At 65.1% G+C, this 56,953-nt stretch carries 53 protein-coding genes (1 of these 53 only partly in view); 32 read left to right on the forward strand and 21 right to left on the reverse strand.

The window, feature by feature from the left end; translation table 11 throughout:
- Positions 1-51: 51 nt before the first annotated feature.
- The 8 genes from J2S32_RS14495 to J2S32_RS14530 all read right to left on the reverse strand — a co-directional run bounded on the left by J2S32_RS14495 (position 52) and on the right by J2S32_RS14530 (position 6,169).
- Positions 52-777: a sigma-70 family RNA polymerase sigma factor gene (locus J2S32_RS14495; RefSeq protein WP_253522539.1), complete on the reverse strand. Its 726-nt coding sequence runs from the start codon at positions 775-777 to the stop codon at positions 52-54.
- A complete protein-coding gene (locus tag J2S32_RS14500) occupies positions 774-2,876 on the reverse strand; it encodes a flagellar biosynthesis protein FlhA (protein WP_253522542.1) in 2,103 nt (700 codons plus the stop codon). The genes J2S32_RS14495 and J2S32_RS14500 overlap by 4 nt, the downstream gene beginning before the upstream one ends.
- A complete protein-coding gene (locus tag J2S32_RS14505; RefSeq protein ID WP_253522544.1) occupies positions 2,873-3,727 on the reverse strand; it encodes a transglycosylase SLT domain-containing protein in 855 nt (284 codons plus the stop codon). Before J2S32_RS14505 ends, J2S32_RS14500 begins: the two co-directional genes overlap by 4 nt.
- A 76-nt stretch (positions 3,728-3,803) precedes the next feature.
- A complete protein-coding gene (locus tag J2S32_RS14510) occupies positions 3,804-4,139 on the reverse strand; it encodes a hypothetical protein (protein ID WP_253522547.1) in 336 nt (111 codons plus the stop codon).
- A complete protein-coding gene (locus tag J2S32_RS14515) occupies positions 4,136-4,423 on the reverse strand; it encodes a flagellar biosynthesis anti-sigma factor FlgM (RefSeq protein WP_253522550.1) in 288 nt (95 codons plus the stop codon). Before J2S32_RS14515 ends, J2S32_RS14510 begins: the two co-directional genes overlap by 4 nt.
- Positions 4,424-4,502: 79 nt before the next feature.
- Positions 4,503-5,018 (reverse strand): flagella basal body P-ring formation protein FlgA, encoded by a 516-nt coding sequence (locus tag J2S32_RS14520; protein WP_253522553.1) that lies wholly within the window; start codon positions 5,016-5,018, stop codon positions 4,503-4,505.
- Between the two features lie 54 nt (positions 5,019-5,072).
- Positions 5,073-5,516 carry a hypothetical protein gene (locus tag J2S32_RS14525; RefSeq protein ID WP_253522556.1) on the reverse strand — a complete coding sequence of 148 codons (444 nt, stop codon included), beginning with the start codon at positions 5,514-5,516 and terminating at the stop codon, positions 5,073-5,075.
- A complete protein-coding gene (locus tag J2S32_RS14530) occupies positions 5,513-6,169 on the reverse strand; it encodes a MotA/TolQ/ExbB proton channel family protein (RefSeq protein ID WP_253522559.1) in 657 nt (218 codons plus the stop codon). Before J2S32_RS14530 ends, J2S32_RS14525 begins: the two co-directional genes overlap by 4 nt.
- Before the next feature lie 184 nt (positions 6,170-6,353).
- On the opposite strand from J2S32_RS14530, the gene flgB reads away from it, so the two are divergent.
- From flgB to J2S32_RS14595, 13 genes are read left to right on the forward strand one after another with little or no spacing between them, the layout of a single operon-like run.
- Entirely contained in the window at positions 6,354-6,701 is a 348-nt protein-coding gene (gene flgB / locus J2S32_RS14535; protein WP_253522563.1) for a flagellar basal body rod protein FlgB, read from the forward strand.
- Between the two features lie 2 nt (positions 6,702-6,703).
- Complete coding sequence (flgC, locus tag J2S32_RS14540; protein WP_320181853.1) at positions 6,704-7,108, forward strand: flagellar basal body rod protein FlgC; 405 nt, start codon at positions 6,704-6,706, stop codon at positions 7,106-7,108.
- Positions 7,105-7,386 carry a flagellar hook assembly protein FlgD gene (locus tag J2S32_RS14545; protein WP_253522568.1) on the forward strand — a complete coding sequence of 94 codons (282 nt, stop codon included), beginning with the start codon at positions 7,105-7,107 and terminating at the stop codon, positions 7,384-7,386. Before flgC ends, J2S32_RS14545 begins: the two co-directional genes overlap by 4 nt.
- A 15-nt stretch (positions 7,387-7,401) precedes the next feature.
- Positions 7,402-8,214, forward strand: coding sequence for a flagellar hook-basal body protein (locus J2S32_RS14550; RefSeq protein ID WP_253522571.1), 813 nt, complete (start codon positions 7,402-7,404; stop codon positions 8,212-8,214).
- 5 nt (positions 8,215-8,219) lie between these two features.
- Positions 8,220-8,960 (forward strand): flagellar basal body rod protein FlgF, encoded by a 741-nt coding sequence (locus J2S32_RS14555; protein WP_253522574.1) that lies wholly within the window; start codon positions 8,220-8,222, stop codon positions 8,958-8,960.
- An 18-nt stretch (positions 8,961-8,978) separates the two neighbouring features.
- Complete coding sequence (gene flgG, locus J2S32_RS14560) at positions 8,979-9,767, forward strand: flagellar basal-body rod protein FlgG (protein WP_253522577.1); 789 nt, start codon at positions 8,979-8,981, stop codon at positions 9,765-9,767.
- Positions 9,768-9,778: 11 nt separating this feature from the next.
- Entirely contained in the window at positions 9,779-10,432 is a 654-nt protein-coding gene (locus J2S32_RS14565; RefSeq protein ID WP_253522580.1) for a flagellar basal body L-ring protein FlgH, read from the forward strand.
- An 11-nt stretch (positions 10,433-10,443) separates the two neighbouring features.
- Positions 10,444-11,541: a flagellar basal body P-ring protein FlgI gene (locus J2S32_RS14570; RefSeq protein ID WP_253522583.1), complete on the forward strand. Its 1,098-nt coding sequence runs from the start codon at positions 10,444-10,446 to the stop codon at positions 11,539-11,541.
- A complete protein-coding gene (locus tag J2S32_RS14575; protein WP_253522586.1) occupies positions 11,538-11,843 on the forward strand; it encodes a rod-binding protein in 306 nt (101 codons plus the stop codon). The genes J2S32_RS14570 and J2S32_RS14575 overlap by 4 nt, the downstream gene beginning before the upstream one ends.
- Positions 11,843-13,183: a flagellar hook-associated protein FlgK gene (gene flgK / locus J2S32_RS14580; RefSeq protein ID WP_253522588.1), complete on the forward strand. Its 1,341-nt coding sequence runs from the start codon at positions 11,843-11,845 to the stop codon at positions 13,181-13,183. The genes J2S32_RS14575 and flgK overlap by 1 nt, the downstream gene beginning before the upstream one ends.
- Entirely contained in the window at positions 13,180-14,097 is a 918-nt protein-coding gene (gene flgL, locus J2S32_RS14585; RefSeq protein ID WP_253522591.1) for a flagellar hook-associated protein FlgL, read from the forward strand. The genes flgK and flgL overlap by 4 nt, the downstream gene beginning before the upstream one ends.
- Positions 14,098-14,123: 26 nt before the next feature.
- A complete protein-coding gene (gene motA / locus J2S32_RS14590) occupies positions 14,124-14,987 on the forward strand; it encodes a flagellar motor stator protein MotA (RefSeq protein ID WP_253522594.1) in 864 nt (287 codons plus the stop codon).
- 1 nt (position 14,988) lies between these two features.
- Positions 14,989-15,816: a flagellar motor protein MotB gene (locus J2S32_RS14595; RefSeq protein WP_253522598.1), complete on the forward strand. Its 828-nt coding sequence runs from the start codon at positions 14,989-14,991 to the stop codon at positions 15,814-15,816.
- Here J2S32_RS14595 and J2S32_RS14600 read toward each other — a convergent pair.
- Positions 15,813-16,466: a TetR/AcrR family transcriptional regulator gene (locus J2S32_RS14600; protein WP_253522601.1), complete on the reverse strand. Its 654-nt coding sequence runs from the start codon at positions 16,464-16,466 to the stop codon at positions 15,813-15,815. The genes J2S32_RS14595 and J2S32_RS14600 overlap by 4 nt on opposite strands.
- A 71-nt stretch (positions 16,467-16,537) precedes the next feature.
- On the opposite strand from J2S32_RS14600, the gene J2S32_RS14605 reads away from it, so the two are divergent.
- The 4 genes from J2S32_RS14605 to J2S32_RS14620 are packed head-to-tail and all read left to right on the forward strand — an operon-like array spanning position 16,538 to position 20,805.
- The gene (locus J2S32_RS14605) at positions 16,538-17,671 is read left to right on the forward strand and encodes an ABC transporter permease (RefSeq protein WP_253522604.1); all 1,134 of its coding nucleotides are present in this window, start codon (positions 16,538-16,540) and stop codon (positions 17,669-17,671) included.
- Positions 17,671-18,414 carry an ABC transporter ATP-binding protein gene (locus J2S32_RS14610; RefSeq protein ID WP_253522606.1) on the forward strand — a complete coding sequence of 248 codons (744 nt, stop codon included), beginning with the start codon at positions 17,671-17,673 and terminating at the stop codon, positions 18,412-18,414. Before J2S32_RS14605 ends, J2S32_RS14610 begins: the two co-directional genes overlap by 1 nt.
- 1 nt (position 18,415) lies before the next feature.
- Entirely contained in the window at positions 18,416-19,399 is a 984-nt protein-coding gene (locus J2S32_RS14615) for an efflux RND transporter periplasmic adaptor subunit (RefSeq protein ID WP_253522609.1), read from the forward strand.
- Positions 19,396-20,805, forward strand: a complete 1,410-nt coding sequence (locus J2S32_RS14620; protein ID WP_253522611.1) for an efflux transporter outer membrane subunit — start codon at positions 19,396-19,398, stop codon at positions 20,803-20,805. Before J2S32_RS14615 ends, J2S32_RS14620 begins: the two co-directional genes overlap by 4 nt.
- A 10-nt stretch (positions 20,806-20,815) precedes the next feature.
- Here the strand turns inward: J2S32_RS14620 and J2S32_RS14625 are convergent, their stop codons facing one another.
- The 5 genes from J2S32_RS14625 to J2S32_RS14645 all read right to left on the reverse strand — a co-directional run bounded on the left by J2S32_RS14625 (position 20,816) and on the right by J2S32_RS14645 (position 31,094).
- Entirely contained in the window at positions 20,816-21,580 is a 765-nt protein-coding gene (locus tag J2S32_RS14625) for an SDR family NAD(P)-dependent oxidoreductase (RefSeq protein WP_253522613.1), read from the reverse strand.
- 79 nt (positions 21,581-21,659) lie between these two features.
- Entirely contained in the window at positions 21,660-24,632 is a 2,973-nt protein-coding gene (locus J2S32_RS14630; protein WP_253522615.1) for a TonB-dependent receptor domain-containing protein, read from the reverse strand.
- A gap of 276 nt (positions 24,633-24,908) precedes the next feature.
- Complete coding sequence (locus tag J2S32_RS14635; RefSeq protein WP_253522617.1) at positions 24,909-27,650, reverse strand: TonB-dependent receptor; 2,742 nt, start codon at positions 27,648-27,650, stop codon at positions 24,909-24,911.
- A gap of 161 nt (positions 27,651-27,811) precedes the next feature.
- Complete coding sequence (locus J2S32_RS14640) at positions 27,812-29,848, reverse strand: 3-hydroxyacyl-CoA dehydrogenase NAD-binding domain-containing protein (RefSeq protein ID WP_253522619.1); 2,037 nt, start codon at positions 29,846-29,848, stop codon at positions 27,812-27,814.
- 10 nt (positions 29,849-29,858) lie between these two features.
- A complete protein-coding gene (locus J2S32_RS14645; RefSeq protein WP_253522621.1) occupies positions 29,859-31,094 on the reverse strand; it encodes a serine hydrolase domain-containing protein in 1,236 nt (411 codons plus the stop codon).
- 179 nt (positions 31,095-31,273) lie between these two features.
- Here J2S32_RS14645 and J2S32_RS14650 point away from each other — a divergent pair, with 179 nt between their 5' ends.
- Together J2S32_RS14650 and J2S32_RS14655 are read left to right on the forward strand one after the other, a co-directional pair.
- Positions 31,274-33,010 carry a class I adenylate-forming enzyme family protein gene (locus tag J2S32_RS14650; RefSeq protein ID WP_253522624.1) on the forward strand — a complete coding sequence of 579 codons (1,737 nt, stop codon included), beginning with the start codon at positions 31,274-31,276 and terminating at the stop codon, positions 33,008-33,010.
- Complete coding sequence (locus J2S32_RS14655) at positions 33,007-34,233, forward strand: TetR/AcrR family transcriptional regulator (protein ID WP_253522627.1); 1,227 nt, start codon at positions 33,007-33,009, stop codon at positions 34,231-34,233. The genes J2S32_RS14650 and J2S32_RS14655 overlap by 4 nt, the downstream gene beginning before the upstream one ends.
- Here the strand turns inward: J2S32_RS14655 and J2S32_RS14660 are convergent.
- From J2S32_RS14660 to J2S32_RS14675, 4 genes are all read right to left on the reverse strand, one after another.
- Positions 34,225-35,445: an MFS transporter gene (locus J2S32_RS14660; RefSeq protein WP_253522630.1), complete on the reverse strand. Its 1,221-nt coding sequence runs from the start codon at positions 35,443-35,445 to the stop codon at positions 34,225-34,227. The genes J2S32_RS14655 and J2S32_RS14660 overlap by 9 nt on opposite strands.
- Positions 35,446-35,522: 77 nt before the next feature.
- A complete protein-coding gene (locus tag J2S32_RS14665; RefSeq protein ID WP_253522633.1) occupies positions 35,523-36,593 on the reverse strand; it encodes an acyl-CoA dehydrogenase family protein in 1,071 nt (356 codons plus the stop codon).
- 18 nt (positions 36,594-36,611) lie between these two features.
- The gene (locus tag J2S32_RS14670) at positions 36,612-37,823 is read right to left on the reverse strand and encodes an acyl-CoA dehydrogenase family protein (RefSeq protein WP_253522636.1); all 1,212 of its coding nucleotides are present in this window, start codon (positions 37,821-37,823) and stop codon (positions 36,612-36,614) included.
- A 25-nt stretch (positions 37,824-37,848) separates the two neighbouring features.
- Positions 37,849-39,348: an MFS transporter gene (locus J2S32_RS14675; protein WP_253522639.1), complete on the reverse strand. Its 1,500-nt coding sequence runs from the start codon at positions 39,346-39,348 to the stop codon at positions 37,849-37,851.
- A 255-nt stretch (positions 39,349-39,603) separates the two neighbouring features.
- Here J2S32_RS14675 and J2S32_RS14680 point away from each other — a divergent pair, with 255 nt between their 5' ends.
- The gene (locus J2S32_RS14680; RefSeq protein WP_253522642.1) at positions 39,604-40,497 is read left to right on the forward strand and encodes an HpcH/HpaI aldolase/citrate lyase family protein; all 894 of its coding nucleotides are present in this window, start codon (positions 39,604-39,606) and stop codon (positions 40,495-40,497) included.
- A gap of 23 nt (positions 40,498-40,520) precedes the next feature.
- Here the strand turns inward: J2S32_RS14680 and J2S32_RS14685 are convergent, their stop codons facing one another.
- The gene (locus J2S32_RS14685) at positions 40,521-41,252 is read right to left on the reverse strand and encodes a 3'(2'),5'-bisphosphate nucleotidase CysQ (RefSeq protein ID WP_253522645.1); all 732 of its coding nucleotides are present in this window, start codon (positions 41,250-41,252) and stop codon (positions 40,521-40,523) included.
- Between the two features lie 198 nt (positions 41,253-41,450).
- Between J2S32_RS14685 and J2S32_RS14690 the strand changes: the two genes are divergently transcribed.
- The 7 genes from J2S32_RS14690 to J2S32_RS14720 all read left to right on the forward strand — a co-directional run bounded on the left by J2S32_RS14690 (position 41,451) and on the right by J2S32_RS14720 (position 48,121).
- Entirely contained in the window at positions 41,451-42,041 is a 591-nt protein-coding gene (locus J2S32_RS14690) for a flavin reductase family protein (RefSeq protein WP_253522648.1), read from the forward strand.
- A 60-nt stretch (positions 42,042-42,101) separates the two neighbouring features.
- A complete protein-coding gene (locus tag J2S32_RS14695) occupies positions 42,102-43,079 on the forward strand; it encodes an NAD(P)H-dependent flavin oxidoreductase (protein ID WP_253522651.1) in 978 nt (325 codons plus the stop codon).
- Between the two features lie 14 nt (positions 43,080-43,093).
- Complete coding sequence (locus J2S32_RS14700) at positions 43,094-44,236, forward strand: acyl-CoA dehydrogenase family protein (protein ID WP_253522654.1); 1,143 nt, start codon at positions 43,094-43,096, stop codon at positions 44,234-44,236.
- Between the two features lie 13 nt (positions 44,237-44,249).
- The gene (locus J2S32_RS14705; protein ID WP_253522657.1) at positions 44,250-44,987 is read left to right on the forward strand and encodes an SDR family NAD(P)-dependent oxidoreductase; all 738 of its coding nucleotides are present in this window, start codon (positions 44,250-44,252) and stop codon (positions 44,985-44,987) included.
- A gap of 31 nt (positions 44,988-45,018) precedes the next feature.
- Positions 45,019-46,041: an aldo/keto reductase gene (locus tag J2S32_RS14710; protein WP_253522660.1), complete on the forward strand. Its 1,023-nt coding sequence runs from the start codon at positions 45,019-45,021 to the stop codon at positions 46,039-46,041.
- A 104-nt stretch (positions 46,042-46,145) separates the two neighbouring features.
- Positions 46,146-46,823: a response regulator transcription factor gene (locus J2S32_RS14715; protein WP_253522663.1), complete on the forward strand. Its 678-nt coding sequence runs from the start codon at positions 46,146-46,148 to the stop codon at positions 46,821-46,823.
- 113 nt (positions 46,824-46,936) lie between these two features.
- On the forward strand, positions 46,937-48,121 hold the full coding sequence (locus tag J2S32_RS14720; protein WP_253522666.1) for a GAF domain-containing sensor histidine kinase: 1,185 nt from the start codon (positions 46,937-46,939) through the stop codon (positions 48,119-48,121).
- Positions 48,122-48,239: 118 nt separating this feature from the next.
- Here the strand turns inward: J2S32_RS14720 and J2S32_RS14725 are convergent, their stop codons facing one another.
- Positions 48,240-50,990: a TonB-dependent receptor domain-containing protein gene (locus tag J2S32_RS14725; protein ID WP_253522670.1), complete on the reverse strand. Its 2,751-nt coding sequence runs from the start codon at positions 50,988-50,990 to the stop codon at positions 48,240-48,242.
- A gap of 126 nt (positions 50,991-51,116) precedes the next feature.
- A complete protein-coding gene (locus J2S32_RS14730) occupies positions 51,117-52,685 on the reverse strand; it encodes a hypothetical protein (protein ID WP_253522674.1) in 1,569 nt (522 codons plus the stop codon).
- Between the two features lie 267 nt (positions 52,686-52,952).
- On the opposite strand from J2S32_RS14730, the gene J2S32_RS14735 reads away from it, so the two are divergent.
- The 5 genes from J2S32_RS14735 to J2S32_RS14755 all read left to right on the forward strand — a co-directional run.
- The gene (locus tag J2S32_RS14735; protein WP_253522677.1) at positions 52,953-53,336 is read left to right on the forward strand and encodes a hypothetical protein; all 384 of its coding nucleotides are present in this window, start codon (positions 52,953-52,955) and stop codon (positions 53,334-53,336) included.
- Positions 53,337-53,485: 149 nt separating this feature from the next.
- Positions 53,486-54,115 (forward strand): lytic transglycosylase domain-containing protein, encoded by a 630-nt coding sequence (locus J2S32_RS14740; RefSeq protein ID WP_253522680.1) that lies wholly within the window; start codon positions 53,486-53,488, stop codon positions 54,113-54,115.
- Positions 54,116-54,119: 4 nt separating this feature from the next.
- Entirely contained in the window at positions 54,120-54,419 is a 300-nt protein-coding gene (locus tag J2S32_RS14745; protein ID WP_437181927.1) for a TrbC/VirB2 family protein, read from the forward strand.
- A 265-nt stretch (positions 54,420-54,684) separates the two neighbouring features.
- Entirely contained in the window at positions 54,685-54,969 is a 285-nt protein-coding gene (locus tag J2S32_RS14750; protein WP_253522687.1) for a type IV secretion system protein VirB3, read from the forward strand.
- A gap of 15 nt (positions 54,970-54,984) precedes the next feature.
- A protein-coding gene (locus tag J2S32_RS14755) for a VirB4 family type IV secretion/conjugal transfer ATPase (protein ID WP_253522690.1) crosses the window boundary here: on the forward strand, positions 54,985-56,953 show its 5' portion. It continues 464 nt past the right edge of the window; only the first 1,969 of its 2,433 coding nucleotides appear in the window; the start codon lies at positions 54,985-54,987; its stop codon lies off the right edge, out of view.

Here is a 56,953-nt window from a genome sequence, read left to right on the forward strand (position 1 = left end):
CCAAATTCCGCACCGATTTCGCGGCGGTAGCCATACACCGTTGAGCAATTGTTAATCGCTGGAGCGTTCGACAATGGCGAGTTGGAGCTTCGCCAGCGCGGATGATTTGAGCTGGTGGACACGCGGAACGCTGACATCGAGCACCGCGGCAATCTCGGTCAGGTTCAGCTCCTCGATGAAATGGAGCTTCACGATCAGCTGCAACCTCTCGGGAAGCTGCGCGATGGCTTCGGCGAGCGCCGTCCGGTCATCGGCTTCGAGCAGCCGTGCCTCGGCATCGGGCTCGGTCGAACCGAAGGCCGGATTGGAGTCCGAATAACAGTCCTCCAGATCCACGACCCGCGTCGCCAATTGTGTTCGCATATCGTGATATTCCCCCACTGAAACATGCAGTTCCTGCGCCATCTCCTCGGCCGAGGGATCGCGCCCCAAGGCGCTGCGCAGGCGGTCCATGGTCGCATCGATCCGCCGGCGCTGCGCTGCGGCACCGCGCGCATGCGGCGATTGCCCGCGTAACAGGTCGATCATCGCCCCGCGCACGCGCATCTTGGCATAGGCGGCAAAGCCGTCCTCGCCCGGCCGGTCGTGGCGCTGCGCGCATTCGGTCAGCGCAATCATTCCCGCCTGGAGCAAATCGTCGACATCGACCGATGCGCCGCAACTGCCTTCGTAATACCAGGCCAGCTTGCGGACCATCGGCAGGAAGTTTCCGATCCGCTCGTTGATCTCGCTCGCATAGGCGCGCTGCGCTTTGAAATGGGAGTGGTCGTACTTCATGCCGCGAGGGCCTCCGTTTCATGGCCGAGTTGGGCAGGTTGGGCGGGCGCTTCGTCGCCGACCACCGCGATCACTTCGATCGGCTGGGCAGCGGGGAGTTCGTTGATCGACAGCACCAGGCAGTGCGGTGCGCGCAGCCGCAGCAGCGCGGTCAGCGCGCGGCGGGCGCGCGGCTGGACGATCAGCGCGGGCCGGGTTGCGGCGGGGTCGCGCTGTGCCACGATGGTGGCGATACGCTCGCCGATCGAGCGGGCGAGGTCGGGCTCGATCACGATCTCGCCCGAAGCCGGGTCCTGCAGCCCGCCGACGACCATGTCCTCGAGCTGGGCGGCCAGCGTGATGACCGGCAATTTGGCATCGGGCGGGCAGGCCTCGGCGACGATCATCGCACCCAGGTCGGCGCGGACGATGTCGATCAGGCGGTCGTGCTCGGTAGTCTGCTGCGCCGCGAGCGAAAGGCTCGAGAAGACGCGCAGCGAATGGCGCAGCGAAATTCCGTCGGCGAGCAGCGCCTTGAGCAGCCGGGTCACCGCCGCGAGCGACAGCGGCTGCGGGGTGATCGTTTCGATCAGCTGGCCATGGCGGCCACGCAAATGGTCGATCAGGTCGCGGACCTGGTCGGGGCCGAGCAAATCCTGCGCCCTGACGGCGAGCAATTGGTGGATCTGCGTGGCGATGACGCTTTCGGGATCGACCGCGAGATAGCCCTCGGCCACCGCAAGGTCGCGCGAACCCGCGTCGATCCACAGCGCTGGGCAGCCGAAGCTGGGGTCGATCGTCGCTTCGCCGGGGACCGCCTGCGAGTGCATGACATCGCCCGTATCGATGGCGAGCAGATGGTGCGGCTTGATCTTGCCGCCGCCGATCGCCGCGCCGCCAAGCGTGATCCGGTAGCTGTCGGGATCGACTTCGAAACTGTCCTCGATCCGGAACTGCGGCACGATGAAGCCGAAGGTCTGGCACATCTGCTTGCGCAGCCCGGTCAGCCGCGCGATCAGCGTGGCGCCGTGTTTCTCGTCGGTCAGGTGGATAAGGCCATAGCCGAGCTGGATGGTAACCAGCGTCTGGTCGGTGACCTCGTCGATCGCGATATGCGCCGGATCGGGGATGACCACCGCCTCGGGAACGTTGAATTCCGCCTCTTCCCGCTTGCGCAGACTGTTCCACAGCCAGAACGCCCCCGCCGCCAGCGGCAGGATGATCGATTGCGGCATCGCGGGAATGCAGCCGATGATGAACAGGATGCAGGCGACCGGCAGCCAGATCTTCGGATCGGACAATTGCCCGCTGATCTGATCGGTCAGATTGCGCGCATCGGAAACCCGGGTGACGATAACCGCAGCCGCGATCGACAGCAGCAGTGCCGGCACCGACGCGACCAGCGCATCGCCCACCGCCAGCGTGATGTAGAAGCTGGCCGCGTCGCCCGCCGAGAGATCGTGGGTGGACATGCCCAGCACCAGGCCTGCGATCACATTGATCAGCAGGATCAGCAGCGCGGCGACGGCATCGCCCTTCACGAATTTGCTGGCACCATCCATCGAACCGTAGAAATCGGCCTCGGTGGCGATTTCGCGGCGGCGGGCCTTGGCTTCGTCGGCGGTGAGCAGCCCGGCGGCGAGATCGGCGTCGATCGCCATCTGCTTGCCGGGCAATGCGTCCAGCGTGAAGCGGGCGGAGACTTCGGAGACGCGCCCCGCGCCCTTGGTGACGACCATCAGATTGATGATCATCAGGATCAGGAAGACGAAGATACCGACCGCGAAATTGCCGCCGATGAGGAAGGCGCCGAAGGCCTCGATGACCTTGCCCGCCGCAGCGCCGCCTTCATGCCCGTTGAGCAGGACGATCCGCGTCGATGCCACGTTGAGCGCGAGCCGCAGCAGCGTGGCGAACAGGAGGACCGAGGGGAAAGAGGAGAAATCGAGCGGTTTCTGCGCGTTCATGGCGGCCATCAGGACCGACACAGACAAGGCGATGTTGAGCACAAAGAAGACGTCGAGCAGCATTGCCGGGATCGGCACGACCATCAGCAGGATGATCGTCAGGATCCCGATCGGCAGCGCGAGGCCGGGGTTGATGAAGCGGAGCGGGTTCACAGGCCGAACGCCCTGAACTTGCCATAGGCGGCGGCGATATGCTCATTCGCGCGGCCTGTACCGGCGCCGCCTTCGCCAAAGGTGTTGCGCAGCGTGTCGGCCATTGACGGACGCGGACCCCCGGACCCGGGGAGGGCGGGCAGCGCAAGGCTGCCGCGGCTGGGCCGGCTGGTGCTGGCGGGCGCATGGGCGGCAAAGCGCGCCGGGTCGAATTCCACACGATTGCCGCCGGTGGGCATCGGCATGTCGCCATAAGCTGCCGTTACCTTGTCGCGCATCAGCGTCATGACTTCGCCGACCGAGCGCGGCGATCCGCCGCTGTAGAAGATCGAGCGGTTGGCACGCGCGGCCTGCGGCATCAGTGCCGCGGCCGACTGGTCGGGATTGCTGTCCAGCGCGCCAAGGAATTTCTGCGCGCCGCCAAGCCCGAGGAAATGCGCGAGATAGAGTTCTGCCGGTTCGGCGTCGCGCCCCAGGCTGGAGCGCAGGCCCGCGGCGTTCTCGCGCGTCAGCTCCGCCGCCATCAGCGACGAGGCATCGGCATCGTAGCGCAGCGAGAGGAGTTGCTGGCGCGTGGCGGTATCGGCCACGCGGCCATTGGGCGCGATCGCCGCATCGGCCCAGTCCATGCCATGTTTGGCGCCATGCCGGTCGAGCGTGCGCAGCCAGGTGGAATCGATGAACTGATAGAGACCCGACGCGCTCGAGGTCTGGGCCTTGGCGCTGGGGTCGAGCCCGGATTCGAGCCGGGCCTGTGCCAGCAGGTAATCGAAATCGACACCCGTCCGCGTCGCGGCGCGGGCGATTGCACCCTGCACATCGGCATTCTGGACTGGACTGACTGTAGGCACGAAACCTCCGGGAATTGCGTTCCCGGTTGTTCAGCAAGGTCCGTGCCAAATTTCTGGCTAGGAATTGGTGCCGCTATCAGGCGAGCGCGACGCTGATGCCTTGGCGGGGCAGCGCGGCGTAGGGTTCGCTACTGCCGGCCAGTGCGCCGAGACGGTTCTGGACATTGCTGGCGATCAGGTTGCGCAGGCGGCGGTTGATCTCGTTGAGGCGGCGCACCGCGTCGAGCACACCGAGGCATTCTTCATCGAGGCTGTCCTGTTCGACCACGTCCAGTTTGGCGCACAGGTCGAGCTTGCCATTGGTGCAGGCAACGATGCGATCGAGGTCGAGTGCGGCAAGCGCCTGCCGCTCACCCTGCAAAAGTGCGAGCATCTGTTGCAGGGTAGCCAGTGTCTGCTGTTTGCGGGTCATTTCCCGACCTTTCCATACATGCCCGCAGCGATGATCGCATCGGCGATCTCGGTCGGGATCAGCGGGTAGGAATTGGTTTCCAGCGCCTTGCGGATATCGGCCACGCGGTCGTGGTCGACAGGGCCCTCGGGGCCGGCGGAAACGCGCGATGTCGCTATGGGAGCTTCGGCCTGGCGCGCTTCGGCGGCAACCTTCTGCGCGGGAGAAATCTTCCCTGCAGGGGTAATTGCTGCGCCTGGACGCACCACTGCTCCCGAGAATTCCGGCAATCCGACAATACGCATCGTTTCGCTCCATAAGCTGGTTGACCAACAGAACGGCGATCGATGCGCGGGTTTAACTCCCCGGCAATAATTTTGCCGCTTACGGCAAATCGATGCCGACCTGGCCCGGGCGGATCACCATGGCGCGCAGCGTTTCGGTGCGTTGGCCGGTGGCGCGGACCTTGATCCATTCGCCCCGCGCGCCATCCTCGACGGCAGACCCCTGCCGGGTGAGGGTGAACCCCTTGCCGCGCACGAGGATGCTGACGTTCTCGCCGCGCGCGACGATCGTTTCGCCATATTCGGCGGCGGCGGCATAGCGGCTGCTGCCCGAACCGCCATCGACCGCGACATAGATGCGCCAGCCGGCAGTCGGACAGGCGATCTGGACCGAGCGCTGGTCACGGCCGAACCATTGCAGGTCGAGCGGCGCCTGGCAGGCGGTCAGCCGCAGGCGGCGATCGACGGGCAGCTTGGCGCCCCCCGGCTGGCCGATATCGGCGCCGGTGAAATCGGTGACCGCGCGGTCGATGATCGACAGGTCCATCGGCGCTGCGGCGGCGGCGGCGCTCGCAAAAAGCGCGGCGGCGAGTGTTAGGGGCAATGTGTGACGCATGGTCGATCCTGACTCCGGTTCGCGAAACCACCCCCGGCATGGGGGTCTTCGCGGTTATGGAGCAAGGTTCGTGCCATCCGGCGCCGGGCGGAGGTAATCGACCGACAGGAGGATGTCGTCGGAGCTGTTCGGCATGGCAATCAGCCGGGCGGCGACGCCCGCGGCCTCGGCTTCACCCAGCAGACGCTCGCCTTCGGCAAGGGCCTCTTCACGTTGCCCGGGTGCATAGCCGATCGAAATCGTTGCCACCTGCCGCTCGTCGGTGACCGTGGCGCGCAGCCATTCCTGCACGCTTTCGCCCGGGGCGGGCTTGTGCAGCGCGAGCGCGGAGGACGTCACCGGCGCAGGTTCCGCGGCTTCGGTCTCAGCCTCGACCCCGGTCTCCACCTGTGACGGCGGAGCGGGAGGCTCGCGCACCGCCTGTGCCGTGATCAGGAACAGGATCAGCGCGAGATCCGCGGTTACCGTCTGCCAGCCCGAAGCCGCGCGCAGGATCATGCCGCTTCGCGTTCGCTGTGCGGAGTGCCGCCGGCCACGCCGGTCTGGCGGATCCCGCGGGCGAGCCATTCGAGAACCGCATCGCGGTCGCGCTCTTCCTGCCGCGACTTGCGCGCAACTGCGGCGCCCAGCGGGGCGAAAAGGAAGTTCGCGGCGAGGAGGCCGTAGAGCGTGGTGACGACCGCCATGGCGATGGCGCCGACCAGGCCGGCATCCTGCGCTGCCGCGCCTTGCGCCTGGCCCAGCGCGATCAGCGTGCCCGCCAGACCCAGTACCGGCGCCAGTTCCGCCGCACAGTCGAACACACGCACCGCGGTCTGCGCATTGGCCAGCCGCGCTTCCTTGAATTTCTGGTGTTCGCCGTGAAGCGACTGGATCGAGCGCTGGCTGATGATCAGATCGGACAGGCTGTCGAATTCGCTATCGCCGAAATGATGCGGCTCGGCGCGGATAAAGCCGTCATCGGCAATCTCGCGGATCTGCAGGGCCAGTTCGCTCTTGGCGCGCGCCACGTCGAACGCCCGTTCGAACAATCCGCGCAGCGCGCCGAGGGCAATCCGGCTGTCCGCCACACCGCAACGCAGCAGCGTGGCGATGAGCGTGCCGACGAGGACGATGGCGATCGCTGCGGGATCGAACCAGGTTTCCAACATGGGGTAGCTACTCCTTGCCGACCCAGAACGGCGCAAGCCGGGCAGGATTTATCCGGCAGCCGAACTTTGCCGCTTTCCGGCAAGACCTTGCCACATCCTGCCGGTTTCGCCTGCCGGGCCCCGGCAATCGGGTTTTGGCACGCCCCTTGCTGAACATCTCCCGTATATTTTTGCGGAGGCTCATATGAGCGAAGGTTTGTTCGGCATTCACGGGGCGGCACTGGAGATCCGGTCGCAGCGCATGGGTGTGCTCGGTTCGAATATCGCCAATGCGGCGACGCCCGGATACAAGGCCCGCGACGTGGACTTTGCTGCCGCGCTGCAGGCACGCCTTGGCGGTGCGCAGGCTGACCGCGCGACCGACGGCGCGATCCAGTACCGTATCCCGACCATGGCCAGCCTCGACGGCAACACGGTCGAGATGTCGACCGAACAGGCGGCCTTTGCCGAAAACGCGGTGGCCTACACCGCTACGCTCAACTTCCTGCGCGGACGGGTCGAAACCGTCACCCGCGCGATCCGGGGCGAATGACGATGGCGGGCCCCACATCCTTCTTCGAGGTCGGCCACCGCGCCATGTCCGCGCAGCTCGTGCGGATGAACACTGCGGCGTCGAACCTGGCCAATGCCGGTTCGGTCTCGGGCAGCGAGGAAGAAGCCTATCGCCCGATGCGCACGGTGTTCGAGCAAGAACTCGACCGTGCTTCGGGGCTTTCGTCGGTCCGCGTCGGCGGGGTGGTGCGCGAAGATGTCGCGCCGATCCGCCGCCACGATCCGGGCCACCCGCTCGCCGACGAGAACGGCGATGTCTGGGAAGCCCCCGTCGATGAGAACGCCGAGATGGTCGAGATGCTCGAAGCCTCGCGCCAGTACCGCAACATGGTCGAGGCCATGTCGACCGCCAAGCAGCTCATGCTCGAAACGATGAGAATGAAATGACCACCATAACCACCCAGACGACCTCGCCGGTCGCTTCCACCACTTCCACATCCGGCCGCGGCATGGACGCACTAGGGCAGGGCGATTTCCTGCGCCTGCTGACCGTCCAGATGCAGCAGCAGGATCCGTTCGATCCGGTCGATAACAAGGAAATGCTCGCCCAGATGGCGCAGTTCTCCTCGCTCGCCGGCGTGTCGGAAACCAATGCCATGCTCGAGCAGATCGCGGACAAGCTCGACCAGCTGATCGTCACCACCCAGACCGCCACCGAAATCTGATCAGGGAGACATTCGATGTCCTTCTATACCTCGCTCAACGGCATGAAGAATGCGCAGACCTCGCTTGGCGTGATCGCGCATAATATTTCCAACTCGGAGACTTACGGCTTCAAACGCAGCCGCACCGAATTCTCCGAAATCGTCGCCGGTTCGGCGCTGACCAACCCGCGCATGATCCAGGGGATCGGCGCATCGGTGGAATCGATCACACAGAACTTCTCGCTCGGCCCGGTCGAACAGACCGGTTCGGCGCTCGATCTCGCGCTGACCGGCGACGGCTTCTTCACCATGCGCTCGCCCGCCGACGGCTCGACGCTCTATACCCGCGCAGGCTCGTTCACGATGACCGAGACCGGGCATATCGCCGACAGTGCAGGCAACCGGCTGCAGCTGTTCGCGGTCGATGCCAATGGCGCAGTGACGGGCAACGCGATCAGCGATGCCGCAGTCCCGCAGACCAATGCCGCGGGCGCCGAATTCGCCGGGGTTACCATCTCCAGCACGGGCGTGGTCCAGGCCTCCTATACCGACGGTTCGGTCGAGCCGGTCGGCGGGGTCGCGCTGGCCAACTTCATTTCGCCTACCGGCCTCAAGAAGGTCGGCTCGGCCAACTGGGAAGGCACCGGCCTGTCGGGTCCGGCAAGCTACGGCTCGCCCGGCTCGGGCGCCAATGGCTCGCTGCTCTCGGGCGCGCTCGAGCGTTCGAACGTCGACATCGCCGAGGAACTCGTTGGGCTGATTACCGCCCAGCGTAACTTCCAGGCGAATGCCAAGGCGATCGACACCGCGACCCAGATCTCGCAGACCGTCATCAACCTGCGGACCTGATCGCGATGGACCGCCTCATCCATACCGCGCTTTCGGGCATGCGGGCGTCGATGGACAGCCAGCGCGTCATCGCGAGCAATATGGCGAATGCCAACACGCTCGGGTTCCGTGCCGAAATGCTCGACCAGCGCGCCGTCACCATCGAGGGCCAGCCCAACGAGGCGCGCGCGATGCAGACCGCCCGCGTGCGCGGCGCGAATATGGCCGCAGGCGAAATCGTCCAGACCGGGCGCGATCTCGATATCGCGATGGCGACCGATGCGCTGATGGCGGTGCAGGCCACCGACGGGACCGAGGCCTATACAAGGCGCGGTGACCTGTCGGTTTCGGCCACCGGCCTGCTCGTCAATGGCGAGGGGCTGCCGGTGCTGGGCGATACCGGCCCGATCACTATTCCGCCGACCGGCTTTCCCGCGATCGCGCCCGACGGCACGATCACGCTGGCCGATCCCGCCACGCCCGACCAGCCACCCGCCGAAATCGGCCGGATCAAGCTGGCGGCGTGGCAGGGTTCGCCGATCAGCAAGGGGCTCGACGGCCTCTTTCGGGTCGAAGGCGGCGGCATCCTGCCGACCGACGAAGCGGCCACCGTCACAGTCGGCGCGGTCGAAGGCTCCAATGTGAAAACCACCGAAGTGCTGGTCGAGATGATCGATGCCCAGCGCCTCTTCGCCATGCGTAGCAAGGTCATCGCGACCGCACGCGAAATCGACGAAAGCGGCGCGCAGCTCATGCGCCTCGGCTAATCAGGGAAAGGATAGACCATGCCCACTTCAGCCCTTCAGGTCGCCCGCACCGGGCTCGAGGCCCAGGATTCGCGCATGCGCGTCATCGCCAACAACCTCGCCAATGTCGGCACCACCGGCTTCAAGCGCGACCGCGCCAATTTCGCCACGCTCGCCTATCAGGATGCGCGGGTCGCGGGCCAGCGCTCGTCGGGCGAAACCGCCTATGCCACCGGGCTCAACCTCGGCACCGGGGTGGCGGTCCAGTCGACCAGCCAGATCATGACGCAGGGCGCGCTCAGCACGACCGGCAACGCCTATGACCTCGCGCTCGACGGCGATGGCTATTTCCAGGTCGAACTGCCCGGTGGCCGGATCGGCTATACCCGCGCAGGCAATTTCACCCAGTCCGCCGAAGGACAGCTGGTCACCCAGCAGGGCTATGCCGTGCAGCCGGCGATCACCATTCCCGAAGGCGCGACCGCGGTGGCGGTATCGCCCGACGGTACCGTATCTGCAGCGATCCCCGGCGAGGCCGAACCTGCCGAGCTCGGCCAGATCCAGGTGGCCCGCTTTACCAATCCCGCAGGCCTGCAGGCGATCGGCGACAACTTCCTCGTCGAAACCGCTGCCAGCGGCGCAGCCGAACTGGCGCCGGGCGGCGAGAACGGTCGCGGCAATTTACGCCAGGGCATGCTCGAAGCCTCGAACGTCAATATCGTCGAGGAGCTGGTCGAGATGATCGAATGCCAGCGCGCCTATGAAATCAGCTCGAAGATGGTTTCCGCCGTCGACGAAATGCTGCGCAACGCCAACCAGACGCTGTGAGGACGTTCGCCATGAAATCCGCTTTCTGTCTTGCCCCGCTGACACTCGCCCTGGCCGCCTGCGGCGGCGGCGCCTCGCGCCCCGAAGGGTTCGCTGCGGTCCTTCCGCCCGCACCGCAGGCCGCGCCGGCGCGCCATCACGACGGGGCCATCTACCAAGCCAGCCACGGCTATGCGCCGCTCTATTACGGCAACCGCGCAGCGCGGGTTGGCGACATCGTCACCATCGTGTTGGTCGAGCGGACGCAGACGTCCAAATCGACCAGCGGTTCGACCAAGCGCGATGGCAGTATCGGCCTGTCGCTGCCCGAATTCGTCGGCATCGACGACAGCGACCTTAATGCCTCGGGCCGCGCGTCGTTCAAGGGATCGGGCGATGCCTCTCAGGCCAGTTCGATCCGGGCCGATCTGACCGTCACCATTGCCGAGGTCCGTCCCAACGGAACGGCATTGGTGCGCGGAGAAAAGGTCATGCAGCTGAGCCAGGGCGAGGAATGGGTGCAGCTTTCGGGCATCATCCGCCTCTCCGATATCGATCAGGACAACCGGATCCCGTCGATCCGCGTGGCCGATGCGCGGATTTCCTATTCGGGCGCCGGTTCGGTCCAGCGCGCCAGCCGCGAAGGCTGGCTGTCGCGCTTCTTCGGCGCGATTTCGCCCTTCTGAGGATAGTCACCATGATCCGCCGTTTCGCTCTCTTCTTCGTCGCCCTGCTCGCGCTGCTGCCAGTTCCGGCAGCTGCCGAGCGCGTGCGCGACCTCGGCCAGTTCCAGTCGGTCCGTTCGAACCAGCTCACCGGCTATGGCATCGTCGTCGGGCTCGACGGGTCGGGCGATGACAATTTCGCCTATGCGACCCAGGCCATGCGCGGCGTGTCGGGCCGTCTCGGCCTTCAGCTTCCGCCGGGGGTCAATCCGGCGCTCAAGAATGCGGCGGCGGTGATCATCACTGCCGAATTGCCTGCCTTTGCCAAGCCCGGCCAGCGGATCGATGTGACCGTTTCGACCATGGGCAAGGCCAAGTCGCTGCGCGGCGGCGCGCTGGTGATGACCCCGCTCTATGGGGCCGACGGACAGATCTACGCGATGGCGCAGGGCAACCTCGCGGTCGGCGGTCTGGGTGTATCGGGGCAGGACGGATCGAAGCTGACGGTCAATGTCCCGACCGTGGGCCGCATTGCCGATGGCGCCAGCGTCGAACAGGCGGTGGCGAGCAATTTCGATTTCACCGAAGTGCTGCGCTGGAACCTCTACCAAGCCGATTTCCTCACCATCTCGCGTGTGCGTGATGCGATCAACGCCGTCTATCCCGGCATGGCGCTGGTCGAGGACGGCGTCACGCTGGCGCTGATGCTGCCCCCGGGCGCCAACACGCGCGCGCAAATCATGGCCGATATCGAAATGCTCGACATCAACCCGGCCGAACGCGCGGCCAAGGTGGTGATCAACAGCCGGACCGGCACCATCGTCATCTCCAGCGCGGTACGGCTGGCGCCGGCTGCGATCAGCCATGGCAGCCTGGTGGTGCGGATCGACGAGAACCCGCTCGTGGTCCAGCCCGAACCCTTCACCCGCGGCCAGACCGCGCTCGAACCCGACAGCACGATCACCGCGCGCCAGGAGGGCAGCGTCGTGTCGCGCGTCGGCCCCGGTGCCTCGCTCGCCGAAGTGGTCGATGCGCTCAACGCGCTGGGGGCCAGCCCGGCCGATCTGGTCGCCATTCTCGAAGGCCTCAAGCAGGCCGGGTCGCTGACCGCGGAGCTCGTGATCATATGACGACTTATCCCATCAATCTGGCCGGTGCGAAACCGCTGCCCGAGCGCGAAGCCTCGCCGATCCGCGAGGAATTGCGGCAGGCCGCGCAGCAGTTCGAAGCGATCCTGCTGCGGCAGATGCTGTCGAGCGCGCGCAGCACCGATTTCGGCGGCAACGACCTGTTCGGCGGCGAGGGCGAGGAAACCTTCCGCGAGATGCGCGATGCGCGCTTCGCCGAAGTCACGGCCGAATCCGGCCAGCTTGGCTTCGCCCATGCGATCGAACAGCAATTGGCGCACTTCCTCCCGCAGGGTGAGCGCTGATGGCCTCCGATCTCCTCTCGATCGCCGCCAGCGGCGCACGCGCGGCGCGCGGCGCGCTCGACGTTACCGCGCAGAACATCGCCAATGCGTCGAGCGACGGCTATGTCCGGCGCAGCCTGCGGATCGAGGAAGTCTCGGCCTCGGGCGGGGCGGGGCGGATTGGCGATATCTCGCTGTCGGGTGCGCGTGTCGCGGAAATCCGCCGCAATGCCGATGCCTTCCTCCAGGGCGAAGTGCGCCGCACCTCGGGCGATCTCGCGCGCGCCAATGTCGAACTGACGGGCCTGAGCAATATGGAAAGCGCGCTCGAACAATCGGGCGTGTTCACCTCGATCGTCGAATTCGAGGCCGCGCTCCAGCAGCTTGCCGGCGATCCGGTCGATCCTTCGCGGCGTGCCGCAGTGGTCGCCGAAGCCTCGACGCTGGCGAACAAGTTCAACATCACCGCCTCGGGCTTCGATGCGGTGGGCGATGGCCTGCGCTTCGATGCCGAAGCGCAGATATCCGATGCCAACATCATCGGCGGCGAACTGGCACGGGTGAACCTGCGGCTGACGCGCGCGGGCAGCGGCAGCAGCGACCGCGCGGCACTGCTCGACCAGCGCGACCAGTTGCTCGAACGCCTGTCGGGCTTCACCGCGCTCACGACGAGTTTCGCCGCAGACGGAACCGTCGCGGTTTCGCTGGGCACCAATCCTCCGCGCAGTTTCGTCCAGGGCGGCAACGCGGGGACCTTGACCTCGGACACCGCTGCCGACGGAACGCTCAGCTTCGCAGTCGACGGCCAGGCGGTGAGCCCGGGTTCGGGCAGCCTCGCGGGCGCATCGCTCGCGCTGACCGAACTGGCGGCGGTCCGCACCCGTCTCGATACGGTCGCGGCGACCATCGCCGATGCAGTGAACAATGCACAGGCCGCGGGCGTCGCGCTCGACGGCACGCAGGGGCAACCGATCTTCTCCGGCAATACCGCCGGGACGCTGCGCGTCGTCATGAGCGAGGGCCGCGGTCTGGCGACGGCGCCCGCAGGGGCGGGGGCCTCCAGCCGCGATGATGCCAATCTCAACGCGCTGCGCCAGTCGCTGGCTGCGCTCGATCCGGCGCAGGAACTCAGCGGGATCCTGTTCGACGTGTCGAGCAAGGTCGCGGGGCGCAATGTCACGCAGAGCGCGCTCGAAACGATCGCGTCCTCCGCGCGCATCTCGCTCGAACAGCAATCGGGCGTCGATCTCGACTCCGAAGCCGCCAATCTGATCCGCTTCCAGCAGGCCTTCCAGGCCTCGGGGCGGGCGATGCAGGCGGCCAGCGATATCTTCGACACTCTCCTGGGGATCGGGCGATGATCAATCTCAGCACCGGGGCGTTCTACGAACGCAGCACCCGCCAGATCGGCAGCCTGCGCGCGCAGGCCGAAACGCTGCAGCAGCAGATCGGGACGGGCGAACGGCTCGAACGCTCGTCGGACGATCCGGTGGCCGCTGCGCGGTTGCGGATGCTCGCACGCACCGAACGCATTACCAGCGTCGACACGCGCAATTCGGAGCTCGCCGAGGCCGATCTCGCGCTTACCGACCAGACGCTCAGCTCGATTGCCGATATCGTCATGCGGGTGCGCGAACTGGCCGTGCAGGCGACAGTGAGCACGCTTAACGATGACCAGCGCGCCGCCATCGGCGTGGAAGTGGCGAGCCTGCGCGAAAACCTGGTGCTGCTCGGCAATAGCCGCAACATCACCGGGCACGCGCTCTTCGGGGGGCAGGCCGCGGGCCAGGCCTATGTCGACAATGGCAGCGGCAACGGCGTGCAATTCGTCGGCACCGCCGCCGTCACGCCGCTCGAAATAGGCGAAGGGCAATCGGTGGTCCCCGGATTGACCGGGCCGGAAATCTTTCAGTTCGACGCCGCCTCCGGGCCGACCGATCTGTTCGCGGTGCTCGATGGCCTCGCGATTGCGCTGGCAGGCGGCGGCCAGGCGGCAGCCGATGCCAGTTCGGCGGCGCTCGCCGATCTCGACCGGGGGCTTGAAAAGGTAACCACGGCGCAGACCGTCGTCGGCTCGCGGCTCAACTGGATCGACCTCATGACCGAGCGCCGCGAAATCAACACCGAACGCATTGCCGACGAACGCACGAGCGTCGGCGGCGCGGATATCGCGGTCACGATGAGCCGACTTCAGGAAACGCTGACGGTTCTCGAGGCGACCCAGGCCAGCTTCGTGCGCCTCGCCAATCTCTCGCTGTTCTCAATGCTGCGCTGATCGCGCCTTCAGAAGGAATTTTTCAAATGTACGCGATTATCGGCATCGTTGTTCTGCTCGTCATGGTGTTTGGCGGCTTCATGCTCAGCGGCGGCGCGCTCGGCCCGGTGATGGCCGCCATGCCCTATGAAATGCTGATCATCGGCGGCGCCGCGATCGGCGCGATGGTCGCGGGCAATTCGCTCGACGGGCTGAAGGCGATCGGCCGTGCCTTCGGGAAGATTTTCAAGGGGCCCCAGCACGACAAGCAGGACCATATCGATGCGATCGCCCTGACCACGCAGTTGATGCGCATGCTCAAGAACGATGGACCCGTGGCGCTCGAAAGCCATCTCGAGGAGCCGGAAAATTCCACCGTGTTCAGCGCCTATCCCAATTTGCTCAAGAATACCGCGCTCGTTGCGCTGATCTGCGACACGCTGACGCTGCTGGTGGTATCCTCCGGCACGCTCGAGACGCATGCGGTCGAAGAGGTGATGGACAATGCGATGAAGACGCATTTCCACGAATTGCGCGAACCGCAGCACAATCTCGAAACGCTGTCGGATGCGCTCCCCGCGCTGGGCATCGTCGCGGCGGTGCTGGGCGTGGTGAAAACCATGGGCTCGATTGACAAGCCGCCTGAAATCCTCGGCAAGATGATCGGCGCGGCGCTGGTCGGGACCTTCCTCGGCGTGTTGCTTGCCTATGGCATCGTCGGCCCGCTCGCCGGCCGGCTCAAGCAGGTGCTCGAGCAGGACGAACAGATCTTCCACGCGGTCAAGCAGGTGATCATCGCCTCGCTTTACGGCCATCCGCAGCCGCTGGTGGTGGAAAGCGCGCGGTCGGGTCTGGGTCATACGGTGCGGCCGGGGCTGAACGAACTCCTCGACGCGCTGCGGGGTAGGTAGGATGGCCAGCTCCGCCGCGGGTCGCAACGATCCGGCCCCGATCATCGTCAAGAAGGTGACCGTCGTCGAGGCGGGACACCATGGCGGCGCATGGAAGGTCGCTTATGCCGATTTCGTCACCGCGATGATGGCGTTCTTCCTGCTGCTCTGGCTGCTCGGTGCAACCACCGAGGACCAGCGCAAGGGGCTGGCGGACTATTTCACTCCGACGCTGGTGAAGACCAAGGAACAAAGCGCGGGCGCCGACGGCGTGTTGGGCGGTTCGTCGCTGGTCGATGTCGACAATTACCCGCACGCCGCAGGGCAGACGGGGACGCAGACCCTGACCGTTCCGCGCGATGCGACGGGCGGGCCGAAGGAAGGCGCGGCGAGTATCAAGCGTATCCAGCAGCGCGTGACCGAAGCGGTCGCCGACCGCGAACGGCTCAAGCGGCTGATGCGCCAGGTGCGGATGATCAACACCACCACCGGCATCCGGATCGACCTGGTCGATGATGCCGATTTCTCGATGTTCTCGCTCGGCACGACGGTCCTCACCACCGATGCCCGCGACCTGCTCGATCTCGTCGCCGAGGCGATCGCGCCCGAAGGCGGCAAGATCACCGTGCGCGGCCATACCGATGCGCTCAAATATCGCGATCCGACGCGGGTCAACAATTGGTCGCTGTCGGCCGGGCGCGCGGAAACGACGCGGCAGGATCTCATCCGCCACGGAATTTCGCGCGAGCGCTTCCGGCGGATCGAAGGGGTTGCGGATACCGAACCGCTGATCGCGGGCGACCCTACCGATCCGCGCAACCGCCGGATCTCGATCTCGCTGGAGAACTAGCTCCCCGCCTCGGTCTCGCAGGACGGATCGCGGGCATAGGCGCGGCAGAATACCTCGACTGCGCCGGCGATCCGCTCGCGATTGCGCTGCGGGTCGGCGGGCGCGCCGAAGCGGCGTTCGAGATCGCCCATTCCCTTGCACATGCCGGCGAACTGTTCGGCGGCGAGCGCGGGGTCGGCGACATCGACTTCCCCCGCTTCGTGCATCGCGGCGATCAGCGCCGCGAAAGACTCCTTCATGCGATGCGGGCCGGCCTCGAGGAAGGCTTCGCCAACCGCCGGGTCATGCTCGGTCTCGGCCGCGATGCGCCGTTCGAACTGGACCATCTTGGGCCGCGATGTGAACGCGACCATCGCCTCGCCCACCGCGGTCAGCCGGTCGCGCAGACTGCCCGAGGCGACTTCGGGGACTTGCAGGCTGCCCCGGATCTGTTCGCATTCGACCTCGACCGCCGCCGCGAACAACGCGCGCTTGTCGCCGAACCGGTTGTAGATCGTGACTTTCGAAACGCCCGCATCGGCCGCGATCTGCTCGATCGAACTGGCGGCAAACCCGTGCTCGAAGAAGCTGGCGGCTGCGGCGGCCAGGATCGCCTCGCGTTTGGCCTCGTCGGCCGGACGCCCGGTGCGCTTCGGTTCGTTACTTGACAATCTGAACGCCTCCGTTCAATTGAACGTCTTCGTTCAATAATGGACGAATGGTCAGGCGAAGGCAAGCGAACGTGCTCTGGATCGCGATCAGGATGCTCACCGGGGATGCCCAGAAGTTCTATGGGCTGGTCTTCGGGATCGCTTTTTCGACGCTGCTGATCACCCAGCAGCTGACCATTTTCGTCAATCTTATCGAGCGCGGCGCCAGCGGCGTCTACAATGTCTCCAGCGCCGATATCTGGGTCATGGACCCGGTCAGCCGGACCACCGACGTCGCTTACGCCATGCCTTCCACCGCGCTCGACAAGGTGCGCAGCGTGCCCGGGGTGGGCTGGGCAGTGCCGCATATCCGCGCGCAGGCGAGCGTACGCACCAAGGATGGCGATCTCGAAGGGGTCGCGGTGATCGGGGTCGACGATGCCACGCTGATCGGCCTGCCCAAGCGCATGATCGAAGGCTCGCCCGATGTCCTCTCGCAGCCCGACAGCGTCATCATCGACGATGTCGGCACGACTCGCATGTTCCCCGGCCAGTCGCCGATCGGCGAACGACTCGAACTCAACGACCAGCGCGCGGTGATCCGCGGGATCGCCGATGCGACGCCCAGCTTCACCAGCACGGTGGTGCTCTATACCAAATACAGCCAGGCGCTGAATTACGTCCCCGGAACGCGCAATCGCCTGTCCTTTGTGCTGGTGGGCGCCGAAGATCCGCTGCAGGCCAAATCCCTGTCCGAACGGATCGAACGCGAGACCGGGCTGAAAGCGCAGACGCGCGACGAATTCGCGCAGGACGGGATCGACTTCATTATCGAGAATACGGGCATCCCGCTCAATTTCGGGATCACCGTCCTGCTTGGCTTCATCGTCGGCGTGGCCATTGTCGGGCTGACCTTCAGCCTGTTTATCCGCGACAATATCAAGCAGTTCGGCGCGCTCAAGGCGATCGGGGTGACCAACCGCAAGATCCGCCGGATGGTGGCGGTACAGGCGGGGCTGGTCGGGCTGATCGGCTATGGGCTGGGCGTGCTCGGTACGGTGTTCTTCATCTGGGGCTTTTCGGCCAATCCGACTTTCAAGGGTTTCTATATTCCCTGGCAGATCCCGCTGATCAGCATGGTCGCGGTTTTCCTGATCCTTGCACTGACCGGCTGGCTGGCGCTGCGCAATGTGCTGCGGACCGAACCCGCTTCGGTGTTCCGCTGATGGGTACGATCCTGGACACCAGCGCCATCGGCGGCTGCAAGCCCGACGCGGCAATCTGCACGCGCGGCGTCACGCGCGATTTCCAGGCGGGCCAGCAGACGATTACCGTGCTGCACGGCATCGATCTCAATATCCGCGCGGGCGAGCTGACTTTCCTGGTGGGGGAAAGCGGGTCGGGCAAGACCACGCTGATCTCGATCATGTGCGGCATTCTGTGGCCGACGCTGGGCGAGGTGAAGGTCTTCGGCACCGACATTTACGAACTGGACGACACTGCGCTCATCGAATTTCGCCTGCAGAACATCGGCTTCATCTTCCAGCAGTACAATCTCATCCCCTCCATCGATGCCGCCAGCAACGCGGCCGTCCCGCTGATCGCGCAGGGAATGGACCGGCTGGAGGCGCGGGCACGGGCGGTCGCCATGCTCGAGAAGCTCAACATCGGCGATCAGGCGGACAAGCTGCCGCGCCAGCTTTCGGGCGGCCAGCAGCAGCGCGTCGCGATCGCCCGCGCGCTGGTGCACGAGCCGCGGCTGGTGGTGTGCGACGAACCCACCGCCGCGCTCGATGCTTCTTCAGGGCGCCGGGTGATGGACCTGCTGCGCGAAGTCGCCGTCGCGCCCGATCGCGCCTGCATCATCGTCACCCACGACAACCGCATTTTCGACCTCGCCGACCGCATCCTCGTGCTCGAAGACGGGCGGATCACCCACGACGGCAGCGATATGCCCGAAGGACACTGACATGGCTCTCGACTGGAACAACCTCAGCTTCTCGCGCCAGACACTGCCGGTAATCGCGCTCGTCGGCCTGGTTGCCGCGGTGATCTTCATCCTGGTCGGCCTGCCCGACCGCGAGCTGTCCGAACCGGGCCGCGAACCGCCGCATGCACCGGCGAACCTCGCCGCCGAGGCCCGTGTCGCAGGCGCCGGGGTGGTCGAGCCGTCGAGCGAAACCATCCAGATCGGCTCGGCGCTGTCGGGACTGATCACCGGGCTGCTGGTCGAGCCGGGCGACCGCGTCGAAGAAGGCGACGTGCTGTTCACGGTCGATGATCGGGCGGTCCGCGCGCAATTGCGCGAAGCCAATGCCGCGATTGCCGAAGCCCGCGCGGCGATTTCCGAAGCGCAGAGCGCACGCGCGACCGCCGCGCGCCAGCTTGCGCTGTATCGCAATGTCGAGGATCCCGCCGCAGTCAGCCGCGCCGAAGTGATCCGCGCAGAGGGGGAGGCGGCGTCGGCCAATGAACGCGCCAGGCTGGCGCAGGCACGCTTGCAGGCCGCGCAGGCGCGTGCGGGTTCGGCGCAGACCGAAATCGCGCGGCTGACGGTCCGGGCACCGATCGCGGGCGAAATCCTCGCGGTGAATATCCGCAAGGGCGAATATGTCAGCACGATGGGCGGGGGCGGCTCGCAGCCCTTTATCGAGATGGGCCAGACCCAGCCGCTGCATGTGCGCATCGACATCGATGAGGAACAGGCCCCGCGGCTCCAGCTTGGCGTCCCTGCCACGGTCAGCCCGCGCGGCGCTGCGGACCGGCAGGTCGAGGCCAGCTTCGTCCGCGCCGAACCGCGGGTGGTGCCCAAGCGCTCTCTCACCAACAGCGCGGCCGAACGCGTCGATGTTCGCGTGTTGCAAGTGATCTACGAACTGCCGGAGGCGGACGGCCTGTTCCGCGTCGGCCAGCAGGTCGATGCCTATATCGCCGCGCGGGGAGCCGAAGAATGATACCCCGCGCGCTCCTGACGGCCGCGAGTGCGCTGTCGCTGGCCGCTTGCGTCGGCGGGCCGCCGCCCGAAGTCGCGACCCCCGTTCCGGTCCTGCCCGACAGCTTCCTGTTCGCTCCCGAGGCGCCTGTCGGCACTGCGCTGGCCCAGCTTTTGCCTGTCGGCGATCCCGCCTTCGATACGCTGGCGGCGCAGGCGCTCGCGTCGTCTCCCACGCTCGCCGAAGCCGCGGCCCGCGTCGAGCAGGCCCGCGCCGGGGCCGACCGCGCGGGGGCCGAGCGCCTGCCCGCCGTGGGCGTAGAAGCTTCGGTCACCGGTACGCGGACCAATCCCAATTCCTTCGGCGGAAGCCTGCCGACCGGGGTGAGTTTGGACACCGAACGCGTGTCCTATGCGGCCAATCTGACCACGCGCTGGGATCTCGACCTGTTCGGGCGGCTGCGCGCGCAGGAGCGCGCGGCACTGGCGCGGGTGGATGCCGCCGATGCCAGCGCGCGTGCGGTGCGCAGCGCACTGCTCGCCGAAATTGCCGCCACGGTGATCGACTGGCGCACGCTGCAGGCGCGCGAGGCGGAAGTGCGCAACGATCTGGGCTCGGCGGAGGAACTGGCGCGGCTCGCCGGTGTGCGCGAGCGCGCGGGCATTGCGCCCGGTTTCGACCGCGTGCGTGCCGAAAGCTCCTCCGCTAGTTCGCGCAGCCGTCTCGCCGCGCTGGAAAGCGAACGCGCGCGGCTGCTGGGCCGACTGGTGACACTGACCGCACAGGGCGGGGCGCAGGTCCGTAGCGCGCTGGCGCTGGGTGCGCCTGGCAGCAAACTGCCCGCACCGCCCGCCAGCTTGCCTTCCGCCTTGCTCGCCAATCGGCCCGACGTGCTGGCCGCGGCAGCCACGCTGGTGGCCGAGGATGCCGAACTGGCTGCCACCGCGCGCCGCCGCTTCCCGGTGTTCGACCTCTCGGGCGCGATCGGCCTTTTAGCCTTTGGGATCGGCGATGTGTTCGATAGCGAATCCGTGGTCGGTTCGCTTGCCGCAACGATCGCGGGGCCGTTGCTCGACTTTGGCCGGGTCCAGGCCGAGATTGACGGCGCGGCGGCGGAAAAGCGCGCGGCTTTCGAGAGCTATCGCGGTGCCGTCTTCACGGCATTGGGCGATGCCGAGGCGGGTTACGGACTGGTCGCGGCAGCCGATGGCGAAGCCGCAGCGGTGGCGCAGGAAGCCGCTAATCTGCAGCGCGCCGCGCGTCTCGCGAATACCCGCTACGAAGCCGGGCTTGCCGATTTCCTGACAGTGCTCGAGGCGCGCCGCGCCGCCGATGCCAGCGGCGAGCGTGCGGCGGCAGCGCGGGGCCGGGCGCAGCGGGCGCGGGTGGTGCTGTGGCAGGCGCTCGGCGGCAGCGAACTACCCTGATGTCAGCGCCCTAGATCGTCGCCCCGCCATCGACAACGATGGTTTGGCCGGTGGTCCACCGGGCGGCGGGCGAGGACAGGTAGACCGCGGCACCGGCGATATCGTCAGGCTCGCCGATACGGCGCATCGGCAATGCCTTTTCGGTCGCGGCCAATGCCTGCGGATTTTCCCATAGCGCCTTGGCGAAATCGGTTTTGACCAGCCCCGGGGCGATGCCGTTGACGCGGATGCCGTGCTTGCCGTTCTCGGCGGCGTAATTGCGCACCAGCTGGAAGTCGGCCGCCTTGGAGATGCAATAGGCGCCGATCTCGGTCGAGGCGCGCAAGCCGCCGATCGAACTGATGATCACGATCGCCCCGTCGCCCTTCTCGCGCATATGGGGCAGCGCAAGCTGGATCAGCCAGTGGTTCGACAGGACATTGTTGTCGAGGATCTTGCGGAACTGATCGTCGGCGATCCCGTCCATCGACCCGTAATAGGGATTGCCCGCGGCATTGCAGACGAGGATATCGGCCGGGCCGAGCTGGGCGGCGGTCTGCACGAACAGATCCTCGAGCTGTGCCTTTTCCGAAATGCTGGCTGCGATCGCGACGGCGCTGCCATCGCCATGCGCGGCGTTGATTTCGGCGGCGACCGCCTCGCAGGCATCCTGCTTGCGGCTCGAGATGACCACGCGCGCGCCCTGCGCCGCGAGGCCCTCGGCAATGGCGCGGCCGATCCCGCGGCTCGATCCGGTGACGATGGCGACTTTCCCGGTCAGGTCGAATGGCGACATGGTGGTTTCCTTTGTGAGCAATGGGAAGGGCCCGAAGCTTGCGCCCCGGGCCCTTCGTAACTGGTGGTGCCGGAACCGCCTAGAAGCGGGTCCGGATACCAAGACGATAGTTGCGGCCGATGGCATTGCCGATGAACGGGTTGTAGCCCAGCGGCAGCTGCGCCTCGGCCGGTTCGGCATCGGTGAAGTTGTCGACCGATGCCTGCATTTGCACATCCGCACCTGCAAGCTGGAGGTCGTAGGTGACCGAGAAATCGTGCTGCGTGTACGAGCCGCTCTCGACACCGAAGTTGGTCCCCACACCGCCGGCCGTGCTGAAGCAGGGATCGCGGGTAAGGCAGCGATCGTCGGTCACGCCGTCGATATGCTGGACCGAATAGCGCGCATTGAAATCGCCGAAACCAAGCCGGACAAAGGCATTCGCGCGCCATTCCGGCACCGTGTTCGGATCGCGGAAGTAATTGCCGAAACCGACCGCATCATAGGCCGGCTGGACGTTGACATCCTGCACGATGAAATCGTCGAAGCTGTAATCGAGATTCCACACCGCATTGGCACCGAAGCCCAGCTCGGCATTGTCGCCCAACGGGAATTCCGCATCGAAGGCGAAATCGAGACCGGCGATCTTGACGTCCGGACCATTGACGAAATCGGTCCGCACGCGGCTGATGTCGATCCCCAGCGTGGTGCCCTGGATACACTGATTGTTAGAGAAGGTAACCAGATTGACCAGCGGGCTCGAACAGTCGACCTCTTCCTGACCAGTGGTCTGGAAATTGCCCACATAGCTCGCGATCGCATTGCCCGGCGTGATCGTGATGCGGTCTTTTAGATCGATCGACCAATAGTCGACCGAGAAGGTCAGATCGCCGCCGCCGACCGGCGCCGAGAAAATTGCGCCGATGTTGTAGGTGAAGGCGGTTTCCGGATCGAGATCGGTTGGATTGCCGTAGATGTCCTTCGACTTGTAATTGCCGCCTGCCGCAGTGAAACCTTCGAGCGCGGTAACGAAGTTGGGCGACACGTTCGATGCCAGCGGGCCGCGGAAGGTGGTGCCCACCGAACCGCGCAGGGTCAGCCAGTCGGTCACCTCGAAGCGCGCCGAGCCCTTGGGATTGATCGTCGAACCGATCGGGCTGCCGTAATCCTCGAAGCGGACGGCCGCCGACAGTTCGAGCCGGTCGGTGATCGGCGCGTTTACTTCGGCGAAGAACGCATAGACGTCCTGCTTGAGCTTCACCGGGCGCGAACCGCCGAGGAAGATGAACGGACCCACCCCTTCGGTGGTGGTGCCGACACAGCTCTGATCGCCCTCGACGAAGCACGGATTGATGTCGAGATTCGATTCCGGGATGATCGGATCGCTGGAATAGCGCGTGTCGCGGAACTGGGTGCCGACGGCGAAGGCGAGCGGACCGCCGCCCAGCTGGATTCCGGTTTCGCCCGCGAGGACCATGTCGAACACGAATTGCGATTCCTGTTCGCGGGTGCCGTTGGGTACCTGCAGCCAGCCGACCAGCTCCTGGCTGTTCTCGTTACCCGGGACGTAGAACGGATTGTCGATGTTGAACGTCCCGTTGCCGGGGCCGGCATTGGCAAAGGGATTGAACCACAGGCAGCCATTCTCGCCCGCTGTGGTCCCGGTACAATCGGGACCGCCGAAGCCGTTCAGCGCGGCCTGCAGGCGCGAGCCGATAATGCCGGGGGCATAGGCTTCGCGATCCGATTCCCAGAACGTGCCATCCACGTTCAAAGTGAGCGTATCACTGAGCGCGAATTCGAAGCCGCCGCTGAAGCGGAAGGCATCGTTGACCGCACCGCCCGTGCCGGCACCGCGATCCGGGTCGAGCGGATTGCCGAGAAAGCCGAACGGGCGATAGAGCACGTTGGTGACGGCGACGATCGGGGCCGTAGGCGAGCTCTGCGGCAACCCGACCTGGTCGAGGAAGGCCGCCACCCCGGGGTTCGCGGGCGAGGTTGTGAACGCGCTGACGAAGCCCGACCCGCGCGGCCCCTGCGTCGGTGGGAATGCCGGCGAATAGTTGAGCGAGGTAAGCTCGCTCCGCGAATAGAGCGCGTCGGCCTGGAAGCGGATCGTATCGCTGAGGTCGATCGTGAGTTCGCCGAAGACCTGATAGCGGTCCTCGTCCTCGGTAATGTTGTCGAACGGGACATAGGTGAAATAGCAGCGACCGATGTCGACCGTCCCGCCGAGGTCTTCACACCCGACGTCGGGCCGGACCTGCGTGTTCACCGCGCCGGTGCCGGTATCGAAATAGCTGACCGCGAACAGCCCCGGTGTAGCCAGCGCAGAATAGGCCGAGGGATTGGTCTCGTAGCCGACATTGGCGAAGTCGCGCTCGATCGAGCCCAATTCGCTGCGGTGCTGCCAGCCTGCGCCAATCACGAAATTGGCGGAATCGGCGAACTCGAACCCGGCCAGCGCGCTGAGGCTGTAATTGTTGTCCGAACCGTCGATGAAATTGTAATCGCCCTGCAATTCGAAGCCGGTGAAGGTCGAGCGGGTGATGAAGTTCGCGACGCCAGCGATCGCATCCGAACCATAGGTCGACCCGGCACCGTCCTTGAGCAGTTCGATCCGTTCGAGCGCGAACAGCGGCATCAGCTGCGTGTCGACGAACCCGGCGCCCGGCGTCAGGATCGTCCGCTTGCCGTTGAGCAGCACCAGCGTGCGCTGCGGACCGAGGCCGCGCAAATTGAGCGAACCGACGCCCTGGAAGCCTTGCGCGTCGGTGGAGAACTGGTTGGTGTCGCCCAGCGAGGCGCCGACCGAGGGCAGTTCCTTGATGAATTCGAGCGGGCTGTCGACGCCCTGCTCGGCCAGATCGTCGGCGGTAAAGACGTCCACGGGCAGCGCCGCATCCTCGGGCGTGCCGCGGATATAGGAGCCGGTAACGATGATGCGGTTGTCGTTCTGGTTCGCCGCTCCGGCAGTTTCGACCTCCGCCTGGGCGAGGGCAGGGCCCGCCGACAGAGCCGAAATCGCAAGTGCGCCGAGCGCGCAACTGTGGCGTAAAGTGAATCTGGTCATTGGTCTCTCCCTCGGGGGTACGTCTTTTGTCCGCGTACCTTCCAATCGAAATTCAATGCCCTCTTTGCCTTTATGTCAAGAGATAGGGGTAAATATTAGGAAATCTGTCGCGCGTGCTCGTACCGCTTTTTCGAAATTGCTCAATGATATCGGTGCCGTAGCGGAAACCGGAAAATCCATTGTTTTCCAGCCTCGTCAGACGCTTAGGTGGCATCCACGCAAAAGGGGCCCGGCATCGCGTGATGCCGGGCCCCTGCTTGTCGCGATGAACGCGGTTTAGAAGCCTGCGCGCACCGTGATCCCGTAGGTCCGCGGCTCGGCGAGGAAGGCCGAATAGGTCTGCTGCGGTGCCACGAACGGCGTGTTGAACGCGACCTGGGTGTAGTCGACGTCGAACAGATTGTTCGCCCACAGCTCGACACCCCAGCGACGGTCCGGCCCGGTGATCCCGATACGGCCGTTCACGATCGTATAGGCATCCTGTTCCTTCCCATGCAGCAGGTCCGACCCGGTGTTGTAATCGTCGGTCGTGCGCGCATTGATGAAGAACAGGCCCGAGAGACCCGAATTGCCGATCGGCGGGGTCCAGCTCAGCGACGCGGTGGCGGTCACTTCGGGGGCGTTCGACAGATTGTCGCCCGGAAGCAGCCGCAGCGCGGGATCGAGCGGCGACCCATTGTCCTGGCCCACGAGATTGTCCTCGTAGCTCGTGTCCGAATAGGTGACGCCCATCGTCATCGTCAGGTCGCGGATCGGGCTGAGCGAAGCCTCGAACTCGAAACCCTGGGCGATGACGCCCGGGGCAACGTTGTCCGCGGCACAGGCGCCGGTGGTGCCATCCGCATCGCGGTCGGCCCCGCCAAGGTCGCTGTCGCAGCCATTGATGTTCTGCACCAGGAAGACCGAACCGTTGAACGTGTTCAGCTGGAAGTTCGAGAACTCCTGGCGGAACCCGGCAATGCTGAAGCCCCAGTCGCGGGCGGCATATTTCACGCCCACTTCGAAGGCATCGACGGTTTCGGCGTCGAACTGCAGCGCGGTCGGGTTGAGCGTGGCAGCATCGAAAGCCACCGGCACGGCGAGCGCCGACCGATCGAGGTTGAAGCCGCCGGCCTTGTAGCCCTTCGAGAAGGAGCCATAGACCAACCAGTCGGGATCGGGCTTCCAGCTGAGGATGGCCGTGCCGGTGAACTCGTCTTCGTCACGCGTATCGGCCAGCGTCACACCGTCGAGCTCGGCGGTCGAATTGCCCTGGCAGGACAGCGAGATCAGGCCGCCTGCGAGCCCAGCAAGCGACGGGACCGAGAGCAAGCCGTCGAGCAGCGCACGGCTCTGCGGGCAGAACACGTTGTCATTGCTGAATGCAGCGCGGAAATCCTTGGTTTCGTTGGTGTAACGAAGGCCAAGCGTCAGATCGACCGTGTCGGTGACATGCACGATATTATGCGTGAAGACAGCGAAGTTCTCGCTTGTCTGGTTGTACCGATCGCCTGTGCTGCCGATGTCGCGAACCTGTGCGAGATTGTTCATTCCCGCGATGATCAGCGGCGTAGCCACACCGAACGCGCCCGCGCCGCCATTGGCACCCGTCAGTGCAGCGACATTGGCGCCAAGGCAATTGTCTGCCGACGGATTGGCCAGCGCCGGATTGATCGCCAGCACGATACGGCAATTGGCAAAGGTGCCGTAATCATTGCCGAACCGCAGATTGTCGCGCGTTTCCAGCTTCTCATTGGCGTAATAGGCGCCGACGAGCCAATCGAGCGTATCGTTGAAGGCCGTGCCGTTCAGGCGCAGCTCCTGCGTGAAGGTCTTGAATTCACGTGCGCCGGCATCGGGTCCGGGGGCGCGATACAACAGGTCGACCTGCGTGTAGTCGGTGTCCGAGGCCTGCGTGTTCGAATACTGGCGATAGCCGGTGATCGAAGTCAGCGTGACGTCGCCGAAGTCCCAATTGACCTCGCCCGAGATACCCCAGTCCTCGGTTTCGCCCTGATAGGTCCGGCCCGGCGTGACGTAGATATCGCGGTTGAACGTCGACTGCGTCAGCGCGCGCGGATCCTGGCCCAGACCCAGAAGGATCGGGACGATCGGATTGTCGGTGCTGGTCAGTGCGGGCCCGCCATTGGGACGCGCGAAGGAATCGAGCCCGGGCGATACGCGCGCCAGCGGCGCGAATTCGGGCTGGACGAAGGTCGCGGCGCAGCAGGCCTCGTCCTTCTTCGAATAATCGCCAACCAAGCGGATGCTGAGATCGCTGGTCGGTTCGAACAGCAGCTGGCCGCGCACGAGATAGCGGTCGCGGTCGTTGATCCGCACATCGTTGACGACATCGTTGTAGAAGCCGTCGCGTTCGAAATAGACGCCGTCGATCCGCGCCGCGACCGTATCGCCGAGCGGTGCGTTGATCCCGCCCTCGACCTTGATCGCGTCGTAATTGCCATAGGTGAAGGCGCCGTAGCCCGAGAATTCGAACTCGGGCGGGGCGGTGTAGATGTTGATGAGGCCGGCCGAGGAGTTGCGGCCGCCCAGCGTACCCTGCGGGCCGCGGAGGATTTCGACCCGGTCGAGCGGGCCGAGTTCGGACAATGCGTTACCCGAGCGCGAGCGATAAACGCCGTCGACGAAGACCGCGACCGAGCTTTCGAGGCCGGGGTTGTCGCCGACCGTACCAATGCCACGAATACGCGCGGAGCCATTGGCTTCGTTACCGGTCGAGGAGACCAGCAGCGACGGGGCCACCTGGTTGAGGTCGCGAATGTCGGAGACGCCCGATTTCTCGAGCATTTCGCCGGATACCGCGGAGACCGCCACCGGGACATCGGACAGCGCCTGGTCGCGGCCCTGCGCGCGGACGATGATGACATTGCCGCTATCGATATCGGCATTGTCGATTAGGTCCGCATCTTCGGAACTTGCGGTCGTCGTATCCTGCGCCTGGGCAATGGCCGGGGTGAGGGCCAGTGCGCAGGCGAGCGCGCCGAAGGCGCATTGGTGGCGTAAACCGAACTGTCTCATATTTTCTCCTCTCACCGGACCCGGCCCCTGCCGCGCCCATTTATGTTTTTTTCGTTTCAAACCCGCCATCCGTGCGCTGTCAAGACGCAGCGGACGAACGACTTGCCCGTTCGACGGATTTGCATACCGGCGTTTCTAAATTGTCGCAGATTCCTGGTTAATCAGGCGAACTTTCCGCTGCCTCCCGCGGCCGACCGCAGATGGGCGCTGACCGGCAGGTCATAGCGCTCCAGCCCCGCCACCACCGTGTCCAGGCCGATCGTCTGCGCCCAGAACATCGGCCCGCCGGTATAGAGCGGCCAGCCATAGCCGTTGATCCACACGACATCGATATCGCTGGCGCGCTGCGCCATGCCTTCTTCGAGGATCTTCGCGCCCTCGTTGACCATCGGATAGAGCAGCCGCTCGCGGATCTCTTCCTTCGAGATGTCGCGCTGTTCCCTGCCTTCGCGCGCGGCGAAATCGGCGATGATCTGCTTGACCTCGTCCGACGGGGTGCGGTTGCGCGCCTCGTCGTAATCGTAAAAACCCTTGCCGTTCTTCTGTCCGAAGCGGCCCGCCGCGCACAGCGCCTCGCGGATCGTGGTGACCTTGCTCGGGTCGCGGTGCCAGCCGATGTCGATCCCCGCGAGGTCGCCCATCTGGAACGGCCCCATGGGAAAGCCGAAATCGAGCAGGACGTCATCGACGTCCCAGTAATTGGCGCCTTCCATGATCAGCGCATTGGCCTGTTCCTGCCGTTTCGACAGCATGCGATTGCCGATGAAGCCCGGGCACACGCCCGACACCGCGGCGACCTTGCCGATCTTCTTGGCCAGCTTCATCACCGTGGCGAGCACATCGTGCCGGGTTTCCTTGCCGCGCACGACCTCGAGCAGCTTCATGATGTTCGCGGGCGAGAAGAAATGCAGGCCGACCACATAGCCCGGCCGCTGGGTCGCGGTGGCGATCTCGTCGACATCGAGATAGCTGGTGTTCGACGCCAGGATCGCGCCCTGCTTCACCACGCTGTCGAGCTTGGCGAAGACCTCTTTCTTGACCTCCATGTTCTCGAACACGGCTTCGATCACGAGGTCGCAATCGGCGAGGTCGTCATAGGACAGCGTCGGGGTCAGCAGGCCCATCGCCTGTTCGACCTGCTCGCCGGTCATGCGGCCCTTCTTCGCGGTGTTTTCGTAATTCTTGCGCATCACGCCGGTCCCGCGGTCGAGCGCGTCCTGCGCCATCTCGAGTATGGTTACCGGGATGCCGGCGGACAGGAAATTCATGGTGATCCCGCCGCCCATCGTGCCCGCACCGATAACGCCGACCTTCTTGATCGGGATCAGCGGGGTATCCTTGGGCACGTCGTCGATCTTGTTCGCCGCGCGTTCGGCGAAGAAATAATGGCGCATGGCGGCGCTTTGCGTGCCGCTCATCAGCTCCATGAACAGCTCGCGCTCTTTCTTGACGCCGTCCTCATAGGACAGCTCACCTGCCGCCTTGACCGCGGCGATCGCCGCATTGGGGGCATCGAAGCCGCGGATCCTGCGCGCCTGCGACGCGCGGAAGCGATCGAACAGGTCGGGATCGCGCACGCCGTCTTCATTGGCCTTGCCTTCCGACGAACGCGGGACTGGCTGGCCGATCTTCGACTTGGCGAAGGCGATCGCATCGGCTTCGAGGCTGTCCGCGCCGACCAGCGCATCCACCAGCCCGATCGCTTCGGCTTTCTTGGCCGGGATCGGATTGCCGCCCACGACCAGCGGCAGCGCGGCTTCGGCGCCGACCAGCCGGGGCAGGCGCTGGGTGCCCGCCGCGCCCGGGATCAGGCCGAGCTTGACCTCGGGCAGGCCGAGCTTCGCGCTCGGCACGGCGACACGGTAGTGACAGGCGAGTGCGACTTCGCAGCCGCCCCCCAGCGCAGTGCCGTGGATTGCCGCGACCACCGGCTTGTCGCTGGCTTCCATCGCGTCGAGCGTTTCGGGCAGATTGGGGCCGACTGGCGGCTTGCCGAATTCGGTGATGTCGGCGCCGGCAAAGAAGGTCTGGCCGTCGCAGCGGATCACCACCGCCTCGACGGCGTCGTCCGACAGCGCTTCCTCGATTGCGTCTTTTAGTCCGGCGCGGACGGCCTGGCCCAGCGCGTTGACCGGCGGATTGTCGGAAATGACGACCAGGACATTGTCATGGCGTTCGGTGCGGATGGGGGAGGTCATGGGGTTCTCCTCAGGCGTGGGTTTGGGTGAGGGCGGAATAGATCAGCGTCTTGAGCTGCCGCCGGATGGGATAGGTCGACGAGGGGTAAACCTGCGTCATGAAAACCATGGTGATACGTTCCACCGGATCGACGAAGAAGGCGGTCGAATGCGCGCCGCCCCAGTAGAATTCGCCGAGGCTGGAGGGCATCAGCGTCTTTGCCGGATCGATCACCATCGCAAAGCCAAGGCCGAACCCGGTGCCGGCATTGTTGGCTTCGGAAAACAGGCTGCTCGACATTTCGGTAAGGTCGGCATTGCCCGGCAAATGGTTGGTCCGCATCAGCCGCAATGTCTTGGGGCTGATGATACGCGCGCCGCCCAGTTCGCCGCCATTGAGCAGCATGGTCGCGAAACGGTGGTAATCGGCAATGGTGCTGATCAGCCCGCCGCCGCCGCTGTCGAACGTGCCCGCTCGGTTGAGCTTGCTGGTTGCGCCTGCATTGATCATCTTGGGCGCCTGCCCGGGGCGATAGGCATAGGCATCGACCAGTCGCTCGCTCTGCCCCTCGGCAACACCGAAATGCGTATCGACCATGCCCAGCGGGGCGAAGATGTGCTTGGCGAAATAGTCGCCCAGCCGCATCCCGCTGATCCGTTCGACCGCTATGCCGAGGACATCGGTCGACACCGAATAATTCCACCCTTCGCCGGGGGCGAATTCGAGCGGGAGCTTGGCCAGTTTCGCAATGAAGCCGTCGCTGTCGAGATGGTCGCGGGCGAAGTCGAAATTATGCTCGCGGTAGACCGCATCGATATTGTTGCGGTTCTGCAATCCGTAGGTGAAGCCCGACATATGCGTCAGCAGATCGACGAAGCGCATCGCATGCGTCGGCGTGCCGGGCGCAAAGGGGATCGACCCGCCGCCGCCGGCATAGACCGCGAGGTCGGCGAATTCGGGAAACACCTTGGTGACCGGTTCCTCGAGCGCGACGAGGCCCTGTTCGACCAGCTGCATGAAGGCGATGGAAGTGACCGGCTTGGTCATGCTGGCGATGCGGAACAGCGCATCGTCGCGCAGTTCGCGCTGGTCGTCGCCCATCACGCCAAGCCTGGTGTAATGCACCGGCTGCCCGTCGCGCGCGACCAGCAGCTGCGCATTGGGCAAGCGGCCATTGTCGATATAGGTCTTGGTCAGGAAGGGCGCGATTCGGCCCAGCCTGTCGGCGTCGAAACCCAGCGCCCCGGCATCTGCCAGATCGAACATCCTGCTCTCCTCTCCGCGCATACCTATGCTTCGGTTTTGCACGAATAGCGAATTCATCTGTTCTTGCCACCCTCATACCTTAACTTCGAAGGCGGCTTGCGTGGCAGGGGTAAGCGGGGTTAGACCGATGCGAGAGAGAAAAGAGTCGCCCGTGGAGGCGAGAAACGAGGGGGAGTGCAATGAGCGATCTCGCGCGCGCGATCGGGTTCGTGCCGTCGGCCGACTGGCCGGCAAGGACCAGGGCCGAATGCCACGACTACCTCACCGCTCCGGGTGCCCGGTTCGAAATGGATACGGTCGACATCCGCGGAGTCCCCACAAGGGTATGGAAGAACGCGCCGGCCAACCTGCGGCAGGTCGCGATGGTGGGCCGCGCGCATGGCGAGCGCCTGTTCGCGATCTACGAGGACGAGCGGGTCACCTATGACGCGTGGTTCCGCGCGGTTGCGCAGCTGGCGGGCGAATTGCGCGCCCGCGGCGTGGAGAAGGGCGACCGTGTCGCGCTGGCGATGCGCAATTTGCCCGAATGGCCGGTGGCCTTCTTCGCCGCGACGACGATCGGGGCGATCTGCGTGCCGCTCAATGCCTGGTGGACCGGACCCGAGCTTGCCTTCGGCCTCGCCAATTCGGGCGCCAAGCTGCTGGTGTGCGATGCCGAGCGCTGGGACCGGATTGCGCCGCACCGGGCCGAATTGCCCGATCTGGCAACGGTACTGGTGTCACGTAGCGATGCCGCGCCCGATGGGGCGGAGCGGCTCGAGGATGTCCTCGGCACGCCGCATGACTACGCCTCGCTGCCGCAGGCCGAACTGCCCGAGGTCGAAATCGAGCCCGAGGACGAGGCGACGATCTTCTACACGAGCGGGACCACCGGCCAGCCCAAGGGCGCATTGGGTACGCATCGCAATCTGTGCACCAATATTCTGTCGAGTGGCTACAATGGCGCGATGGCCGCCTTGCGGCGCGGTGAGGAACTGCCCGCCCCGGTGCAGAAGGTCGGCCTGACCGTCATCCCGCTGTTCCACGTCACTGCCTGTTCGGCGGGGCTGATGGGCTATGTCGCGGCGGGTCACACGATGGTGTTCATGCACAAATGGGACCCGGTGAAGGCGTTCCAGCTGATCGAGCGCGAGCAAGTCAATCTGACGGGCGGCGTGCCGACCATAGCCTGGCAATTGCTCGAACATCCCGAGCGCGCGAATTACGATCTCTCCAGCCTCGAGGCGATTGCCTATGGCGGGGCGCCCGCCGCGCCCGAACTGGTGCGCAAGATCCACGAAGTCTTCGGTGCGCTGCCCGGCAATGGCTGGGGCATGACCGAGACCATGGCGACGGTCACCGGCCATTCCTCCGAGGATTATCTCAACCGGCCCGACAGCTGCGGCCCCCCGGTGGGGGTGGCCGACCTCAAGATCGTGGGCGACGACGGCGAGACCGAGCTGCCGGTGGGCGAGGTTGGCGAACTGTGGGCGCGCGGGCCGATGGTGGTGAAGGGCTATTGGAACCGCCCCGAGGCGACCGCGGAAACCTTCGTCGACGGCTGGGTCCGCACGGGCGACCTCGCCAAGCTCGACGAGGAAGGCTGGTGCTATATCGTCGACCGCGCCAAGGACATGATCATCCGCGGCGGCGAGAACATCTATTCGTCGGAAATCGAGAACGTGCTCTACGACCACCCGGCGGTGACCGACGCGGCGCTGATCGGACTGGCGCATCCCACTCTGGGCGAAGAACCGGCAGCCGTCGTCCACCTCGCCCCCGGAATGTCCGCCACCGAAGACGAATTGCGCGAATGGGTCGCGGCGCGGCTGGCCAAGTTCAAGGTGCCCGTGCGCGTGGTGTTCGTCGAGGACACGCTGCCGCGCAACGCCAATGGCAAGATCCTCAAGAAGGATCTCGGGGCGTTCTTCGCATGAGCCGCCCGGCAGCGACCCGCAAGTTCGGCGAAAAGCGCGAGGCGATTGTCCATGCCGCCGCAGTGCTGATCAACGAGGTGGGGGTGCAGGCGACCACGCTGGCCGAAGTCGCGCGTGCGATCGGCCTCAACGCTACCAGCGTGACCTATTATTTCCCGCGCAAGGAACAGTTGGTCGTGGCGGTTTACGACCAGACGCTGTCGCTGATGGAGGAGATGGCGAGCGAGGCGCTGGCGCAGCCCGATCCGGCGGCGCGATTGCGGCATCTGATCGGCGCGCATGTCGCGCTGCGGAAGCGGATCCGCGCGGGCGAACGCGGGCTGACGGTCGCGCTGTCCGAAATCCGCACACTCGATCCCGAAGTGCAGGATCCGCTGATGGCGCATTACCTGCGCGTGGTCGATCTGGTGCGCCGTTTCTTCGGCGAATGGCAGGATAGCGACGAGCGTGCGGTATTTTCGGCGCGCGCGCATATCCTGCTCGAGGCGGTGATGTGGTGGCCGGTGTGGTCGCTGCGCTATTCGGTGCTCGACTTCCCGCGCATCGAGGAACGCCTGTTCGATGTGCTCGCCAACGGCTTGCCGGCCCGGCAGGGGACCTTCGCGCCGCAGCCGCTGGCGGGCAACTGGCGTACCCCCGAAAGTGACGAGACCAACCAGAACGAGGCGTTCCTGCGCGCCGCGACAGTGACCATCAACGAGCGCGGCTATCGCGGTGCCTCGGTCAATCGCATCGCCGAAAGCCTCAATGTCACCAAGGGCAGTTTCTACCACCACCACGAAGCCAAGGACGACCTCGTGCTCGCCTGCTTCCAGCAGAGCTACGACCGCATGTCGTCGGTGCAGATGGCGGGGCAGGCGATCGAAGCCGATTACTGGACCCGCCTGACCAGCGTGCTGGCCGAGCTGGTCGATGTTCAGTTCTTCGACCGCACCCCGCTATTGCGCACCACCGCGCTGCAGGCGCTCGATGCCGGGCAAAAGGTCGATGTGGTCACGCGCTCGAACCGGCTGGCGCGGCGGTTTGCGGGGATGTTGATCGACGGTATTGCCGATGGTTCGGTGCGCGCGATCGATCCGCTGATTGCGGGGCAGGTGATGATGTCGACGGTCAATTCGGCCTATGAAGCGCGGCACTGGGCGGCACGGTTCGAGCGGCCCGAACAGGCGATCGCGACCTATCTGTCGGTCATGTCCGCGGGAATGCTGGCGCCGTCACGCTAGGCTGCGCGGTTCGCGCACGCGCCAGATCATCAGCGCGAGGCTGGCGATCAGCGAGGCAAAGGCCGCGACGATCAAGGGCGCATAGCCCAGCGCCGCGATGCTCAGCCCGACGAGCACCGGCCCGATCGAGGACACGCCGCCCTCGACCGTGGTGGTCAGCGCCAGCCGCATCGGAATATCCTCATGCTCGCCGAATTCGAGCACCAGCGTCACCGCGGCCATCATCCAGCCGGAAAAGCCGAACCCCAGCGCGGCGAAGCTGGCGTAGAGCAGCCAGCCATCACCGAACACCATCAGCGCCATGCCCGCGATGCTGCAGGTCAGCGCGCCGAGATAGACCGCGCGGAAGCCGACCCGGTCACCCAACGCGCCCCAGACCAGATTGGATAGGGTATCGGCGGCAAGGAAGGCGAGGCTGAGCGAACCGATCAGCGCCCCGTCGAGCCCCAGCCGGTCGCCCACATACAGCGTCCAGAACGGCAGCCCGACCCGGGCGATCGCCGCTAGCCCGTGCGCGACGAGGAAGGCGCGGAAATCGCGGTGCTGGAGCAGTTCGCCGAACTGCCCGATCCGTTCGCGCCATGGCAATACCGGGCGTAGCCGCGGCGCATCGGGTTCGCGAATGCCCAGCCGCAGCACGACGAGTCCGATCGAGGTCAGGATGAAGGCCAGCAGGAAGGTCGTGGCATAGCCATTGCCGAGCCATTCCTGTTCGATGAAATAATGCCCCGCGACCCATGCGAGCCCGGCGGCGATCAGCCCGCCGGCCATGTTGCGGATTCCCTGCAACCGCCCGCGCCGGTCGAGCGGGATGAGCTTGGCCATCAGCATCTGGAACGCCACCCGCTGCGCACCGCTGAAGAAGCCCAGCAGGAGGAACGCGGCGAGCGTGACGACCAGCAGCGCCGTGCCTTCGAGCATCCATGCGGCGAGGGCGAGCACCAGCACCATCACGCGCATCATCGAACCGACGGTGATCGCATAGGGCAGGATGCGCTTGCGGCTCTCGACCTTGGCGCCCGACAGGATCGGCGAGACCGTACCGCCCAATTGCAGCAGCGCGGTGCCGAGGCCGACCGCTGCGGCGCTGCCGGTCAGCAAATAGAGATAGGCGGGGATGATCGTGGGCGCATAGATCAGGCGGAAGCCGGTCATCCCGAAGACGCCATGCGTCAGATTGGTCGCGTAATTGCGCCGGAGGTTGTCCTCCATGAAAGCACGATGGCGCCCCCAGACATCCGTGTCCGGGAGCGCCTCCGTTGTTTCGCCTGAAGGGGCGAAGGTCTTGCTCAATAGCTACCCAGCTTGGCGAACCGGTCCTTGAGGTAGCTCGTCGAACCCCAGCTTGCCTCGAGCACGCGCGCGCGTTTGACGTAGAAGCCGATGTCGTATTCATCGGTCATGCCGATGCCGCCATGCAGCTGGATGCCCTGATTGCTGATCACGTGCAGCACGCGATTGGCCTCGGCCTTGGCGACCGTGGCCGCGCGGGCCACGCCAAAGCCGCCATCGACCGCCTGCAGGCCCGCTTCCACCGCCGAGCGCATCTGCGCGAGGTCGGCGAACAGATCGGCCATGCGGTGCTGGAGCGACTGGAAGGTGGCGAGCACCTGGTTGAACTGCACGCGCTGCTTCAGATAATCGAGCGTGGTGTCGAACACCTGCTGCGCCATACCCAGCATTTCGGCAGCCGCCAGCACGCGCGCCCGGTCGAGCACATCGTCGAGCAGCGTGTCGCCGCCGCCTTCGAGCTTGTCCGCTGCGGCGCCGTCGAACGCCACATCGGCATGGCTGCGCTGGTCGGTCAGCTTGCGCGTGGTCAGCGAAACGCCGTCACCCTTTTGGACCAGGTAGAGCCCGTCCTTGGCCGCGACCACGAACAGGTCGGCGCCATGCGCTTCGTGGACGAAGGCCTTCTTGCCCGACAGCTTGCCGCCCGACACGCTGGCTTCGATCGCGGAGGGATCGTGATGCGCGCCTTCATCGACCGCGAGCGTCGCCACGGTTTCGCCGCTGGCGAGCTTGGGCAGCCATTTGGCCTTCTGTTCGTCGCTGCCGCCAAGGATGATCGCGCTCGCGGCAATCGTCGTTGCGACCAGCGGGCTTGCGGTCAGCGTCTTGCCCAGTTCCTCGACCACGAGCCCGGCCGACATGAAGCCGAAATCGGAGCCGCCTTGCGCTTCGGGGATGATCACCCCGGCCCAGCCCATTTCCGCCATCGTGGCATAGGCATCGGTATTGTAGGCCTGCGGTTCGCCGGCCGCACGGACCTTGCGAAATTCGGCCACGGGGCTTTCATTGGTCGCCCAGTCGCGCGCCATGTCGCGCAGCATTTCCTGTTCTTCGTTGAGAACTGCCATTGTCTGTGCTCCCCTCTCTTACTGGTGATCGAGCATGCCGAGCACACGCTTGGCGATGATGTTGTTCTGGATTTCGGTCGAGCCGCCGTAGATCGTGGTGGCCTTGCCGAAGAGCCAGCCGCGCACGGCTTCGAGTTCACCCTTGGTGAATTCGTCGCCTTCCCAGCCGAGCCCCTGCAGGCCGCGGATCTCGATCAGCAGCTCGCTGCGTTCCTGGCTCAGCTTGGTGCCGAGCTTCTTGAGTACCGAGCTGATTTCGGACACGCCGCCCTGCGCCTTGCTTTCCTCCACCGCGCGGCGCGCGGTGAGCAGGAAGCTGTTCCAGCGGATTTCGAAATCGGCGATCCGGTCGCGCAGGACCTTGTCGGCCAGTTCGCCCTGGGCGTCGGTTTCGCCGTATTTCTTGGCGATATCGCCAAGGCTCTGGCCCATCATGCTGGCGAGGCGTCCGCCGCCCGAAATATTGGTCCGCTCGTGCTGGAGCAGGCGCTTGCCGATGGTCCAGCCCTGGCCTTCCTCGCCGACGAGGTTTTCCTTCGGCACCTTAACATCGGTGAAGAAGGTCTCGCAGAACGGGCTGGTGCCGCTGATCATGGTGATCGGGCGCACTTCGACGCCGGGGGCATCCATGTCGATCAGCATGAAGCTGATGCCGCGGTGCTTGTCGCTCTTGTCGGTGCGGACAATGGCGAAGCACTTGTCCGCCCACTGGCCGCCGCTGGTCCAGGTCTTCTGGCCATTGACGATGTAATGGTCGCCCTTGTCTTCGGCGAAGGTCTGCAGATTGGCGAGGTCGGACCCGGCATTGGGTTCGCTGTAGCCCTGGCACCAGCGGATTTCCCCGCGGCAGATCGGCGGGATATGCTCCTGCTTCTGCTTCTCGCTGCCATATTCGAGCAGCGTCGGGCCGAACATCATCACGCCCATGCCGCCGATCGGGTTGTAGGCGCCGGCCTTGGCGAATTCCTGGTCGACGATCTTCGCCTGCGCCTTGGTCAGGCCGCCGCCGCCATATTCCTTGGGCCAGGTCGGGGTGCCCCAGCCGCGTTCGCCCACCGCTTCGCGCCATTTGGTCTGCGCAGGCGTTTCGTCGGTCGGGCCGTCGACCCCGGCCAGCGCATTGGCGCTGCCCTTGAGCTCGTCGGTGAAATGGGCGGCGAGGAATTGCTGCACTTCGGTGCGAAACGCCTCCTCGTCGGCGTGGACATCGGGTTCTAGCTGGGTTGCCATGGGCCTCTCCTTTTCTTGTGTCATCCTACCGGGCAGGGCCGCCCAGCGGGGTATTGCTTTGCACCTGGTCGCGCGCTTCGGCTTCGCGGGCGCGCAGGATTTCGACATTGCGCTCGTGGCGGGCGCGGCTGATCGGATAGAACAGCAGGATCAGCGCGCCGACAATCCACAGGCAAAGGATCGTGGGAATGTAAAGGACAAGCAGCCTGTCCACCAGCCCTTCGGCAATCGTTGCGGGGTCAGCGCGTTCGGGAAACTCCGCCGCCGCCAGTAGCCAGCCGGCAAAGAACAGGCCGAGCGCGGTGGAACATTGCTGCATGAAGCTGGATGCGGCGAAGAACGTGCCCGCGGTATGCTTGCCGGTTTCGATCGCGCTGTCCTCGACCACATCGGCCAGCATGGCGCTGGTGTTGATCAGGCTGATCGCGATCATCGCCATATAGATCGCCCCGATGGTGAACAGGACGGGCACCAGCAGCGCGTCGCCGGGCACCCAGAACAGGTCGAAATAGGACAGGTACAGCGGTGACAGGCCGATGGTGATGCCGGTGATGGCGAAGATGATGCTGGAGTTGCGCTTGCCCATCCGCCTCGAGAACCAGGGCGCCAGCGGGGCGGCAATGGTCGCTGCCAGAAAGCTGTCGAGCGTCAGCAGCGCCAATTGTCCTGCGTTGAGCTTGAACAGATAGGTCCCCCAATAGAGGTTCATCGCGCTGTAGAGGCCGACCGCGGTGTATTTGAGGACGCCGAAACCGAAGATGATCAGGAACGCCCGGTTGCGGAAAGCCGCGAACATTTCGCGCAAGTGCTGGCTGGCGGGCATCGGCGCGCTGTCTTCGGCCTGCCGCAGATAGGGAACGCGGTTGTGCGTCCCCAGCGTGCTGAGCGTCATCGCGAGGAAGATCAGCACGGCGCCCAGCAGCGCGAAATTCTCGTAGCTTGCCGGATTGAGCTGACCGCGCGGGAAAGCCTCGCTCTCGACGAATATGAAGGCGAGCGAAAAGGCGGTGAAGCCATAGGCGCCCGAATAGCCGAACCAGTAACGCAGCGAAAACAGCCGGGTGCGCTCGGCATAATCGGTGCTCAGTTCGGGGGCCATGGCGGAGGAATTGATCTCGAACGCGCTGATCGCGGCGCGCGTCCCTGCAGCGAAGGCGAAAATCCACAGGCCCAGTTGCATGTGGCTCATCCCGTCGGGCGGAAACCAGGCGCAATAGAACAGCAGGACGGTGGGCACGATCGCGGCATACATGAACGGGTGGCGGCGCCCCCACTGCGTCCGCGTGACATCCGCCCAGCGGCCGAGGAAGGGATCGACGATCGCATCGACCAGCAGTGTGCAGGCGAGCGCGGTGCCGACGATGCCTGCGGGTACGCCGATCACCTGGTTGAAATAGAGCATCAGATAGCTGGAGAAGGCGGCGCTCTTGACCCCGTTGGCCATCGCCCCCGTGCCATAGGCCAGGCGGGTCGCCGCCGAGAGGCGCGGCACGGCAGGCGCGGCAACGGGATCGGCGCGGTTCACTGCCGCGGTCCCGATGCAGGATACCCGATATTCGGAAAATGCGCCGTATAAACGCAATCCCTGTGGCGGGGCTGGTGCCGCACCTCTTGCTCTCCTCTCCACACCCCGCGCGTTCGCCAATATGTGGGAATCGCGCGCTCTCCGGGTGGTCGCACCATACCGGACAACCGAAAGCGGGCAAGCACTACCGCATGGACGCTACGGCACGGCGCTTTGCGCTTGACGCAGCGGGCGGGTTTCGCCTCAAGCACGCGCATGACCGAAGCACCCCAACCGCAAATCCGCATGCGCAGCTGGCTGTTCGCCCCGGGCGACAGCGTGAAGAAAATGACCAAGGCCGCCGAGGGCGCCGCCGACATCGTCCTGTTCGACCTGGAAGATGCGGTGGTCGAGAGCGGCAAGGCCAGCGCGCGCGCCGCGATCGCGGAATTCCTCGCCGGCAAGAGCGCGGAAGAGCGCGCGCGGTTGTGGGTGCGGATCAACCCGCTCGACGGCGAATGGACGGCAGACGATCTCGCCGCGATCATGCCCGCGCGGCCCGGCGGGATCATGCTGCCCAAGTCGCGCGGGCGCGGCGATGTCGAGGAACTCGACCGGCAAATGACCGCGCTCGAGGTGGAAAACGGCGTCGCGCCCGGATCGACCCCGGTGATCGCGCTGGTCACCGAAACCGCCGCCGCCATGTTCACCACCGGCGATTACGGCGGTGCGCCGCGGCTTGCCGCGATGACCTGGGGCGCGGAAGACCTCGCCGATTCGCTCGGCGCGCAGAGCAATAAGGATTTCGAGGGCGATTTCGCCTTTACCTACAAGCTGGCGCGCAGCCTGTGCCTGCTGGGCGCGGCGGCGGCCGAAGTGATGCCGGTCGAAACCATCGATACCAATTTCCGCGACCTCGAAGCGCTGCGCAAGCGCGCGATCGAGGTGCGCCGCCAGGGCTATCGCGGGATGCTTGCGATCCATCCCGCGCAGGTGCCGGTGATCAACGAAGCCTTCACTCCGAGCGAAGAAGAGATCGCCGAAGCGCGCGAGATCGTCGAGCTGTTCGAAGCCGATCCGTCAGCGGGGACCATCGGCTGGAAGGGCGGCATGCTCGACCGCCCGCATCTGTCGCGCGCCCGCCAGCTGCTGGCGCAGATCGAGGACTGACACCCCGGCAGGCCGGCAATTGCTCAGCCGAGCTTGCCGACCTCTTCCAGTACCCGCGCGGCCCATTCGGGGCGGCAGATCAGCAGGTCGGGCATGTAGGTGTCGGCATTGTTGTAGACCAGCGGGCTGCCGTCGATGCGGCTGGCGTGCAGGCCGTGCGCGAGCGCGACCGCGGCCGGGGCGGCGCTGTCCCATTCGTACTGGCCGCCGGTGTGGAGGTAGATTTCCGCTTCGCCGCGCACCACCGCCATCGACTTGGCGCCCGCCGAACCCATCCCGACAAGCTCTGCGCCGATCGCTTCCGACACCGCGACCGCTTCGGCCGCGGGGCGCGTACGGCTGACGACCATGCGCGGCGTTTCGGCGGCTGCGGGCACCTTGACCGGCGCATCGGTGCGCAGGACAACATCGAGACCGGGCAGCGCGACCGCGCCGATTTCGGGCTTGCCGTTCACGCATAGCGCGACATGTACCGCCCAGTCGGTCCGCGCCTCGCCATATTCGCGCGTGCCATCGACCGGGTCGACGATCCAGACGCGCTCTTTCGACAGGCGTTCGTCGGTGTCCTTGCTTTCTTCGCTCAGCAACCCGTCCTCGGGCCGCTGTTCGCGCAGTGCGTGGACGAGGAACTGGTTGGCGGTCTCGTCGCCGGCCTTGCCCAGCGCCTTGCCTGCAAACATCCCGCTCTCGCGTACCTCGATCAGGATCTTGCCCGCCACGTTGGCGAGGTGGGCGGCGAGTTCGGCGTCGGTCATCGTGGTAAATTCCCCAGGTCCAAAAATCTGGCGCCCGACATGGCAGAGACGGGCAGCCTTGCGAAGCCCCGATATGTTGCAGTTGCGAAATCGGCCGGCAGCAACGCTGCAGGGATGCGTTCCCGAGCGACAAAAGTCTGCGCAAGGACGCGTGCCGATGCTTGCCCAAAGCGCGGGGCGGGACTAGCTGGGTCGGGCATGTTCGATCCTCAGGCATTCCGCGATGCGCTCGGCAGCTTTGTCACCGGCGTCACCATCGTGACCGCACGCGACGCAGAAGGGCGCCCGTTCGGGCTGACCGCGAACAGCTTCAATTCGGTGAGCCTCGATCCCCCGATGGTGCTGTGGAGCCTGTCGCTGCGTTCGGGCACGCTGCCGGTGTTCCGCGATGCTTCCAGCTGGGCGGTCCATGTGCTGGCTGCCGACCAGCAACCCATGTCCGACCTCTTCGCCCGTCCCGGCGAGGACAAGTTCGCCGGGATCGATTGCCCCGACGGGCCCGAGGGCGCGCCGCAACTGGATGGCTATGCCGCCCGCTTCGGCTGCACCGCGCGGTTCGAATATGAAGGCGGCGACCATGCGATCTTCCTCGGCGAAGTGGTCGATTTCGACCGCCGCGAGGTCGAGCCGCTGATCTATCACGGCGGGCGCTATGGCCGCGTCATGCGCGCGCCCACCGGTGACGACCTCGAGCGCGAGGGCCTGGCCGAGCGCAGCGGCGAGGAACTTTCCCTTACGGCGAGCGGTGCCCAATTGCTGGCCGCGCTCGAAGCCTTGGCGAAGCGCTAGACTCAGCGCGCTCGCGCCGATACCCGTTGCGAAAAGCAACCAAGGGAAGAGGCACAGCACATGAAAACCCGCATCACCGAAATGTTCGGTATCGAGCATCCGATCATCCAGGGCGGCATGCACTATGTCGGTTTTGCAGAAATGGCCGCGGCGGTCTCCAATGCGGGCGGGCTGGGCATCATCACCGGGCTGACGCTCGGCACGCCCGAAAAGCTCGCCAACGAAATCGCGCGCTGCAAGGACATGACCGACAAGCCCTTCGGCGTGAACCTGACCTTCCTGCCGACGGTCAACGCGCCCGATTATCCCGGCCTGGTCAAGGCGATAATCGACGGCGGCGTCAAGGCGGTCGAAACCGCGGGCAACAATCCCGCGCAGGTGCTGCCTTTCTTTAAGGACGCCGGGGTCAAGGTGATCCACAAGTGCACCAGCGTGCGGCACAGCCTCAAGGCGCAGTCGATCGGCTGCGATGCGGTCAGCGTCGACGGGTTCGAATGCGGCGGGCATCCGGGCGAAGACGACATTCCCAACATGATCCTGCTGCCGCGCGCCGCGGATGAACTCGACATTCCCTTCGTCGCCAGCGGCGGCATGGCCGATGCACGCAGCCTCGTCGCCAGCCTCGCGATGGGCGCCGAAGGCATGAACATGGGCACGCGCTTCATCGCCACCCAGGAAGCGCCGGTGCACGAGAATGTGAAGAAGGCGATCGTCGCGGCGAGCGAACTCGACACGCGGCTGGTGATGCGTCCGCTGCGCAACACCGAACGCGTCATGACCAATGACGCCGTTGAACGCCTGCTGGAAAAGGAACGCAAGCTGGGCGCCGACCTCAAGTTCGAGGACATCATCGAGGAAGTCGCGGGCGTCTATCCGCGGATCATGACCGAAGGCGATATGGATGCCGGCGCGTGGTCGTGCGGCATGGTGGCCGGGCTCATCAACGACATCCCGACCTGCAAGGAACTGATCGACGGCATCATGGCCGAGGCCGAAAGCCTCATCCGCCAGCGTCTTACCGGTTTCCTGGATAGCTGAGGAGGGAGATGGACATGCTCGATACCAGCCATCGCACTGCCTATAACGACGATCACGAGGCGTTCCGCGACACCGTGCGCAAGGTCTTCGCCGAGCACATGACGCCCTATCTCGACCAGCATGAGGAAGAGGGCATCGTCCCGCGCAGCGCATGGAAAGCGCTGGGCGAAGCGGGCATGCTGTGCCCCACCGTGAAGGAAGAGAACGGCGGACTCGGCCTCGATTTCGGGTTCAACTGCGTCTTGTGCGAGGAGCTGTCCTATCTTGGCAGCTCCGCCGGTTTCACGCTGCAGAACGATATCACCGCCAATTACATCGAACGGCTCGGCACTGACGAACAGCGGGCGAAATACCTGCCCGGAATGGTCTCGGGCGATATGATTTCGGCGATCGCGATGACCGAACCGGGCGCGGGCAGCGATCTGCAGGGCATCCGCACCACCGCGATCAAGGACGGCAACCACCTCGTGGTGAATGGGTCCAAGACCTACATCACCAATGGCCAGAACGCCGATGTCGTCATCGTCGTCGCCAAGACCGATCCCGCGCAGGGCGCCAAGGGCACCTCGCTGGTGCTGGTCGATGCCGGCACCGAAGGGTTCGAGCGCGGGCGCAATCTCGACAAGATCGGCCAGCATTCGGCCGACACGTCCGAACTGTTCTTCAACGACGTGCGCGTGCCGATGACCAATATCCTCGGCGGCGAGGGGCGCGGCTTCATCCATCTGATGGAAGAACTGCCGCAGGAACGGCTCGGCATCGCGGTGGGCGCGCAGGCTGCAGCGCAGCGCGCGTTCGACGAGGCGGTCAAGTTCACCAAGGACCGCAAGGCCTTCGGCAAGACGGTGTTCGAGTTCCAGAACACCAAATTCGTCCTCGCCGATCTCAAGGCCAAGATCCAGGTCGGCTGGGCGCATCTCGACTGGGCGATCACGAAGCACCTTGCGGGCGAGCTCACCACCGACGAGGCAAGCGCGGCCAAGCTGTGGCACACCGACCTGCAATGGGAAGCCTGCGACATGGCGCTGCAACTGCATGGCGGCGCGGGTTACATGAACGAATATGCGATTGCCCGGCTGTGGCGCGATGCGCGTGTCACGCGCATCTTCGGCGGCACCAACGAGATCATGAAGGAAGTGATCAGCCGCTCGATCTGAGGAGCAATACCGCATGACCGATCCGCTCGACTTCTCCGGTAAGACCGTCCTCGTCATTGGCGGATCGAGCGGGATCGGCAACGGCATTGCGCATGGTTTTCGCCAGCACGGGGCGCTGGTCCATGTCACCGGAACCCGCGCTGCGGCATCCGAGTATACGGCCTCCGAAGGCAGCGATCTGGCGGGGCTGACCTTCCACCGGCTCGATGTATCGGACGCCTCCGCCACTGCCAGCTTTGCACTGCCCGGGCGGCTCGATGTCGTCGTGCTGTGCCAGGGCACGGTGCGCTATCGCCGCGAGGAATTCGAGCGCGAGGGCTGGGACGCGGTGATGGAGGTCAATCTCAACTCGCTGATGGATTGCGCGCGGATCGTCCGCCCCCGGCTGGCCGAGCAGGGCGGATCGCTGATCGTGGTCAGCTCGGTGGGCGCCTATCACGCCATGCTGGGCAACCCCGCCTATGCGGCGAGCAAGGCGGGCGCGGTCAGCCTGGTGGGCAGCCTCGCGCAGGCCTGGGCGGGGGAGGGCATTCGCGTGAACGGCATCGCGCCGGGTCTCGTGCCGACCAAGCTGACCAAGGTCACCACCGAGAACGAGCAACGCGCGGCAGGCGCGGTGGCGCGCATACCGGCCGGCCGGATGGGCACCCCGCAGGACATGGCCGGGGCGGCGCTGTTCCTTGCCTCGCCGCTGGCCGATTATATCGTCGGACAGACCATACGGGTCGATGGCGGAATGACGCTCGCCTGAAACCGGTCTGCTCCTGAAAGGGGATACGATCATGGACTATGTCAATCTCGGCCCGTCGGGCCTCAAGGTGTCGCGGCTGTGCCTTGGCTGCATGAGCTATGGCGACACCAGCAAGGGCTGGCATGGCGACTGGGTGCTTTCGGAAGACGAAAGTCGTCCCTTCATCCGCGAAGCGGTGGAGGCGGGGATCAACTTCTTCGATACGGCGAACATGTATTCGCGCGGCGCCTCGGAAGAGGTGATCGGGCGCTTGCTGCCCGAATTCGCACGGCGCGACGAGATCGTGGTCGCGACCAAGGCCTTCCTGCCCTGGCAGCAGGCCCCCAATGCGGGCGGTCTGTCGCGCAAGGCGCTGATGCAGGCGGTGGACGACACCCTGACGCGGCTGGGCATGGACTATGTCGATCTCTACCAGATCCACCGCTGGGACGATGCCACACCGATCGAGGAAACGATGGAGGCGCTGCACGACATCGTGAAGGCGGGCAAGGCGCGCTATATCGGCGCCTCGTCGATGTTCGCCTGGCAGTTCGCCAAGGCGCAGGAAGTGGCCCGCGCGAATGGCTGGACGCGGTTCATTTCGATGCAGAACCACGTCAACCTGCTCTACCGCGAGGAAGAGCGCGAGATGCTGCCGCTCTGCGCCGATCAGGGCGTGGGGGTCATCCCCTGGAGCCCGCTGGCGCGCGGCAAGCTTGCCCGCGCATGGGATGAAACCACCGTGCGCAGCGAGACTGATGGCTTCGGCAAGCTGCTCTACCGCCAGCAGGAAGAGGCGGACCGCGCCATCGTGGAGACGGTCGGCGCGATTGCCGCCGAGCGCGGTGTATCGCGCGCGAGCGTCGCGCTGGCATGGCACTTCGCCAAGGATGTGACCGCTCCGATCATCGGCGCGACCAAGGACGGCCATATCGCCGCAGCCGTGGCCGCGATGGACCTTGGCCTGACTGATGACGAGGTCGCGCGGCTCGAGCAGCCTTATCTGCCCAAGACTCCGGTTGGCGTGGTCTCCACCGTGCCGCGCAACTGGTCGCTATCGCAGGTCGCCGAATAGGAAATCGCGCGCTTTTCCCAAAGTGTTACAAACACGCAAATCGGGTCACAAACAGGTCACATGACTGCGGCATCGCTGCCCTTGACTGGGTGGGACACTGCAGCGTGCGAACGATCAATATCTTCCTGACAGACCCGATGGCAGGCGACCTCCCCGATTTCGACAATGGGGACATTCGCTATGCCTTCGCGCGGCTTTATCCCGATGGCCCGCGGCGGCTTGTCGAGGGGCCGGTGTGTGCCTTCGTCGACTGGGTCATGGCCGATATGTCGGGGCTCGAAATGTGCCGCCGGCTGCGCTCCGACCCGCGTATGGACGACGCGCATATCACCATCGTGCTCGAAGAGGACGATGCCGAGGACAAACGCCGCGCGCTGCGGGCCGGGGCGGATGACTACATCGTCGGCCCGATCGATCGCACCGTGGTGCTCGACCGGGTGATGGCGCTGCAGGTCGGCGGTGCGCAGCCGCGCGTCAACGAACGGCTCGAACTGGGGGCGTTGCTGGTCGATCTCGCAGCCCTGCAGGCGCGGTGGAACGGGCAGGCGCTCGACCTGCGCCCCAATGAATTCCGCCTGTTGCATTTCCTGGCACAGAACCCCGACCGTGTGCTGTCGCGCGGCGATCTGATCGCAGCACTCGGCAAGCAGGAACCGCCGATCGACGAGCGCACGGTCGATGTCTGGATCGGCCGCCTGCGCCGAGCGCTCCGCAAGGTCGGCGCGGGCGAGCGCGTGCGGACGGTGCGCTCGCTGGGGTATGTCTACGACAGCTACGACTGAGCTAACGGCCTCTTTGCGCTCATGTTTGCTTGCATCGCCGGTGCGCACTAAGGCGCACATCACTCTTGCTTTTCGAGCATGACTCTGCGCGGCACTCAATCTAATAAAGTCTCATGGACCGAGAATTCGCCAACGACATCAGCATGGTAAACGCGATCGATGTCGTTCCGTCGATCCTGGAAGTGATCTGTCAGGCGACGGGAATGGGTTATGCCGCGGTGGCCCGCGTCACGGAAGATCGCTGGATCGCATGCGGTGTGCGCGACGAAATAAATTTCGGGCTCGAACCGGGAGGCGAGCTGCCGATCGAAACCACGATCTGCCACGAAATCCGCGCGCATAGGAACCCGGTTCTTATCGACGACGTCGATTGCGACCCGCAATATCACGATCATCACACACCAAAAACTTACCGACTGAAGAGTTATATTTCCGTCCCGATCATCCTGTCTGACGACAGCTTCTTCGGCACGCTGTGCGCGATATCTCCCGAGCCTGCCGAAGTGAGCAAGCCGGAGATCCTGGGAATGTTTACGCTGTTTGCCCAGATGATCGGGTATCACATCGAGGCGAGCCAATCGCTCGTCGAGAGCAAGACAGCGCTCCTTACAGAACAGGAGACGTCCGCCCTGCGAGAACAGTTCATCGCGGTGCTGGGTCACGATCTGCGCAACCCGCTTGCCGGCATCAAGGGCGGGATGCGCATGCTCGGGGCCGAGGAACTGAGCGACAGGGGTAAGGCTGTGCTCGATATGGTCGATGCGACTATCGGTCGAATGAGCGGCCTGATTGATAATGTGATGGACTTCGCGCGCGGGCGTCTTGGCGGCGGCATCACCCTCGATCCTTCACTAAAGCGAATAGATGCCACCGTGCAGCAGGTCGCCGATGAATTGCGTTTGACCTATCCGGACCGGGAGATCGTCCTCGATCTGAAGCTCGAAACGGACTTGCACGCCGACCATGACCGGCTGGGGCAGTTGTTTTCCAATCTGCTAGGCAACGCTCTGATGCATGGCGATCCGGATCAACCGATCCATGCCGTGCTGGGGCGTGATGGCGATCACCTCACATTCGAAACGAGCAATTTCGGCGAGCCCATCCCTGCCAAAGCGATGGAAAGCCTTTTCTCCCCGTTCGAGAGGGGGGAAGCTCGATCAAGCCTTCAGGGGTTGGGTCTCGGCCTCTACATATCCTCGCAGATCGCGCAGGCGCATGAGGGTGAATTAACTGCGAAATCCGAAGGGCGGGAAACCACGTTCACATTCCGGATGCCTATTGACCGGAAGCAGTTCTGACACTGGCGGAAGGGCACAGCCTGTACCCGAAAGGTCCGCTTTCCACCCCAATCCAGCCGAGCCTCAACGAAAAAGGGCCGCCCGAAGGCGGCCCTTTCCGAGGGATATGCTGGTGTAATCAGAACTCGGCGGAAACCGACAGGCTGAAGCTGCGGCCGACGTCGTAGCTGTTGTTCTCGATCCGCGTGGTGCCGGTGGTCTGGTATTCGAAATGGTCGCGGCCCGTGAGGTTGCGCGCTTCGAACTTCACTTCCAGGTCGGTCCCGGCCAGTTCGAAACCCTGCCGCGCCACGAAATCGATCGTCAGGCCGGGGTTTTCGAGAATGTCCGGGCGCGACAGCGTGCTGCGGCTGATGACGCGTTTGCTGCCGTAGTTGAACAGGAAGGTCACCTGGCTCACCCGGTCGAGATCTTCCAGCCCCAGCTGCACATTGGCGATATGGTCGGACTGACCCGTCAGCGCGGTACCGTCTTCGAAGAAGTTGGTCGCCGCCTGCAGGCCGCCAAGCTCGGGCACGTTGACCATGTCGCTCGACTGCACGCTGATTTCGGACTGGGTGTAAGTGTAGTTGGCAATCGCGATGAAGCGCTTGCTGTCCCACCATTCACCCAGCGAATAGAGGTCCTTGTTCCACTGGACTTCGACTTCCGCACCGTAGAGTTCAGCCTGCGGCGCATTGGCGAAGCGGCTGACCACGGTGTTGTCGTTGAAGCTCGAGAACACCTCGATCGGGTTCTCGATGTCCTTGTAGAACCCGGCGAGGCTGAACTTGCTGCCCGAGCCCCAGTAATATTCGACGCGGGCCTCGTAATTGGTCAGCTCGCTGTCAATCAGGCCGGGGTTGCCGGTGAACTGGCGGTTCGATTCAGGATCGTAATAGGTCTGCAGGATCAATTCGCGGAACTGCGGCCGCGCAATCGTTTTCGACGCGTTGAAGCGCGCTTGCAGGCTGTCGGTCAGCTCCCAGGTCAGCGTCGCCGCGGGGAGCCAGTAGTCATTGTTCAGCAGCGTCGCATTGGCCGAACCGCTGGGCAGTCCGTCGAGGCCGAGCGGCACGACTTGCTGCGTGGCGTCTTCGTAGCGCACGCCGACATCGAGCGACAGCCGATCGACCGGGGCCACGCGTGCCTGTGCGTAGCCCGCCTTGATCTCGAGCCCGGCGGAAAAGGCCGGGTCGGCTGCGGTCGTTTCGATGATGGTGTAGGAGAACGGCCCGATCCCGCCTGCGGCTTGCGCTTCGGTGTCGTAACCCAGTTCGATCAGCGCATCGCCGAGCAGATTGTCGGGGCGGAAGGCACCGAATGCCAGCGGGTAATCGCCGGTGGTACGGATATCGAACTCGCGGCGACGCGACAGGCGGTCGGTATCGGTATAGGCGCCGCCCACCGTCACGCCGAGCCAGTTGGCCAACTGGTAGCTGACGTCCACGCCGCCGTAATAGAGGTCTTCGGTCAGGTCGGAGAAGGCGACCGTGGTCCGGCCCCGCTGCCCGCCGTTCTGCAGGTTGAGGTAGATGTCGTCGAACCCGCCGGTCGGATTGAGATCGCGCGAATAGATGAATTCCCATTCGTTCGGGGCTTCGCGCTGCGTCTGCGCATAACCGCCGCGCAGGTCGATCGACAAATCGCCGAATTCGAGCTCGCCGACAAACTGCGTGTCGATCAGCTCGCGCTCGTACCAGCCGGTGTTCTGGAACAGATCGTCATCGTCGTCGGTGAGATCGGAAATCTGCGCCAGCGATGCGCGCTTGAGCGAATCACGGATGTAGAGGTTGGTGAGGCGGAAGCGGTGCTCGCCCACTTCGAGCCCGAAGCCGAGCATGGCATTGGCCAGGATCCGCTGGTCGGTCTGGAACTGGTTGCCCGTCTGGTCGAGGTCGAGATCGCCGTTCAGCGCGGCCTGCCGCGTGATGTAGCGATTGCGGTACTTGTTGCTCAGCGAAGCCGTCGCGATCACGCCGAAGCGGCCATCGGAAAAGACATCGACGCTGGTGCCCGCAGTGATGCCGCCCGACCAGTTGACCGGCAGTTCGTCGGTGCTTTGCAGCAGGATCAGATTGGGATCGCCCAATTCGGTCAGGATCGCCTGCTGGTCGACGCCTTCGTCGTTGATCGCCTGCCCGCTGTCGAAGAAGCTTTGCAGATTGGGGCCGGGGTCGCGGCGCCCGTCGTCGAAGCCGAACCAGTCGTAGTCCGAACCGTAATAGGTGTAGCCCGTGCCGAAGGCGGTTTCGGTATCGCCCGAAATGCCCGCGCTGATCTTGAGGAAACTTTCTTCCGGCACCGCGCGGGTGGTGAGGTTGATCACGCCGCCGCCGAATTCGCCGGGGAAGTTGGCCGAATAGGTCTTCTGCACCAGGCTCGATGCGATGACGCTGGTCGGGAAGATGTCGAGCGGGACCACGCGGCTGAGCGGCTGCGGCGAAGGCAGCGGCAGGCCGTTGAGCAGCGCGAGCGAGTAGCGATCGCCGAGGCCGCGGACATAGACGAGGCCGTTGCCCACGGTCGACAGGCCGGTGACGCGGGTCAGCGCGCCGGCGATGTCGCCTTCGCCCGTCCGCGCAATGCTGGCGCTGTCGAGCACCGAGACGACCTGCGACGAGGCGCGGGTGACGTCCTGGCGACGGCGGCCGGTGACGACGATCGCGCCGCCGGGAACCGAGATCTCGGTTTGCTCGAACTCTTCTTCCTCCGGCGTGTCGTCGATGCCCTCGGCCTGCTGCGCCATGACGGCGTCGGTCGCGGGATCTTGTTCGGCGGGAACGCCTTCGGCGCCCGTGCTCGCATCCTGGGCGAAAGCAGCGCCGGCAGGAAAGGTGAGCGCGGTGGTGAGCAGGAGCAGCGCGGTGAGCTGCTTGCCGGTCGACATGGTTCGAGACCCCCTCATGTTCAGGCCTTTAAACTTGGCTGGAGCCAGGCGATGGCTCCGGTGCGAAAAGCGAAGAAGGCCGCGGGACGCGCATCGAGCGCGCGCCCCGCTGCCTGTCGTGGCCGATTAGTAGACCGGCAGGCTCGCGCAGTCGGACACAGCGGCGTCGAACGTCACGGTGGCCGAGTTGCAGGTCCAGCCGTTCACCCAGGTGTCGTTGCCGGCATAGACGGCGCCGATGTTGGTCGGGAGCTGGAAGAACGACGAGAACCCGGTCGGGTCGAACACGGTCACGGCGTCTTCGTTCGAACCGTTGACGAAGCCCATGGTCAGCGTGTTGGTGAAGGCCGCATCATTGTCCGAACCGGCGTTGTAGCGGGTTTCGATATTGGCTGCGGTGACCCCGCCCGAGCTGTCGCGGAAGTCCACCGCACAGTCGAGCACGAACGAGTTGAACACCACCGGACCGGCTTCGTCGATCGCTGCGTTGGCAGCGCGGTTCAGCGTTTCGGTGTTGTCGATGCGCAGGCACGGGGTCGCGCCTTCATTGTCGACCAGGATCGAGTTGACGATCGTGTAGTCGGCAAAGCCGCGGATGCGGACTGCCTGGTCGCCGGTGCCGCTGTTGGCGATGAAGGTCGCGTTCGAAATTCGCGTGTTCTGGCGCGGGGTGTCTTCTTCGAGACCGTTCGACGAATCGGCTTCGATGATCGTGTCGCCAATGCCGGGGCGCTGCATCACGATCACGTTCTGCATGTCGACCTTGACGCCGGTGTCGGTGTCGAGGCCGTCGTCTTCGGCGCCGACAACGATCAGGTTGCGCAGGTTGAACTGGCCGCCGAAGAATTCGACGCCGTCATCCGAGCTGTTGTAGCTCATGATGTTGCTCAGCTGCGTGCCCGTGCCGGTGCCGCCGGTGGTCAGCGCTTGGAGCTCGCTGTCGCCCGAGAGGACGAAGCCCGAGTAGCGGATCTGCACGAAGCTCATGCTGCCCGAACTGTCGTTGACGGTCGCGCCGCCGAACAGGGCGGGCTGCGCCGCGCCTTCGACCTGGCGTTCGCAGGCGGTGGTGCCGGGGGTTGCACCCGGAGCGATGCAGTCGGTGACCGGAGCGCGGCCCGACAGGACGACGCCGCCCCACTGGCCCGACGAATTGGCGGTGTTGAGCCCCTGGACGTTGTCACGGCTGGTGAAGATGATCGGACGGGCGGCGGTGCCGTTGGCGTCGATCGTGTTGCCGCGGTTGACGTTGAGCCAGCCCGAACCGGCCGAGTACAGGATGACGCCCGGCTCGATGGTCAGTTCGACATCGGTATCCGCACCGGTATCGGCAGCGCCGCCATCGGTGCCGACATCGACGCGGCCGTCGATGCGGTAGAGCAGGCCTTCGATGTAGGGCAGGGTCGAGGAAGCGGTGAAGCGCGCGGGCAGGGTGCAGACGCGGTATTCGCCGGTCGGGCCCGAGATCGTGTTGTCGTCGGTCAGGCCGGCCGGATCCGAAATGGTCGGGCAGCCCGCTGCCGGGGTGACCAGTGCCGACGTCGGGGTCGGCGTCGGGGTCGGCGTGGGTGCCGGGGTGGGATTGTTGATGATCACGTCACCGCCGGTACCCGGCGAGACGATTTCGTCGGCGCCGCAGCTGGCGAGAGCCAGAGCGGAGCAGCCGAGGACGAGCGAACGATGGAAATTGGTCACGGGTAACGGTCCCCTCAAAAACCGGATGAATCAGAATGCGAAGTCGTTGATCGCGACTCGTCCGCTAGGGGGGCTTCGTGACAGTTTTATTCGGTTCGTGACCGTTATGTTGCAAATCCATCGCTTAGTGCGACGAACCGATGGGCTTTGCGAAAAAAAGGCCGATCGGCCCTCAGATTGCACAAATATGACAACGTTACAGTTTTATTGCAGCGATCGTAACAAGGCGGCATAAACGCTCCCACAAGATGAATAGGGAGAGCTGTCATGGCGATCATCACAAGCGTTGCATTGGCCCTGTTGGCGCAGGGACCGGTCGAAGCGGTTCCGGGCCCCCAGGCCGGCTACGATGTCGGCTACGAGGAACTGGTCGCGAACGACAATCGCGCCGCCCGCCAGGCCATTGAAAACTGCGAAGAACTGGCCGCGGCCGATCCGGCCCGCCTGATCAATCACGGAATCGCGCTCGCGCGCATGGGCGACTATGATGCGGCGCGGACCGAATTCGAAGCCGCTGCCGGCGCGCGCGACAGCGTCGAGCTGGAAACCGCTGCGGGTGACTGGGTGGATTCGCGCCGGCTCGCCCGCAAGGCGCTGGCCATGCTCGATAAGGGCGAATTCGCCCGCTATTACGCCTTGTCGCTCCGGTAGATCTACGCGAGATCGCCGCACTATTGGGCTCGTCTCCTTACCGGGAGGCGGGCCTTTTCCTGTTGGGGCATAATACTTTCCCGCGATATTCGGCTTTTTGTCACCCGCCTGTCATGTAGTATGCCCAATGGGGCCGCACGGAGGGTGCAATGATTCTGGCACGCTTGGCGCTGGTGATGGGATTGTCCTGCGCCGCGCTTACCGCTTTCGCAGCGAAAGCGGATGTTATGGAGATCGATACGGACGGCGCGCGCTGGATCACCGGCGGGGGCGCCGCGCTGGTCGCTGCCCCGGTCGAACCGGGGGTTGCCGCGCCGCTGGCCGAAGTGCCGGCCGATATCTTCGTGCCCGACATCGCCATTGCCGATCCGGGCGAGCATGCGCGCCTCGTTCCCGCCGATTACCAGGCCAAGGTGGCCGAGCTCTCCGCGCGGTTCGATCTCAGCCCGACGCTGATCGAGGCGCTGGTGTGGCAGGAAAGCCGCTGGCGCGCGAATGCGGTCTCGCCGGTGGGCGCGCGCGGCCTCGCGCAGCTGATGCCCGGTACGGCACGCGACCTCGGCGTCGACCCCGACGATCCCTTCGCCAATCTCGAAGGCGGCGCGCGTTACTTGCGCGAGCAGCTCGACCGCTTCGATGGCGACCTCGAAAAGGCGCTCGCCGCCTACAATGCCGGGCCCGGCCGCGTGATCCGCGCGGGCGGCATCCCGAGCATCCGCGAAACGCAACATTACGTGGCGGCCATCATGGGCCGTCTTTCGGACCATTCACGGGAGTAATCAATTGAGTCGCAAGTTTACCCTGCCGGCAGTTCTGGCCGCCCTGATGACCCCCAGCACCGCTTTCGCGCAGGCTGCCGACCCGGCCGGTTCGGGCCCGATCGTCGCCGCGCTCGGCTGGCTGCAGGGCACGCTGCTGGGCAATGTCGCGACCGCGGTCGCGGTGATGGCGGTGGCCGCGGTCGGCTTCATGATGCTGACCGGCCGCCTCAACTGGCGCTTCGGCGCGACCGTGATCATTGGCGTGTTCATCCTGTTCGGCGCCGCCTCGATCGTGGCCGGTATCCAGGGCGTGGCCGGTTAGGCCGAGACTCCGGGGTATGCGCTTTCGAGGTTTGAGCAAAAAAGGCCCAGCACAAGGAGGAAGGGCGTAGGAATATGAGAATCTTGCAAGACCTTCCGACGTCGGGATGGGCCTTTTTTGCCAAATCCCTTCGGGACAGCGAGATGGCTTCCATCTCGAACCAGAAGTCGCTTGGAAAGGCCGCGTGCCTTCCCTGCACGCCTTCTGGCCCGATATGTTCGCCATCTCGCTGCCTCGATAGCGCATACCCCGGAGTCTCGGCCTAATGACCGCGCTGGTCCGCCATCCCGTCCACCGTGCGCTGACGCGCCCGCAGATGTTCGCGGGGGTGACATATAACTACTTCATCATCAACGGGATGGTGACCACCGAAGCGTTCCTGATCACCGGAAGCTGGCTGGCGCTGCTGGTCTTCGCGGTGATGCACGGGATCGGCTATTTCGCCTGCCTGCGCGAGCCGCGCATCTTCGACCTGTGGATCACCCGGGTGTCGAAGTGCCCGCGGGTCAAGAATTACAAGCGCTGGGGCTGCAACTCCTATGCAACCTGAGCGGAAAGGTATCGCATGACGACGAAGTGGAAAGGGGCTGCCGCCTGGAGCGCGAAAGAAGCGCGCGCGGGCGATCGCCTGCCCTATTTGCGCATGCTCGACGAGAGCACGCTGCTGCTGCGTGACGGATCGGTGATGACCGCGATCCAGGTCCCCGGACTGCTGTTCGAGACCGAGGACAGCGAAGCGCTGAATGCGCATGCCGCCACCCGCGAGATCGTGCTGCGTTCCACGCTCGATGCGCGCTTCGTGCTGTATCATCACGTCATCCGGCGGCGCGTGTCGGTCGATCTGGAAGCCGAATTTCCCGATCCGATCAGCCGCCATATCGACGACCGCTGGCGCAAACGGCTCGGCTCGGGCCAATTGTTCGTCAACGACCAGTTTATCACGCTGATCCGGCGTCCGGCGCGCGGCAAGGCGGGACTGGTCGAGCGCGTCGCCAAGACATTCCGGCGCCAGGGCGGCGAACGGCTCGAACCCGATCCCAAGGATCTGCGCAGCCTGCGTGCCGCCTCGCAAGGGCTGGTCGCGGCACTGACCGCCTATGGCGCAACCCCGCTGGGCGATTATGTCGGACCGCAGGGCAACACCAATTCGGAAATGCTCGAACTGCTGAGCGCGCTCTACAATGGCGAGATGCGCCCGGTGCGCAAACCCGCCGACGATGTCGATATCGGCCACATGCTGCCCTATCGCCGCGTCAGCTTCGGGCTCGACGCGATCGAGATGCGCGGCTCGGGCTCGCCCGATTTCGGCGCTGTGCTCGGTCTCAAGGACTATCCCGAGGCGACCTCGCCCGGCCTGCTCGACAGCCTGCTGCGGCTGCCCTTCGAAATGGTGGTGAGCGAAAGCTATGCCCCGACCGAGCGGCAGACCGCGCGCGAGCGGATGGATCTGGCGATCCGCCGTCTCAAGAGCGCCGACGAGGAAGCCGCCGCCGAACGCGCCGACATGCTTTCCGCGCGCGATGCGCTGGGCAATGGGGCGGTCGGCTTTGGCGATCACCACCTGACCGTGATGGTCAAGGAACGCCAGCTTGGCCAGCTCGACGACGCCATGGCCGCCTGCGCCGCTGCGCTCGCCGACACCGGCGCGATTGCAGTGCGCGAGGATACCAATCTCGAACCCGCCTTCTGGGGCCAGTTCCCGGGCAATGAGGGCTACCTCGTCCGCCGCGCGCTGATCTCGAGCGCGAACATGGCGAGCTTCGGGAGCTTGCACGGCTTCGCGCTGGGGCAGGCGCAGGGCAATCACTGGGGCGAGGCGGTGGCGCTGCTGGAGACCACCAGCGCGACGCCGTTCTTCTTCAATTTCCACCACGGCGACCTCGGCAATTTCTCGGTCATCGGGCCAAGCGGCTCGGGCAAGACCGTGGTGATGAACTTCCTTGCCGCGCAGGCGCAGAAATTCAGCCCGCGCACGATCCTGTTCGACAAGGATCGCGGCGCGGAACTGTTCGTCCGCGGCATCGGCGGGCGCTACGACAGCATCCGCTCGGGCGAACCGACCGGGTTCAACCCGCTGTCGCTGCCCGATACGCCCGGCAACAAGGCCTTCCTGCGCGACTGGCTGGGCGCGCTGCTCAAGGCCGAAGGCCCCGAGGAGGAACAGGCGATCGCGGGCGCGGTCGATGCGGCCTATGCCAACGATGCTTCGCTGCGCCGCCTGCGGCACTTCAAGGAATTGCTGTCGGGCACGCGGCGCCCGCAACCGGGCGACCTGGCCGACCGCCTCGGCGCATGGATCGGCGAGGGCGAGCATGCCTGGCTGTTCGACAATGCCGAGGACCGGCTCGATCTGACCGCGCGCGTGCTTGGTTTCGACATGACCGCGCTGCTCGAGAACCCGCGGCTGCGCACGCCGACGATGATGTATCTGTTCCACCGGATCGAGGAACGGCTCGACGGCAAGCCGACGATGATCCTGATCGACGAGGGGTGGAAAGCGCTCGACGACGAGGTCTTCGCCGCGCGCATCCGCG

Source organism: Qipengyuania citrea (assembly GCF_024171405.1).
Classification (GTDB): domain Bacteria; phylum Pseudomonadota; class Alphaproteobacteria; order Sphingomonadales; family Sphingomonadaceae; genus Qipengyuania; species Qipengyuania profunda.

Coding starts and splice junctions, on each gene's coding strand:
- J2S32_RS14680 (WP_253522642.1), top strand. CDS start 39,604: ATGACCGAAGCACCCCAACCGCAAATCCGCATGCGCAGCTGGCTGTTC.
- J2S32_RS14700 (WP_253522654.1), top strand. CDS start 43,094: ATGCTCGATACCAGCCATCGCACTGCCTATAACGACGATCACGAGGCG.
- J2S32_RS14555 (WP_253522574.1), top strand. CDS start 8,220: ATGGACCGCCTCATCCATACCGCGCTTTCGGGCATGCGGGCGTCGATG.
- J2S32_RS14545 (WP_253522568.1), top strand. CDS start 7,105: ATGACCACCATAACCACCCAGACGACCTCGCCGGTCGCTTCCACCACT.
- flgL (WP_253522591.1), top strand. CDS start 13,180: ATGATCAATCTCAGCACCGGGGCGTTCTACGAACGCAGCACCCGCCAG.
- J2S32_RS14740 (WP_253522680.1), top strand. CDS start 53,486: ATGATTCTGGCACGCTTGGCGCTGGTGATGGGATTGTCCTGCGCCGCG.
- J2S32_RS14635 (WP_253522617.1), bottom strand. CDS start 27,650: ATGAGACAGTTCGGTTTACGCCACCAATGCGCCTTCGGCGCGCTCGCC.
- J2S32_RS14720 (WP_253522666.1), top strand. CDS start 46,937: ATGGACCGAGAATTCGCCAACGACATCAGCATGGTAAACGCGATCGAT.
- J2S32_RS14735 (WP_253522677.1), top strand. CDS start 52,953: ATGGCGATCATCACAAGCGTTGCATTGGCCCTGTTGGCGCAGGGACCG.
- J2S32_RS14725 (WP_253522670.1), bottom strand. CDS start 50,990: ATGTCGACCGGCAAGCAGCTCACCGCGCTGCTCCTGCTCACCACCGCG.
- J2S32_RS14495 (WP_253522539.1), bottom strand. CDS start 777: ATGAAGTACGACCACTCCCATTTCAAAGCGCAGCGCGCCTATGCGAGC.
- J2S32_RS14610 (WP_253522606.1), top strand. CDS start 17,671: ATGGGTACGATCCTGGACACCAGCGCCATCGGCGGCTGCAAGCCCGAC.
- J2S32_RS14515 (WP_253522550.1), bottom strand. CDS start 4,423: ATGCGTATTGTCGGATTGCCGGAATTCTCGGGAGCAGTGGTGCGTCCA.
- J2S32_RS14575 (WP_253522586.1), top strand. CDS start 11,538: ATGACGACTTATCCCATCAATCTGGCCGGTGCGAAACCGCTGCCCGAG.
- flgC (WP_320181853.1), top strand. CDS start 6,704: ATGGCGGGCCCCACATCCTTCTTCGAGGTCGGCCACCGCGCCATGTCC.
- J2S32_RS14655 (WP_253522627.1), top strand. CDS start 33,007: ATGAGCCGCCCGGCAGCGACCCGCAAGTTCGGCGAAAAGCGCGAGGCG.
- J2S32_RS14625 (WP_253522613.1), bottom strand. CDS start 21,580: ATGTCGCCATTCGACCTGACCGGGAAAGTCGCCATCGTCACCGGATCG.
- J2S32_RS14620 (WP_253522611.1), top strand. CDS start 19,396: ATGATACCCCGCGCGCTCCTGACGGCCGCGAGTGCGCTGTCGCTGGCC.
- J2S32_RS14510 (WP_253522547.1), bottom strand. CDS start 4,139: ATGACCCGCAAACAGCAGACACTGGCTACCCTGCAACAGATGCTCGCA.
- J2S32_RS14690 (WP_253522648.1), top strand. CDS start 41,451: ATGTTCGATCCTCAGGCATTCCGCGATGCGCTCGGCAGCTTTGTCACC.
- motA (WP_253522594.1), top strand. CDS start 14,124: ATGTACGCGATTATCGGCATCGTTGTTCTGCTCGTCATGGTGTTTGGC.
- J2S32_RS14705 (WP_253522657.1), top strand. CDS start 44,250: ATGACCGATCCGCTCGACTTCTCCGGTAAGACCGTCCTCGTCATTGGC.
- J2S32_RS14525 (WP_253522556.1), bottom strand. CDS start 5,516: ATGATCCTGCGCGCGGCTTCGGGCTGGCAGACGGTAACCGCGGATCTC.
- J2S32_RS14695 (WP_253522651.1), top strand. CDS start 42,102: ATGAAAACCCGCATCACCGAAATGTTCGGTATCGAGCATCCGATCATC.
- J2S32_RS14640 (WP_253522619.1), bottom strand. CDS start 29,848: ATGACCTCCCCCATCCGCACCGAACGCCATGACAATGTCCTGGTCGTC.
- J2S32_RS14550 (WP_253522571.1), top strand. CDS start 7,402: ATGTCCTTCTATACCTCGCTCAACGGCATGAAGAATGCGCAGACCTCG.
- J2S32_RS14530 (WP_253522559.1), bottom strand. CDS start 6,169: ATGTTGGAAACCTGGTTCGATCCCGCAGCGATCGCCATCGTCCTCGTC.
- J2S32_RS14565 (WP_253522580.1), top strand. CDS start 9,779: ATGAAATCCGCTTTCTGTCTTGCCCCGCTGACACTCGCCCTGGCCGCC.
- J2S32_RS14595 (WP_253522598.1), top strand. CDS start 14,989: ATGGCCAGCTCCGCCGCGGGTCGCAACGATCCGGCCCCGATCATCGTC.
- J2S32_RS14520 (WP_253522553.1), bottom strand. CDS start 5,018: ATGCGTCACACATTGCCCCTAACACTCGCCGCCGCGCTTTTTGCGAGC.
- flgB (WP_253522563.1), top strand. CDS start 6,354: ATGAGCGAAGGTTTGTTCGGCATTCACGGGGCGGCACTGGAGATCCGG.
- J2S32_RS14630 (WP_253522615.1), bottom strand. CDS start 24,632: ATGACCAGATTCACTTTACGCCACAGTTGCGCGCTCGGCGCACTTGCG.
- J2S32_RS14615 (WP_253522609.1), top strand. CDS start 18,416: ATGGCTCTCGACTGGAACAACCTCAGCTTCTCGCGCCAGACACTGCCG.
- J2S32_RS14670 (WP_253522636.1), bottom strand. CDS start 37,823: ATGGCAACCCAGCTAGAACCCGATGTCCACGCCGACGAGGAGGCGTTT.
- J2S32_RS14710 (WP_253522660.1), top strand. CDS start 45,019: ATGGACTATGTCAATCTCGGCCCGTCGGGCCTCAAGGTGTCGCGGCTG.
- J2S32_RS14665 (WP_253522633.1), bottom strand. CDS start 36,593: ATGGCAGTTCTCAACGAAGAACAGGAAATGCTGCGCGACATGGCGCGC.
- J2S32_RS14650 (WP_253522624.1), top strand. CDS start 31,274: ATGAGCGATCTCGCGCGCGCGATCGGGTTCGTGCCGTCGGCCGACTGG.
- J2S32_RS14685 (WP_253522645.1), bottom strand. CDS start 41,252: ATGACCGACGCCGAACTCGCCGCCCACCTCGCCAACGTGGCGGGCAAG.
- flgG (WP_253522577.1), top strand. CDS start 8,979: ATGCCCACTTCAGCCCTTCAGGTCGCCCGCACCGGGCTCGAGGCCCAG.
- J2S32_RS14750 (WP_253522687.1), top strand. CDS start 54,685: ATGACCGCGCTGGTCCGCCATCCCGTCCACCGTGCGCTGACGCGCCCG.
- J2S32_RS14645 (WP_253522621.1), bottom strand. CDS start 31,094: ATGTTCGATCTGGCAGATGCCGGGGCGCTGGGTTTCGACGCCGACAGG.
- J2S32_RS14570 (WP_253522583.1), top strand. CDS start 10,444: ATGATCCGCCGTTTCGCTCTCTTCTTCGTCGCCCTGCTCGCGCTGCTG.
- flgK (WP_253522588.1), top strand. CDS start 11,843: ATGGCCTCCGATCTCCTCTCGATCGCCGCCAGCGGCGCACGCGCGGCG.
- J2S32_RS14660 (WP_253522630.1), bottom strand. CDS start 35,445: ATGGAGGACAACCTCCGGCGCAATTACGCGACCAATCTGACGCATGGC.